Genomic DNA, 54,247 nt, shown 5'->3' on the forward strand with positions numbered 1-54,247 from the left:
CGGTACATCGTCGACCGCCGCAGTTGACCGCAGCGGCCCTTCGCCGGCAATGCCGGCTCCTGCATCGAACCCTGTAGGAGCCGGCATTGCCGGCGAAACGCGCACCACATACCTCAATGGGCAGCCTTCACCGCAATAAGGTAAACTGCCGCCTCATCACACCTATAACGATTCGCCTGATGCCCACGACGTTTCAAGAGATCCCCCGCGAACGCCCGGTCACGCCGCTGCTTGACCGTGCCGATACGCCAGCCGGCCTGCGTCGTCTGGCCGAAGCCGACCTGGAGAAACTGGCCGACGAACTGCGCCAGGAGCTGCTCTATAGCGTCGGCCAGACCGGCGGGCACTTCGGTGCCGGCCTGGGCGTCATCGAACTGACGATCGCCCTGCACTACGTCTTCGACACCCCGGACGACCGGCTGGTGTGGGACGTGGGCCACCAGGCGTATCCGCACAAGATCCTCACGGGTCGGCGCGAACGCATGCACAGCCTGCGTCAGAAGGACGGCCTGGCCGCCTTCCCGCGCCGCGTCGAGAGCGAGTACGACACCTTTGGCGTCGGGCACTCCAGCACCTCGATCAGCGCCGCGCTGGGCATGGCCATCGCCGCCCGCCTGCAGAACCAGGCACGCAAGTCGATTGCAGTGATCGGTGACGGCGCGCTCACCGCCGGCATGGCCTTCGAGGCGTTGAATCACGCCCAGGAAGTCAACGCCGACATGCTGGTGATCCTCAACGACAACGACATGTCGATTTCGCGCAATGTCGGCGGCCTGTCCAACTACCTGGCCAAGATCCTCTCCAGCCGCACCTATGCAAGCATGCGCGAGGGCAGCAAGAAGGTGCTGTCGCGCCTGCCCGGCGCCTGGGAGATCGCCCGCCGCACCGAGGAGTATGCCAAGGGCATGCTGGTGCCCGGCACCCTGTTCGAAGAGCTGGGCTGGAACTACATCGGCCCCATCGACGGCCACGACCTGCCTACCCTGATCGCCACCCTGCGCAACATGCGCGACCTCAAGGGGCCGCAGTTCCTGCACGTGGTGACCAAGAAGGGCAAGGGTTTCGCCCCGGCCGAGGTCGACCCGATCGGCTACCACGCGATCACCAAGCTCGAACCGCTGGACGCCCCGGCCACCGCGCCGAAAAAGGCCGCCGGGCCGAAGTACTCGGCGGTGTTCGGCCAGTGGCTGTGCGACATGGCCGCTGCCGACCAGCGCCTGGTGGGCATCACCCCCGCCATGAAGGAAGGCTCGGACCTGGTGGCGTTCAGCGAACGCTACCCCGAGCGCTACTTCGACGTGGCGATTGCCGAGCAGCACGCGGTGACGCTGGCGGCGGGCATGGCCTGCGAGGGCGCCAAGCCGGTGGTGGCGATCTATTCGACCTTCCTGCAGCGCGCCTACGACCAGTTGATCCATGACGTGGCGGTGCAGAACCTCGACGTGCTGTTCGCCATCGACCGCGCCGGCCTGGTGGGCGAAGACGGCCCGACCCACGCCGGCAGCTTCGACCTGTCGTTCCTGCGCTGCATCCCCGGCATGCTGGTGATGACCCCCAGCGACGAGAACGAACTGCGCAAGATGCTCAGCACCGGGCACCTGTACAACGGCCCTGCCGCCGTGCGCTACCCGCGTGGCAGCGGGCCGAACGCGACGATCGACGGCGACCTTGAGCCGCTGGAGATCGGCAAGGGCGTGATTCGCCGCCAGGGCAGCAAGGTCGCCCTGCTGGTGTTCGGTGTGCAACTGGCCGAAGCGCTGAAGGTGGCCGAAAACCTGGATGCCACCGTGGTCGACATGCGTTTCGTCAAGCCGCTGGATGAAGCGCTGGTGCGCGAGCTGGCCGGCAGCCATGAACTGCTGGTGACCATCGAAGAGAACGCCATCATGGGCGGCGCCGGCTCTGCGGTCAGCGAGTTCCTGAGCGCTGAAGGCGTGCTCAAGCCGATGCTGCACCTGGGCTTGCCGGATGTGTACGTCGAGCATGCCAAGCCGGCGCAGATGCTGGCCGAATGCGGGCTGGATGCTGCCGGGATCGAGACTTCGGTGCGGCAGCGGATGCAACTGCTGGGCCTTTAGCCCCTTTCGCCAGCCAGGCTGGCTCCTGCCTGCAGGAGCCAGCCTGGCTGGCGAAGGGCGCATCAGCCCAGCTGACGCGGTACCCGGTACAGGTAAAGGATCACCACGCTGGCGATGGCCAGCAGAATCTGCGGCACTCCCTCCAGGCCCACGAACACCGACAGTGCGGCCACCCACGCCGGCAGGCAGGCAAACAGCATCGACACACGGCGAACCCGCGCCAGCTCTATCCAGGCCGCCGGCTCTTCAGCGCTGTTCAGCGCCTTTTCAGTGGCAATCAATGCACGCTTGTAGGCGCTGAAACGCGGCAGGCTGAAGAACATCGAGGCCAGCCCGGCCAGAAACACCGGCATCACCAGCAGCGGGACACGCGCCACGCTGCCCCCGAATGCCCAGCCGAACACCAGCAGCGGCGCCAGGGCAATCGCGAAGAACTGCCACCAGGCGAACGCCAGCCGCCGCTTGACCTGGCCGCGGGTCACGCCCGACCGGCCTCGCCCTGGTGCTCGTTGCCCATCATGTGGCCGAGCTTGCCGGCCTTGGTGGCCAGGTAGTGCTTGTTATGCGGATTGTGCCCGGTGTGCAGCGGCACGCGCTCGGCTACCGCAATGCCCATGGCGGTGAGGGCTTTTACCTTGCGCGGGTTGTTGGTCATCAGGCGCAATGACGTGACGCCCAGGTGCTCGAGCATCGGCTGGCACATGGCGTAGTCACGCTGGTCGGCGGCAAAGCCCAGGCGCTCGTTGGCCTCGACGGTGTCGGCGCCGCCGTCCTGCAGTTCGTAGGCGCGAATCTTGTTAAGCAGGCCGATGCCACGGCCCTCCTGACGCAGATACAGCAGCACGCCACGGCCTTCGCGGGCGATGGCCTGCAGAGCGGCCTCCAGCTGCGAACCACAGTCGCAGCGCTGGCTGAACAGCGCATCGCCGGTCAGGCATTCGGAATGCAGGCGCCCCAGTACCGGCTCGCCATCGGCTACATCACCCAGGCTGAGCACAACGTGCTCGCGGCCGGTGGCTTCGTCGAGAAAACCATGCATGGTGAACGTGGCAAAGGGGGTGGGCAGCTTGGAAGCGGCAACAAAGACGACGGGCACCTTGTGCTCCTGATCAATAACGTGAAATTTGATGTGCGCCGATTGTAACAGCAGCGTAAGGCAGGTGCTTAGGCTGAATTCTTGGGCAAACAGATCGAGAAGTTAGATGCTGGCACGTGCGCCCTGCCCGGAATCGGGAACGGATACGGCTGCTGCCAGCGCTCGAAGATCTCGCGCAATTCGCCGCTGGCGATCAATTCGTCCATGCGCCGATCGAACAGCGCCCGGAGCGCACAGGCCTGCTCGGTCCTGGCAAAGGCCAGGTACAACGGCAACTCGGCGATGTGGGTGCGGCGGAACCGGGCCTTGTCACGGGCCTGGTTGTACACGTAGTCCACCTCGGTCTGGGCATCGATGTAGAAGTCCACGCGCTTGAGTTCGAGCATCGGCAGGATGCCGTCGCGCCGCTGCACCTCGCGAAACTCCTTCACATCGGGCAGGTAGCGCTGGTACTCGTAGCCACGCACCCAGGAGAGCTTGTAGCGGCCGATGGTGGCGGCGCTCGGCACCGGCAGGCTGGCCAGCCCCAGGGCGTAGATATGGTCCTGGTCGAAGGCGTTGCGCGGGCAAAGGTAGTCGTTGCTTTCCTGCTCGTAGGAGCCGACCCAGGCATCGGCCTCGGCGCGTTTGACCAGGCCCACTGCGCGGCTGTAGGGCACGCTGATGGCGAGCACCTTGACCCCCGCCGGCTCGAACACCTTGCGCAGCACGTCCCAGGCCATGCCGCGCCCTTCGACGTCGGTGTAGTCCGGCCAGATCTCGCTGGCCAGGCGCACCTCCTGCGGCAACGCGGTCGGCTCGCCAGCCCAGGCGATGCCGCCACCCAGCGCCAACACCAGCAGCAACACTCGCCATGCGCGCATCAGGCCACTCCCTTCAGGTGAAACTCCACACCAGCGCCTGCATGCCCAACCAGGCGAACACGCCGGCCAGCACGTCATCGAACATGATGCCGAAACCGCCATGCACATGCCGGTCGATCCAGCGGATCGGCCACGGCTTGAGTATGTCGAAGAAGCGGAACATCAGAAAGCCTGCCAACAACCATAGCCAACCTTCCGGTACCAGCCAGAGGGTTATCCACATGCCGACCATCTCGTCCCACACGATGCCCTCGTGGTCATGCACGCCCAGGTCGTCGGCGACCTTGCCGCACAACCATACGCCGAACAGCATGGTCAGCCCCAGCATCAGCCAGTAGCCCCAGTCGGGCAGCATCTGCCACAGCGGGATGAACGGCACGGCCACCAGCGAACCCCAGGTGCCCGGCGCCTTGGGCAGGGTGCCGGAGCCGAAGCCGAAGGCCAGAAAATGCCAGGGGTTGCGCCAGACTGAAGGCGGCACGTTTTCTGCCGGCACCTGATTGGGGTGATCGGTCACGGTGTCTCCCTAAAAATGTTGATAACCCCGCGTGCGCGGGGTGATGTCCGCCCCGGCGTGGTCACGCAGGCTGACGCCGCTGCCCGCCTCCACCCGACCGACCACGTGCACCGGCCAGCCGGCAGCCTGCAGGCCGGCCAGGTGCGCGGGGGGCAAGGTGAAGGCAATCACGTAGTCGTCGCCACCGGTGAGCGCGGCCTGTCGCGCACCTTCCAGGCCCAGCAGGCCCTGCAGCGCCGCACCCAGCGGCAGCTGTTCGAGCGACAGCACAATCGACACGCCCGAGGCCGTGGCAATGTGTCCGCAATCGGCCAGCAGGCCATCGGAGATATCCAGCGCCGCGCTGGCCTTGCCTCGCAGCGCCTGACCCAGCGCCAGTTGCGGTGGCGGCGACCAGTAGTGCGCCAGCAGCGGCTCGGCCAGCGCCACCGCCGCCTCGCGTTCGCCAAGCACCAGCGGCAAGGCCCCGGCAGCGTTGCCCAGCTCACCGCCGACACACACCAGGTCACCAGGCTGCGCACCGCTGCGCGTCAGGGCCTGGCCGGCAGGCACGCGGCCGAACACGGTCATGGTCAGGCTCAGCGGCCCATGGGTGGTGTCCCCGCCTACCAGGCTCAGGCCGCATTGTCGGGCCATCAGGTTCAGACCCTGGGAATAGGCCTTCAACCAATCGGCGTGAACCGTCGGCAGGGTCAGGGCAAGGGTAAAGGCCACGGGGGTGGCGCCCATGGCTGCCAGGTCACTGGCAGCCACCGCCAGCGAGCGCTGGCCGAGCAGGAACGGTTCGCACACAGCCGGGAAATGCACCCCGGCCACCAGCGTGTCGGTGGACACGGCCAGTTGCTCGCCGGCCGGCAGCGCCAGCAGGGCGCAATCGTCGCCGATCCCCAGGGCGACCCCGTCGCCGGCCTGCGCACAGGGCGCGGCGGCGAAGTAGTGGCGGATCAGCTCGAATTCACCCATGGGCAGGCAGCGCCGCAATCAGCGCTTGAACGCCTTCACTTCGGCTTCGCGCAGCCGCGGTGCGAGCTTGTCGAGCACACCGTTGACGAACTTGTGCCCGTCAGTGGCGCCGTACACCTTGGCCAGCTCGATACCTTCGTTGATGACCACGCGATAAGGCACGTCGACCCGCTTGATCAGCTCCCAGGTGGACAGGCGCAGCACCGACAGCTCGACCGGATCGAGCTCTTCGAGCACGGTGTCCAGGCAAGGCGCGAGGGCCTTGTCGATTTCTTCCTTGATCGCCGGCACGCCGTGCAGGATCTCGCGGAAGTAGGCACCGTCGACATCGGTGAAATCGTTATCGACCCGGAACTGCGCTTCGATCTCGTTCAGCGAGTGCTTGGCCATGTGCCACTGGTACAGCGCCTGGGTCGCGAGCTTGCGGGCTTCGCGACGCTTGGCGCTCTTGGAGGGCTTGCCAGCATCCGCAGGTTTTGGATCGCGCGGGTTGAAACGATCGCTTTCGTCGCTAATCACTTGGCCTCCAACTGCGCCAGCAGGCTGACCATTTCCAGGGCGGACAGGGCCGCTTCGGCGCCCTTGTTGCCGGCCTTGGTGCCGGAACGCTCGATGGCCTGTTCGATCGAATCGACGGTCAGGACACCGAAGGCAACCGGCACGCCGAACTCCATGGACACCTGGGCCAGGCCCTTGGTGCATTCGCCCGCCACGTATTCGAAGTGCGGGGTGCCACCACGGATCACGGCGCCCAGGGCGATGATCGCGGCGTATTCGCTCTGCTGGGCGACCTTCTGTGCCACCAGCGGAATCTCGAACGCACCCGGTGCACGGATGATGGTGATGTCGCTTTCGCTCACGCCGTGGCGAACCAGTGCATCAACGGCACCGCTTACCAGGCTTTCGACGACGAAGCTGTTGAAGCGGCCAACCACCAAAGCATAGCGACCTTTGGGGGCAATGAAGGTACCTTCGATGGTCTTCAGGGACATTGCGGGGTTCTCATCTTAAAGAGCCAGGCCGCAACGGTGCGGCCTGTGGGAGTTTTGTTCCGGATCAACAGCGGGAAACCAGCCCCTGCTTTATTCGGAGGGCACGTATTCTACAACTTCCAGATCGAATCCGGATATCGCATTGAACTTCATTGGCGAACTCATCAGGCGCATCTTGCGTACGCCCAGGTCGCGCAGAATCTGCGAACCGGCACCCACGGTGCTGTAGGTGGTGGGTGTCTTGACCTGGCTGCTGTCGGCACTTTCGCGGATATGCGCCAGCAGCACGTCGCCGTCCAGCGGGTGTCCGAGCAGCAGCACCACGCCGCTGCCGGCCTCTGCCACGGCGCTCATGGCGGCGCGCAGGCTCCAGCGGCCGGGCTGCTTGACCAGCAGCAGGTCGCGCAGCGGGTCCATGTTGTGCACCCGCACCAGGGTCGGTTCCTCGGCGCAGATCTTGCCCAGGGTCAGGGCCATGTGCACGTCGCCTTCGACCGAATCGCGGTAGGTCACCAGGTTGAACTGACCCAGTTCGCTGTCCAGCGGCTGCTCGGAAATCCGCTGAATGGTACGTTCGTGGATCATGCGGTAGTGGATCAGGTCGGCGATGGTGCCGATCTTGATGTTGTGCTCGGCGGCGAACACTTCCAGCTCGGCGCGACGCGACATGGTGCCGTCGTCGTTCATCACCTCGCAGATCACCCCGCTCGGCTCGAAACCGGCCATGCGCGCCAGGTCGCAGGCCGCCTCGGTGTGGCCGGCACGGGCCAGGGTACCGCCGGGCTGGGCCATCAGCGGGAAGATGTGGCCCGGGCTGACGATGTCTTCGGCCTTGGCGTCCCGGGCGGCGGCGGCCTGCACGGTGCGCGCGCGGTCGGCGGCGGAGATGCCGGTGGTGACGCCTTCGGCAGCTTCGATCGAAACGGTGAACTTGGTGCCGAAGCCCGAGCCGTTGCGCGGGGCCATCAGCGGCAGCTTGAGCAGCTCGCAGCGCTCGCGCGACATCGGCATGCAGATCAGGCCACGGGCGTGCTTGGCCATGAAGTTGATGTGTTCGGCCTTGCAGCACTCGGCGGCCATGATCAGGTCGCCTTCGTTCTCGCGGTCTTCGTCATCCATCAGGATGACCATTTTGCCCTGGCGAATGTCTTCGACCAGTTCTTCGATGCTGTTGAGCGCCACGCGGCACCCCCTTCTAAATCAGGATTTCAGGTAGCCGTTGGCGGCCAGGAAACTTTCGGTGATGCCACCCTTGCCCGGCTCGGCGGCCTTGTCGCCCAGCAGCAGACGCTCCAGGTAACGGGCCAGCAGGTCGACCTCAAGGTTAACCCGACGCCCGGTGCGGTAGTCGGCCATGATGGTTTCAGCGAGGGTGTGCGGCACGATGGTCAGCTCGAACTCGGCGCCATCGACCTGGTTGACCGTGAGGCTGGTGCCATCGACGGTGATCGAGCCCTTGTGGGCGATGTACTTGGCCAGCTCGGCCGGCGCGCGCAGGCGGAACTGGATGGCGCGGGCGTTATCGCTGCGCGAGATGACCTCGCCGACACCGTCGACGTGGCCGCTGACCAGGTGGCCGCCCAGGCGGCTGCTGGGGGTCAGGGCCTTTTCCAGGTTGACCCGGCTGCCTACCTTGAAGTCGGCAAAGGCGGTGCAGTCGAGGGTTTCGCGGCTGACGTCAGCCCAGAAACCGTCGCCAGGCAGTTCGACGGCGGTCAGGCACACGCCGTTGACGGCGATGCTGTCGCCCAGTTTCACGTCGCCCAGGTCGAGCTTGCCGGTTTCGACATACACGCGCACGTCGCCGCCTTTGGGGGTGAGTGAACGGATGCTGCCGATGGATTCGATGATGCCGGTGAACATGAGTCCTCCTTCAGAACGGGTCGCGCAAGGCGCAGGCCGCGAATTATACGCCGGGCGCAGGCACAGGAATGGCAGTGACTCGCCAGTCATCGCCTACGGCGCGCATGTCGGTGATGTTGAGGGCCTGCGCTTCGCTCATTCTGGCCAGGGGCCAATCGAGCAATGGGCGGGCACTGGAGCCGAGAAACTTGGCAGCGATGAAGAGCTGGTATTCGTCCACCAGGCCCTGTTGCGCGAAGGCACCGGCCAGGCCCGGGCCGGCCTCCACCAGCACCTCGCTGGCACCACGCCGGGCCAGTTCGCGCAGCAGCGCGGGCAGATCGACGTGCCCGTCGGTGCCGGGCAGGCTCAGCAGGTCATGGCCGGCCTCGGCGTACTGCGCAACTGGCGCGGCGGCCGTCACCACCAGCACCGGGCCGGCCTGGAAGAACGGCGCCGTCAGCGGCAGGCGCAGGCGCCCGTCGATGAGCACGCGCAACGGTGGGCGGGCCATCGCCAGGGCGGTGCTGCCGGCGTCCAGCCCAAGCTCGTCGGCGCGCACGGTCATGCGCGCGTTGTCGGCCAGCACGCTCTGGGCGCTGGTCAGCACCACGCTGGAGCGCGCGCGCAGACGCTGCACCGCCGAGCGTGCGGCCGGGCCGGTGATCCACTGGCTCTCGCCACTGGCCATGGCGGTGCGCCCGTCCAGGCTCATCGCCAGCTTGACCCGCACAAAGGGCAGGCCGTGTTCCATGCGTTTCAGAAAGCCCGGGTTGAGTGCGCGGGCCTCGGCCTCCAGCACACCGCTGGCAACCTCGACACCGACGTCGGCCAGGCGCTTGAGCCCCTGCCCCGCCACTTGCGGGTTGGGGTCCTGCATGGCCGCCACCACCCGCGCCACACCGGCCTTGACCAGCGCCTCGGCACATGGCGGCGTGCGCCCGTGGTGGCTGCACGGCTCCAGGGTCACATAGGCACAGGCGCCACGGGCCAGCTCGCCGGCCTGCCGCAGCGCGTGCACCTCGGCATGCGGTTCGCCGGCGCGTACGTGCCAGCCTTCGCCGACCACCTGACCGTCACGCACGATCACGCAACCGACCCGCGGGTTGGGGTGGGTGGAATAGAGACCCTTGCGCGCCAGTTCCAGCGCACGGGCCATGTAGTGGGCGTCGAGCACGTCGCGTTCGCTGGGCAGGCTCATTGCTTGGAAGGCTCGCGCGCCAGGCGGTCGATTTCTTCACGAAATTCGTCCAGGTCCTGGAAGCGGCGGTACACCGAGGCGAAGCGGATGTAGGCCACTTCGTCGAGCTTTTGCAGCTCGGCCATCACCAGTTCGCCGACGACCAGCGACTTGACCTCGCGCTCGCCGGTGGCGCGCAGCTTGTGCTTGATGTGGGCCAGCGCCGCTTCGAGGCGCTCGACGCTCACCGGGCGCTTTTCCAGCGCCCGCTGCATGCCGGCGCGCAGTTTTTCTTCGTCGAAGGGCTGGCGGCTGCCGTCGGTCTTGATCAGGCGCGGCAGCACCAGTTCGGCGGTTTCGAAGGTGGTGAAGCGCTCACCGCAGGCCACGCATTCGCGGCGACGGCGCACTTGTTCGCCCTCGGCAACCAGTCGCGAGTCGATGACCTTGGTGTCGTTGGCACCGCAGAAGGGACAGTGCATGGTGGCAGGCAACAAAAAAAGGGAGGGTCATGGTAGCGCATCCCACTGGCAAGACAAGCCAAAGCAGTTACCATCCAGTGAGGAAATATCCCCCCGAAGGAATTGATCATGCCCTTTAGAGCGCTCGTTGTGCTCAGTTTTGCCGCCCTGCTGGCCGCCTGCAGCAGCGATGAACCCAAGCCGGTGCTGGCCCCCAAGGCCCCGGTAGCGGCCAAGCAACCTGTGGCCCTGGGCCCGCTGCCGGCCTACCAGCGTGAAATCAGCGGCACCCTGCTCGGCATCCCGTCGGGCGCCGAGGTCGAGCTGGCGCTGCTGGTGGTCGACCCGCGCGGCCGCCCGCAACGCCTGCTGGCCAGCAGCAACCTGGACGCCAACGGCCAGGACCTGCCGTTCCAGCTGCGTTTCAACCCCGAGGCGTTCCCTGCCGGTGCGCGGGTGGAGCTGCGCGGGCGTGCCAGCCAGTCCGGGCAGTTGATCCTGCACCTGCAACCTGTGGCGGTCAGCAGCCCGCAAACCCAGGCCACCGGCCCGCTGCGCCTCGAAAAAGCGCCGTGACCGCGCCGATCCACCTGCAACAGGCGTTGAGCGGGCTGCTGGGGGACGCACGGCTGGTGGTCAGCGAGCTGCCGGCCTGCGACCTCAAGCTGTGGCTGATCGATGCGCACAACATGGACCGCGCGTTCAGCCCCGAAGAAACCCGGCGCATCCTGCACGAGCCGCCCTACTGGGCCTTCTGCTGGGCCAGCGGTCTGGCCATGGCGCGCTACCTGGCCGCCCGCCCCGAGTGGGTGGCCGGCAAACGCGTGCTGGACTTCGGCGCAGGCTCGGGCATTGCCGGCATCGCCGCCGCCCGCGCCGGGGCGCTTGAAGTGGTGGCCTGCGACCTCGACCCGCTGGCGCTGCAGGCAAGCCGCGCGAATGCCGCGCTCAACCAGGTGCAGTTGGGCTACTCCAGCGATTTCTTCGCCGAAGCCGACCGCTTCGACCTGGTGCTGGTGGCCGATGTGCTCTACGACCGCGCCAACCTGCCGCTGCTCGATGCGTTTCTCAGCCGCGGGCACCAGGCGCTGGTGGCCGACTCGCGGGTGCGCGACTTCCGTCACCCCCTGTACCGCCAGCTCGACACCCTGCACGCCCTGACCCTGCCAGACCTGGCCGAACCCCACGAATTCCGCCAGGTGAGCCTGTACCACGCCAGCCGCAGCGCTTTATAGTGTTGCCATTCAAGGATTTGCGAGAGTCGCGATGAGCCAGGAAACCCCGTACATCTTCAATGCCACCAGCGCCGACTTCGACCAGTCGGTGATCCAGAACTCCCACGTCAAACCCGTGCTCGTCGACTTCTGGGCCGACTGGTGCGCGCCGTGCAAGGTGCTGATGCCGCTGCTGGAGAAAATCACCGCCGAATACCGGGGTGAGCTGCTGCTGGCCAAGGTCAACTGCGATGTGGAACAGGACATTGTCGCGCGCTTCGGTATCCGCAGCCTGCCGACGGTGGTGCTGTTCAAGGATGGCCAGCCGGTCGACGGCTTTGCCGAGGCACGCCCGGAGTCGGAAATCCGCGCAATGCTCGAACCGCATGTGCAACTGCCGCCACCGGCGGCGGCCGACCCGCTGGTAGTGGCCCAGGGGCTGTTTGCCGAGGGACGCTTCAGCGAGGCCGAGGCGCTGCTCCAGGCCCTGCTGACCGAAGACAACAGCAATGCCGCGGCACTGATCCTGTATGCCCGTTGCCTGGCCGAGCGTGGCGAGCTGGGCGAAGCGCAGACCGTGCTCGATGCGGTCAAGAGCGATGAGCACAAGGCTGCACTGGCCGGTGCCAAGGCGCAGCTGACGTTCCTCAAGCAGGCCGCCAGCCTGCCGGACGTGGCCGACCTGAAGTCACGCCTGGCACAGAACGCCGAGGATGACGAGGCGGCGTATCAGCTGGCAGTGCAGCAGCTGTCGCGCCTGCAGTACGAGGCGGCGCTGGACGGGCTGCTGAAACTGTTCAAGCGCAACCGCGGGTATGAAGGCGGCCTGCCGCACAAGACCCTGCTGCAGGTGTTCGACCTGCTGGGCAACGAGCACCCGCTGGTGCTGGATTACCGCCGCAAGCTGTTTGCTGCGTTGTACTGAGGTCAACCGCCCGCTCCCACAAGGTTACCTACCCGCGCTGTGGGAGCGGGCTTGACCCGCGATGGGATCAACGCGGTGTTCAGCCGACCCAGTGATAGACCGGCGCATCCGCCCCGCTTTCCACCCTCACCTCGCTGCTATGGCGCAAACGCACCAGCAGGCGCTTGCCGGCCGCCGTATTGCCCGCCAACCCCTCCAGCGCCTCCAGCAACTGGGGCCCGTTCAACTGACCGGCCTTGCGCAACACCTCGCGCGCCGCCTGCCACACTGCATCGTCCGGGCGAACCGGCGCCGTCGGTACAGCAGCGGCAACCGCCGGCACCCCGGCCGCCTGCAACTGCCCGCCCAACTGCGCCCACTCATGGGGCTCCAGCTCCACGCTCAAATCCACCGGCCATTCGCCGATGTGTCCACGAATACGCACGTTCGCACCCTCCACTCGATCAGGCGCCCATGCTCCCACGAAGTTTCATCCAGCGACACTGGTACGCAGCCGACAAGTTGTTATAACATTTCGAAACTCTTTCAGCGCCTTCCGGAGTTCCACCCATGCGTCGTCTGCTGCTTGCCTTGCCGTTCGCCCTGCTGCCCCTGAGTCTGGTTTACGCCCATGACGACCATGACCATGAGCATGGCAGCCTGGGCGCCCATGAACATGGCGTGGCGCACCTGAACGTCGCACTCGACGGCAATGCCCTGGAGCTGGAACTCGACAGCCCGGCGATGAACCTGGTGGGCTTCGAACATGCCGCCACTTCTGCCACCGACAAGGCCAAGGTCGCGGCCGTGCGCGCCCAGCTCGAAACACCCCTGGCGCTGTTCGGCCTGAACAAGGCAGCCGGTTGCAGCGAAACCGACCAGGACCTGCAAAGCCCGCTGTTCGGCGACAAGCCGGTGCATGACGAGGATGGCGACGCCCACGATCACGAACACAGCGACATCAACGCCCATTACAAACTCGAATGCACCACCCCGGCCCAGCTCACCCGACTGGACCTGGCGCCACTGTTCAAGGCCTTCCCCGCCACCCAGAAGATCCAGCTGCAGCTGGTGGGCCCCAATGGCCAGAAGGGCGTGGACCTGACCCCGACCCGCAGCGCGATCGACTTCTGACATGGGCCAGGCACTGATCGAACTGTCCCGGCTGGGTTTCGCCTGGCCCGGCCAGCCTGAGCTGCTGGACATCCCGGCGTTGCGCCTGCAGGCCGGCGAGTCGCTGTTCCTCAAGGGCCCCAGCGGCAGTGGCAAGACCACCCTGCTGGGCCTGCTGGGCGGGGTGCAGAAGGCCGACCGCGGCAGCATCCGCCTGCTCGGCCAGGAGCTGGGCGCGCTCAGCCAGGGCCAGCGCGACCGTTTTCGCGTCGATCATACCGGCTACATCTTCCAGCAGTTCAACCTGCTGCCGTTTCTGTCGGTGCGCGAAAACGTCGAGCTGCCGTGCCGTTTCTCGCGCAGCCGGGCGCAACGCGCCGGCCAGCGCTACGGCAGTGTGGACAAGGCCGCCGCCAGCCTGCTCGCCCATCTGGGCCTGAAGGACCCGGCACTGCTGGCACGGCGCGCCGACAGCCTGTCGATCGGTCAGCAGCAACGGGTGGCCGCCGCCCGCGCGCTGATCGGCCAACCCGAGCTGGTGATTGCCGACGAGCCGACTTCGGCGCTCGATGCCGACACCCGTGAAGCCTTCATCCGCCTGCTGTTCGCCGAATGCCGCGCAGCCGGCTCCAGCCTGTTGTTCGTCAGCCACGACCAGAGCCTGGCACCGCTGTTCGATCGCCAGCTGTCGCTTGCCGAACTCAACCGCGCCGCGCGCCCTGCCAGCGACCTGGAGGCCTGATGTACCTGCTCCGCCTTGCCCTGGCGAGTCTCGCCAACCGCCGCTTCACTGCCCTGCTCACCGCCTTCGCCATCGCCCTGTCGGTGTGCCTGCTGCTGGCGGTGGAGCGGGTACGCACCGAGGCCCGCGCCAGTTTTGCCAGCACCATCAGTGGCACCGACCTGATTGTCGGTGCGCGCTCGGGCTCGGTGAACCTGCTGCTGTACTCGGTGTTTCGCATCGGCAATGCCACCAACAACATCCGCTGGGACAGCTTCGAGCACTACGCCAGCAACCCGCGGGTGAAGTGGGCCATCCCGATCTCGCTGGGCGACTCGCACCGCGGTTACCGGGTGATGGGCACCACCGAAGCCTACTTCGAGCATTACCAGTACGGGCGCAAGCAGCACCTGCAGCTGGCCAGCGGGCGTGCCTTCGCCAGCGACCCGTTCGAGGTGGTGCTGGGCGCCGAGGTGGCCGACGCGCTGCATTACAAACTCGGCGACAAGCTGGTGCTGGCCCATGGCGTGGCCGCCATCAGCCTGGTCAAGCATGACGACAAGCCGTTCACCGTGGTGGGCGTGCTGCAACGCACCGGCACCCCGGTGGACCGCACCCTGCACATCAGCCTTGGCGGCATGGAGGCGATCCACGTCGACTGGCACAACGGCGTGCCCGCCCGCGGCGCCGGCCGCGTCAGCGCCGAACAGGCCCGTGGCATGGACCTCACACCCAAGGCCATCACCGCGTTCATGCTGGGCCTGAACAACAAGATCAGCACCTTCACCCTGCAACGCGAGATCAACGAGTTTCGCGGCGAGCCGCTGTTGGCGATTCTGCCCGGCGTGGCCCTGCAGGAGCTGTGGAGCCTGATGGGCACCGCCGAACAGGCGCTGTTCGTGGTGTCGCTGTTCGTGGTGCTGACCGGCCTGATCGGCATGCTCACGGCGATCCTCACCAGCCTCAACGAGCGCCGCCGCGAAATGGCCATCCTGCGCTCGGTGGGTGCACGCCCCTGGCATATTGCAGGGCTGCTGGTGATGGAGGCGTTCACCCTGGCGCTGGCGGGGATTGCCGCCGGGCTTGGCCTGCTCTACCTTGGCATCGCCCTGGCCCAGGGCACGGTGCAGGCCAACTACGGCCTGTACCTGCCGCTGGCGCTGCCCAGCGCCCACGAGTGGAGCCTGCTGGGGATCATCCTCGGCGCCGCCGTGCTGATGGGCAGCATTCCGGCCTGGCGGGCCTACCGCCAGTCGCTGGCCGACGGTTTGTCCATTCACCTGTGAGAACGCCCGTGATACGTCGTGCCCTGCTGTTGTTGCTGTTGATTGCCCCGCCCCTGTGGGCGGGTGAGCCGCGCACGCTGGAATGGCCGCAATTGATCCCCGAGGGCGCACCGGTGATCGTGCCGCAGATGACCCCACTGCACGACCTTTCGCAGTTGAGCAACGCGCTGGCCGGCGAAAGCGGCCCGGCGGCGCAGCAGCAGGCGCCCGACGCGCCGGTGGTGAAGGCACTGGATGGCCAGCAGGTGAAGCTGCCGGGCTACATCGTGCCACTGGAAGTCAGCGAGGAAGGCCGTACTACCGAGTTCCTGCTGGTGCCGTACTACGGCGCGTGCATTCACGTGCCGCCCCCACCGTCGAACCAGATCGTGCACGTGTTCAGCGAAATCGGCATCAAGGTCGAGGAGCTGTACCAGCCCTACTGGATCGAGGGGCCGATGCAGGTCAAGGCTTCCAGCAGCGAGCTGGCCGAGGCCGGCTACCAGATGGAAGCCGAGAAGATCTACGCCTATGAACTACAATAGAAGCCCCGCGCCAGGGCGTTTGCGGTTTCATTGAGCTGCGTCAAGAATCACCGCCTGTCAGCTCCTTACCATTGGACACATTAAATTCTAAACGTCCTTTGGGAGCTTCCATGAACAAGTCCTTGCTCAGCGCCTCGCTCATTGCCCTCGCGCTTGCAGCCCCTGTTGCTCACGCCCACCAGGCGGGCGATTTCATTCTGCGTGCCGGTGCGATCACCACCGCACCGAACGAAGACAGCGGCGATATCAAGCTCGACGGCACCAAGGTTGGCGGCACCAAGGCCACCCTGGACAGCGACACCCAGCTGGGCCTGGCCTTTGCCTACATGCTGACCGACCACATCGGCCTGGAACTGCTGGCAGCCACCCCGTTCCAGCACGAAGTGGGCGTCAAGGGCCTGGGCGCGGGCCTGGACGGCAAGCTGGCGAACATCAAGCAACTGCCACCGACCCTGTCGCTGCAGTACTACCCGATGGAGCCGACCTCCAAGTTCCAGCCTTACGCCGGTATCGGTCTGAACTACACCCTGTTCTTCGATGAAGACCTGAGCAGCAGCCGCAAGGCCCAGGGCTTCAGCAACATGAAGCTCAAGGACTCGGTCGGCCTGGCCGGCCAACTGGGCATGGACTACATGCTGACCGACAACCTGCTGGTCAACGCCGCGGTCTGGTACGTGGACATCGACACCAAGGCCACCATCGACGGCCCAAGCGCGCTGGGCGTGGGCAAGACCAAGGTGAGCGTGGATGTGGACCCATGGGTCTACATGGTGGGTGTGGGTTACAAGTTCTGACCATGAAAAAGCCCCGATCATTCGGGGCTTTTTTTTGGCTGCGATTCCCGCCAGGAAAATACCGCCTGCAGGAGCCGGCGTTGCCGGCGAAGCTTTTTACGTTCAGCGCCCCAGCAGGTGCGCCAACCCATCGGCCAGTGGCGTCGGCTCGGGCAGGTCGAAGCGCGCCAGCAGCCGCGCATTGTCGGCCCGCGAATGACGGATATCACCCGCGCGCGCCGGCCCGTGATTGACCTCGGGCAACGGCCCTACCACCTTGCGCAGTGCCTCGAGCAACTGGTTCAGCGTGGTGGCGCGGTTCAGCCCCACGTTCACCGCGCCCTCCTGCACCTGCGCCTGTTCCAGCGCCTGCACCAGCACCGCCACCAGGTCGGCCACATACAGGAAGTCACGGGTCTGCTCGCCATCGCCAAACAGGTTGATCGGCGTGCCGTTGAGGGCGCGCTCGCAGAAGATGCTGATCACTCCCGAATACGGCGACGACGGGTCCTGGCGTGGCCCGAAGATATTGAAGAAGCGGAACACCACCGGCTCCAGCCCATGCTGGCGACGATAGAAGTCCAGATACTGCTCGCTGGCCAGCTTGTCCACCGCATAGGGGGTCAGCGGCGCCTTGGGCGTGTCCTCGTCGATGGCCTGGCCTTCACCGTTGTTGCCGTACACCGCGGCGCTGGAGGCAAACAGCACGCGCTTGATGCCGGCCACACGCATCGCTTCGCACACGTTCAGCGTGCCGATGAAGTTGCTCTGGTGGGTCCTGACCGGGTCTTCCACAGAGGCCTGCACCGAGGCCACCGCCGCCAGGTGCACCACGGCCTGGCAGCCCTCGGCGGCCCGGGCCACCAGGGCGGCATCGGCCACGTCGCCCTCGATCAGTTGCAGGCGCGGGTTGTCCAGCTGCAGGTTCAGGCGCCGGCCGGTAGACAGGTCGTCGAGCACGCGCACTGCGTACCCCTTGGCCAGCAGCGCGTCGCTCAGGTGGGAGCCGATGAAGCCGGCCCCCCCGGTAATCAGGATAGGAGCATCAGCCATGACGATAGAACCGGTCCAGTAGGGTCGGCAGGCCGGCGCGCCAGGCACGCGGCTTGATGCCGAAGGTGTGGAGGATTTTCTTGCAGGCCAGCACTGCGTGCTGGGGTTCTTCGGCAGCATCCGGGCGGGCGGCGTGGGCCTGCGCAGTGGGCGCTTCGACGGCCAGCTGACGCAGTTGCCCGGCTTCGCTGAGGATCGCCTGACCCAGCGCCAGCGGCGTGGTCGCCTCGTTGCCGGCGTAATGGTAGGTGCCCCACAGTGGCGCGCCACAGTCCAGTTGCTTGAGCACCGCCAGGATCACCCGCGCTGCATCGTCGACCGGGGTCGGGTTGCCACGCCGGTCGTCGGCCAGCAGCAGTTCCTGCGAGTGCTCGGCGCGGGTCAGAAAACGCCCCAGCACGCCGTCGACGCTGTCGTCGAGCACCCAGCCAAAGCGCAGCAGCACGTGCTGCGGGCAGGTCGCGCGCACGCTCTGTTCGATGCGCCACAACGCCTGGCCACGTTGGCCGAGCGGTACCGGCTCGTCCTTTTCGCTGTAGGCCGTGGCCCGCGAACCGTCGAATACCCGGTAGCTGGAGGGTTGCAGCAAGATGATGTTGTGGTGCTGGCACAGTTCGGCCAGGCGCTCGACCGCACGCTCCTGCGAAGCCAGGCGCTGCTCGCTCACCGATTCGGCCTGGAACCAGTCGAAGTAGTAGGCCAGATTGATCAGCGCATCGGGGCGGGTGTCATCGAGCAGCTGGGTCAGGCTCGCGGCATCCCAGCCCTGGTCAGGTGGGCGCGGCGCCAGAAAGCCGATATCTTCCTCGGCCCCGAGGCGAATCAGCGCTTGCCCAAGGGCATTTCCACCACCCAACAGCATCAGGCGCATTCGCATAGAGTCAGCAGGTCCGGTCAGATAAATTGAGGGAAAGCGGATATTTTGCGGCTTCCAGCAAGCGAAGTCCAACGCGGGGCCGACTGACGCCAAAGTCTAGAGTGTGTCAGCGCAAAGTGTGACGGGTTCAACGTAGTTCAAGAAATAACCTGCGCGCCCACCAGAAATGCCCGACTGCATCTACTGTAAAAGCGTCAGCCTCGCTGGTTCATGTCGACTTGTCGACCCTTCACCCCGGGCAAGAGGACCGCTTCATGCCGATCAAGACGGCCGCACACGGACGTGAGCGTTGGCAATTCGACGAACCCAGCCCGGGCCGCGAGTGCCTGGTGGTCGAAACGTTCGACGGCTACAGCCAGGAAGGTCGCCTTCTGATCCCCGATATCGAGCACGCGCCGCCGCTGTTCATGCTCGGCGGCGCACGCAGCGACTTCACCCACCTCAACCCGCTGCTGTACCGCCTGCAGGCCCTGGGCATCGGCTCGCTGACCGGCAACCTGTCGGGGCACAGCCTGGCCAGCCTGCCGGGGGCCCGGGCGCCCTCGCTGCACACCAACCTGGCCGAGGCGCTGCGCTTCTTTCGCCACGTCGAGCATCGCTGCAACACCGTGATAGGCCACAGCCTGGGCGCAGCGCTGGCGCTGAAAGTGGCAGCGCACCATGCACGCCAGGTGAACAAGCTGGTGCTGCTGTGCCCGGCGGTCTATGCCGACAGCGCCTACGATGCACCCTTCGGCCCGGCCTTCACCCGCGCCATCAGCACCCCGCACGGGTTTCTCGACAGCGACAGCTACAAGTTCCTGCGCAGCTATCGCGGCCAGGTGCTGCTGGTGCTGGGACAATACGATGGCCTGCTGGCCGCCCACCATGGGCGAACCCCGGGCACGTCGGCAGGCCATGTGGAAATCGACGGCATGCTGCGCTACAGCCCGATCCCGGCCGAAGTCATCCAGGCGCTGAGCGACACCCTACCCCCCGGGCATTTCGAACAGCTGACCCTGCCCGACTGCGACCACGGCATCGCCGCACACCTGCGCGCCCATCCGCCACAGGCCGGGGCCCTGGCGCAGCAGGTGGCGGCATTCATTCGCCGCTGAGCACGGCGCCCTTCACTCGATCTCGAACAGGCCGTTGCGAATCGGCCCGACGTTGAGCCGTGCGCGCACATCGTCATCGATGCGCGGGTCATCCGGGCGGTACAGCCGGACCTGGCGGTAGGCATTGATGCGGTTGATTTCCGGGCCCAGGTATTCCCACACCACGCGGGTACACGCCGGAGTGCGCCGGTCACCGCTGGAGACGCCGGTCTTGAGGCCGTTGAGCCGGGTGATGCGGCTCTTGAAGCTGGGAATCAGGATGGTCTGGCTCATCTCGTTGACCGTCAGCGATTCGTAGTCGATCAGAAACACCCGGTCCTGCAACTGAAAGGCCGCGCCCAGGTAACGGCAGCGCACCCAGTCTTCGGCCTGCACGTCGGTGCTGCTGGAGCGCTCCTGGCGTTCCTGGCGCTCGAACAGGAACGTGCCGCGTTCTTCGCGCAGGTGCACCAGCGACAGCAGGATGCTGCCCGGCACCGACATGCAGTTGGAATATTCGAAGTAGTAGCCGCAGTAACGCGACAGATTGCCCTCGTGCTCGCGCAGCGGGCGCAGCAGTTCCAGCAACGGGTCGGCCTGGGCCGGGCTGGCAAGCGCCGAGCTGCGCGCACCGATCAGGCGCGCGAACTGTTCCGGCGGCAGGCCCAGTTCGTAGTCCTCGACGCCGAAGAAGTCGCCGATGCGCTTGAGGTTGTACGCCGTCGGCTGGCTCTGCCCGCTCAGGTACTTGTTGAACTGCGCCCGGTTGATCGACAGCTGCCGGCAAACCTCGGAAATAGAGCGGTAATGGCTGCACGCCAGCTTGAGGTTGGGGCCCAGGTGTTGACTCATTGATCAGGTACCGATTGATGCGATAGGCGCCAGTTTAGCATCAGGTCGCATCAACTCAGAGCAACCCGCGAAATTGTAACGACGTTTGTCATGACCAACCATGCGCCCCCAGGCAAACGGCGCACGCCGTCAGCCACTGTCATTCAGAACAAGAACCGAGGTCACGCCATGCTCGAAGTGCTCAACGATTTCCTTTCGGGGAAGCTCCTTATCGTGCTTATCGTCGGACTGGGAAGCTATTTCACCCTGCGCTCGCGATTTGTGCAGTTTCGCCATTTCATCCACATGTTCGGCGTATTCAAGGAATCGTTGCGCGGCCAGGCGGGCCAGTTGAGTTCGTTCCAGGCACTGATGCTGAGCCTGGCCGGGCGCGTGGGTGCCGGCAACATCGCCGGCGTCGGTATCGCCGTGACCCTGGGTGGCCCGGGCGCGGTGTTCTGGATGTGGGTGACGGCGCTGGTGGGCATGTCCAGCAGCTTCTTCGAATGCACCCTGGCGCAGGTCTACAAGCGCGCCGACGGTGACGGCCTGTACCGCGGCGGCCCGGCCTACTACATCCTGCACGGCCTCAACCTGCGCACCATGGCAGTGGTGTTCTCGGTGTTGCTGCTGGTGACCTACGGCTTCGCCTTCAACGGCCTGCAGTCGTACACCGTGACCCACTCGCTGCAGAACGCCTTCGGCTTCGCCCCGGAGCACACCGGGATTGCCCTGGCCGTGCTGCTGGCCATCGTGTTCCTGGGCGGGATCAAGCGCATCGCCTCGGTGTCCGACCTGCTGGTGCCGGTCAAGACCCTGGCCTACATCGGCGTTACCCTGTACGTGATCGGCAGCCAGATCGAACACGTGCCGGCCATGCTCGAAACCATCTTCAAGAGCGCCTTCGGCCTGGACCCTGCCTTCGGCGGCCTGCTGGGCAGTGCCATCGTGATGGGCGTCAAGCGTGGCGTGTTCGCCAACGAAGCGGGCCTTGGCAGTGCGCCCAACGTGGCCGCCGTGGCGGCAGTGAAACACCCGGGCGCCCAGGGCGTGGTGCAGGCATTCAGCGTGTTCCTCGATACCTTCGTGATCTGCACCTGCACCGCGCTGCTGATTCTGCTGTCGGGCTTCTACACCCCGGGCTTCGAAGGTGACGGCATCGTGCTGACCCAGAACTCGCTGGCTGCCGTGGTCGGTGACTGGGGTCGCCTGTTCGTCAGCGTGGCGCTGTCGCTGTTCGTGTTCACCTGCATCCTCTACAACTACTACCTGGGCGAAAACAGCCTGCAGTTTCTGACCCGCAACCGTGCGGTGCTGATGGTCTACCGTGCCCTGGTGCTGGCGCTGATCGTGTGGGGCTCGGTGCAGAACCTGTCGACCGTGTTCGCCTTCGCCGACATCACCATGACGTGCCTGGCCTTCGTCAACCTGATCGCCCTGGCGCTGCTGTTCAAAATCGGCCTGCGCGTGATGCGCGACTACGACGACCAGCGCAAGGCAGGCATCAAGCAGCCGGTATTCGACTCGGCCAGGTTCCCCGACCTGGACCTGGACACCCAGGCCTGGCCTGCTGTCCAGCCCGCTGAAAGCGCACGCCCTGCCAGCGTGGGCGAAGTTCAAGCTCAAGCGCAACGCTGAGCAACCCTGTGCCGCCGCCCCGTTCGCGGGCGGCAGCCGATTCGCGATGCCCCTTTCTCACCTGCCTGGAATGCTCACCATGCGCGCGGTCAAGAACCTTCTCGTCCTCTACACCGGCGGCACCATCGGCATGCTGCAAACGCCCCATGGCCTGGCGCCGGCCGGTGGCTTCGAGGCACGCATGCGCGCCTGGCTGGACACGCACCCGACGCCACCCCGGGTGCACTGGCGCCTGCAGGAGATGTCACCGCTGCTCGACAGCGCCAACATGCAGCAGGCCAACTGGCTGGCCATGCAGGCGGCCATCGTCACAGCGGTGACGCGTGATGGCCACGACGGCATCCTGCTGCTGCACGGCACCGACACCCTGGCCTACAGCGCAGCAGCGTTGTCGTTCCTGCTGCTGGGGCTGGATGTGCCGGTTGTGTTCACCGGCTCGATGCTGCCGGCCGGCGCACCGCACAGCGACGCCTGGGACAACCTGCACGGCGCCCTGGCCCTGTTCGAAAGCGGCCTGCAAAGCGGCGTGCAGCTGTATTTCGCAGGCCAGCTGCTGCACGGCGCACGGGCCAGCAAACTGCGCAGCGAGGCCTTCGATGCGTTTGCCGCGCCGGCGCGCCACCGCGAAGGCAGCCGCGCCAGCGCGTTGCCCGCGGTACTCGGCTATGCCCAACCGCGGGTGCCGGTGAAACTGGCGGTGCTGCCGGTGTACCCCGGCTTGCAGGCCGAGCAGGTACAGGCACTGGTAGTGAGCGGCGTGCGCGGCCTGCTGCTTGAATGCTATGGCAGCGGCACCGGCCCATCGGAAGATGCAGCACTGATGCAGGCGTTGCAGAAGGCGCGCCAGGGTGGCGTGCTGATTGCCGCCATCAGCCAGTGCATCGAGGGCAGTGTGCTGTTCGATACCTACGCCGCCGGCAGCCGCCTGCGCGAGACCGGCCTGGTATCGGGCGGTGGCATGACCCGCGAGGCGGCGCTGGGCAAGCTGTTCGCCCTGCTGGGCGCGGGGCTGGACATCGACACCGCCGAGCACTGGTTCGCCCTGGACCTGTGCGGTGAACGGGTGGCCTGAGGCCCCGCGAAAAATGGCGGAAGGCAGCCGGAGTCGAACCTGCCCGGGAACGGCTGCCGTCCCCAACCGGGTTTGAAGCCCGGCCGCGCCACCGGGCGCGATTGCCTTCCTTGAATTCAGTTGTCGCCCGGTTGAGCCAGGGCATTGTCGCGGCGGATGCGGCGCTGGTCGCCCAGGCGCCGGGTCAGGCCGATGCGATCGAAGTATTCCAGCACCTGGATGCTGCGCTTGCGCCCGATACCCAGCGCATCACGAAAAACCGTCACCTGCACCTCATCACCCGCCATGCGCAACAGCATAGCCGCCATTTGCCGCACTGTGGCCTCGGGATAGAACAGATCGCGCACCACCTGGTGCACCTGGCCCAGACGCGCCATCTTGCGCAGCAGCAGCCGTACCTCGGCTTCTTCGCTGCCGGTGGCGCGGGCCAGGTCGCGCACCCAGGGCGGATCGAAACGCGCCGCCAGCAGCAACGGTTGCACCTGTTGCCAGAGCGCCGTGTCGGCCTCGTTCAGGCGCGCCTGGTGCGTGGGCAGGTGCAGCCACGGGCCGCTGCTGGCAATCGCCTGCTCGCCCAGCAACTCGTCCACCAGGCTGATGAACGCCGGCCGCTCCAGTGCCAGGCTGGCGAAACGGCGCAGGCGGTCGCGGTCAGGGCCGAGCTGGTCGGGTTCGAGCTCGTGAAAGCGCGCCAGTTGCGCCAGCACCCGGGCCTTGAGCGCCTGCCATTGCGTCGTGTCGAACAGCAGCGGCCCCTGCCGCGTGGCCACCACCTGCACCTGCGCATCCAGCCGCCAGTGGTTGCGCAAGCGATTGAACTGGCGCTCCAGGCGCTGCGGGTCGAGCCCGCCCGTGCCTTGCGCAAGCAGCGCCGGCAAGGCCTTTTCCAGGCTGTCGGCCGCCGCCAGTGCCTGCAGCTGCGCCAGCCGCTGCGGGCTGCGGCGCTGGCGGGCCGGGGCGAATGGATCGAGTACGCGCCCGCCGCCAAGGGTGCGCTGGGCACTCTGGTCGCGCAGCACCACGGAGTCGCCATGCACCGCCTGCACCGGCGCGTTGACCAGCAGCTGCGCGAACATGCGCGCCCCGGGCGCCAGCCGCTCGCCTTCCAGCAATGCGACGCGGGCGGTGACGTCCTGGGTGCCCAGGTGCAGGTGCACCGGGCTGAAATGCTCGAGTGCACGGGCTTCCCCGGCCAGCAGGTGCAGTTCGATATCCAGCCGCTGAGTAGGCGCATGCAGCCACTCGGCCAGCAGCCAGTCGCCGCGGTGGATATGCTCCAGCGCCAGCCGCTCGGCACTGATGTTCAGGGCCACGCGCTGCCCGGCGAAGGCCTGGGTCGCGACCTGGTTCTGCGCGTGCAGGCCGCGCACCCGCACCGGTTTGCCCGCCTTGCCCAGCACCAGGCTGTCGCCCACCTGAACCTGCCCGGACAACGCGGTGCCCGTGACCACGATACCGGCCCCGGCCACGCTGAAGGCCCGGTCGATGGCCAGGCGAAAAGCGCCACCCTGGCTACGCGGCTGCAGGGCGTGCTGCGCGGCGAGCAATGCCTGACGCAGTGCCTCGATACCCTGGCCGCTGACACTCGACACCGCGAACTGCGCCGCCCCGGCATACGGTCCCGGCGCAAGCAGCCCGCGCACCTGGGCCTGCACCGCCTGCACCCGCGCCGGCTCGACCCGGTCGCATTTGGTGATGGCCACCAGCGCCTGCGCGATGCCCAGCAGTTCGACGATGGCCAGGTGCTCGCGGGTCTGGGGCATCACCCCGTCGTCGGCCGCCACCACCAGCAGCACCAGGTCGATACCCTGGGCGCCGGCCAGCATGTTGTGGATAAACCGCTCGTGGCCCGGCACGTCGACAAAGCCGGTCAACGGCGCATCCGCCGCCAGCGCTGCATAACGGTAGCCAAGGTCGATGGTGATGCCGCGTTCGCGCTCTTCGCGCCGATGATCGCCAGCCTGGCCGGTGAGGGCTTCGAGCAGCGCGGTCTTGCCATGGTCGATGTGCCCGGCGGTGCCGACGATCACGTGGGCAGTACCGCCAGTTGCGCCAGCTGCGCCAGCCACGCGGGTTCGTCATCCAGCTGGCGCAGGTCGAGCCACAGCGCGTCGTCGTCCAGGCGCCCGAGCACCGGGATGGGCAACGCGCGCAAGGCCGCTTCCAGCGCCAGCAGGCTGCGCCCGCGCAGGCGCTTGGACACCTGTGGGCGCATGCACAGCGCAGCACTGGGCAGGCGTGCCACCGGCTGGCTGCCGCTGCCGATCATGCCCAGTGCAGGCAGAGCGGCAACGCTCCACGACGCGCCCAACGCCTGTGCCATGCGCGGCGCCAGGCGTTCGGCCTGGGCCAGGATCTCGGCTTGCGGCCGGGTCAGCAGGCGCAGGCTGGGCAGGCGCTCGGCCAGGCGGTCGGGGTCGCGGTACAGGCCCAGCACCGCTTCCAGCGCGGCGAGGGTCAGCTTGTCGACCCGCAGGGCACGCTTGAGCGGGTTCTTCTTGATGCGCGCGATCAGCGCCTTGCTGCCCACGATGATCCCGGCCTGCGGACCGCCGAGCAGCTTGTCGCCGCTGAAGGTGACGATATCGGCGCCATCGGCCAGGGCCTGGCGCACCGTGGGTTCGGCGGGCAGGCCCCAGCGTGTCAGGTCGAGCAGGCTGCCGCTGCCCAGGTCTTCGAGCAGCGGCAGGCCGTGCTGGTGGGCCAGCTGCGCCAGCTCGGCGGTGGGCACATGGCTGGTGAAGCCTTCAATGCTGTAGTTGCTGCAATGCACGCGCATCAGCAGGCCGCTGCGCGGGTTGATTGCCGCTTCGTAGTCGCGGGCGTGGGTGCGATTGGTGGTGCCCACCTCGTGCAGCCTGACCCCGGCGCGGGCCATGATGTCGGGGATGCGGAACGCACCACCGATCTCGATCAGTTCGCCGCGTGAAATGATGCCCTCCTTGCGCGCGCCCAGGCTGTTGAGCGCCAGCAGCACGGCGGCGGCATTGTTGTTGACCACGGTCACGGCCTCGGCGCCGGTGAGCTCGCGGATCAGGCCTTCGATCAGGTCGTCACGGTCGCCGCGCTTGCCGCTGTCCAGGTCGAACTCGAGGTTGAGGGGGTGGCGCGCGGCAAGCTGGACGGCCTCGATGGCGGCTTCGGGCAGCAGCGCGCGGCCCAGGTTGGTGTGCAGCACGGTGCCGGTGAGGTTGAACACCCGGCGGATATGGCTGCGGTGCCGGGCGGCGAGGCGTTCGTTGGTGCGGCCGGCGAGCACCTCGGGGGCCAGTTCGGCAGCGCCGAGCTGGCCGTGGCGGGTGGGCTCGCGCAGGTCATCGAGCAGTTGGCGCAAGGTGGCGAGCACGGCGTCGCGGCCGTAGCGGTCCACCAGGGGAACGCAGGCAGGGCTGCGCAGGAGGGTGTCGATGGAGGGTAGACGGTGGGTGCACTGAGTGACGTTGGAGGACATGCAAAAACGCTCCGGCCTATGTAGGAGCCGGCCTTGCCGGCGAATGGAACACCGCGCAGGGTCGGATCCCACAGTGTAGTGCGCCCTTCGCGCAAGGCCGGCCCTACAGGCCCGGGGCCAGCAACAGGTTCGGCGCCAGGCGCTGGTAGCCCTCCTGATCCAGGCGCATGTCCAGTGCCAGGCTGGCCAGGTCTGCCGACAGGGCCTCCGATTGCGCATCGCTTTCAAGGTAGACCAGCTTCAGGTAACTGTGGCATTCGGGGCAGCATTCGGCCCGCAACGGCGCCTGCCCGGCGACATGGCGGTCATCCTCCAGGCTGAAGTACTGCAAGCCCTTGCTTTGCTCGCAATACACGCACTTGACCCGCACTGCATGCCATTCACAGGCACACAACGCACACACCAGGTAGCGCAGGCCGTTGTACTTGCCGCGGTGGCGGATTACCCCCGCCATCGCCGGCGAACCACATGCCGGGCACTGCCCCAGGCTGTCGCCGGGCTTGAGTTCGACGCCGGGCATGGCCAGCAGCCAATGGCTCCACGCCGCCTGCAGCGCGGCCCCCAGAAACGGCACCAGCGCCGCCGGCACCGCGCTGTACTGCCCGCCCAGCAGTGCCAGCGCCCACACCATGCGCTGCCCTGCCCCGGCCTCGCGCAATTGCGTCTGGGCCTGATGCGCCAGCGGCGAAGACGCCTCGTAGCGTTGCAACAGGGCATCCAGCCAGCCCTGCCAGGCGCCCTCGCGCACCAGGCTGTCGGCGGCCAGTGGCGCCAGGCCGTGGGTCACGCACAGCTGCAGGCGCTGCGGGTCGGGCATGGCCGCTGCCGGCGGGTTGTCCAGCAACCCCTGCTGCACGCGGCACAACCCGGCCACGAAGCGCAGGTAGTCGCCCAGCGCATGCCCCTCGGCCAGCAGGTCGAGGCGTTCGGCACGCAGCGCAAACAGCTGGGGCGGTGGCGGGTGCAGAAACGGCGGCGAACTGGCCGACGCCTGGATCTGATCGGGTTCCATCACGGTACTCAAGGCTTGGCTCCTTTGTGCGTGTCGGGCCGCTCGTCCCGAGTGACCTCCCGGTACCATAGCGCATGGTGCTTGCGCGCCCACGCGCGGCTGACCCAGCCATGCAGCATGGCGCTGACCGAGCCCTTGATCCAGATGCCGGCATAGATGTGCACGATGATGCTCAGCACCAGCACGAAGCCGGCCAGGGCATGCAGCAGGGTGGCCAGGCGAATGGTGTCGATACCGAAGTACGCGCTGAAGTAGGCACGCCAGATCACCACGCCACTCACCAGCAGCACCAGCATGCACGCCAGCAGGGTCCAGAACAGCAGCTTCTGCCCGGCGTTGTACTTGCCCACCGGTGGTACGCCCTCCTCCTCGTTGCGGATCACCCGGTCGACCCGGCGCAGCCACTGCCGGTCGGTGGCGGTGATGAAGTTGGCCCGCCAGAAGCGCAGCACCAGCCCCAGGAACAGCACGAACATCAGCACGCCCATGAACGGGTGCAGGATGCGCGTCCACGGCCCGCCGCCGAACAGGTGGCTGAGCCAGAACAGCGCCGGGTGAAACAGCGCCAGCCCCGACAGTGCCGCCATGAAGAACAGGATCGCCACCAGCCAGTGGTTGGTGCGCTCGTTGGCGGTGTAACGCAGTATCGGCTTGTGCTTCATGGCCGTTGCTCCCCTGGTGCGGTGGGCTTGCCCGGGTCATACACATGCACCGACGGGTCGACCTGATGCACGCTGGTGTCAGGATGCTCGTCATCCTCTTCCTCGACCCGCTGCGGGCCGATGCGCACGTAGTGGAAGAACCCGGCCAGCACCGCCGCACCCATGGCCAGCAGCGCCAGCGGTTTGCTCACGCCCTTCCACAGCCCGACCAGCGGGCTGATCACCGGGTTGTCGGGCAGCCCCGCGTACACGCGCGGCGTGTCGGCGTGGTGCAGCACGTACATCACATGGGTGCCACCCACGCCGTCCGGGTCGTACAGGCCGGCATGCTCGAAGCCCCGCGACTTGAGGTCGACGATGCGTTCGGCGGCGTGCTCCTGCATGTCGGTCTTGCTGCCGAACACGATGGCGCCGGTGGGACAGGTCTTCACGCAGGCCGGCTCCAGCCCCACGGCCACGCGGTCGGAACACAGGGTGCACTTGTAGGCCTTGTGGTCCTTCTGCGAGATGCGCGGGATGTTGAACGGGCAGCCGGTGATGCAGTAGCCGCAGCCGATGCAGTGGTCCTGGTTGAAGTCGACGATGCCGTTGGCGTGCTTGATGATCGCCCCCGGGCTGGGACAGGCCTTGAGGCAGCCGGGGTCGGCGCAGTGCATGCAGCCGTCCTTGCGGATCAGCCACTCCAGGTTGCCGTCGGCGGTCTCGTGCTCGGTGAAGCGCATCAGCGTCCAGCTTTCAGCACTGAGGTCCTGCGGGTTGTCATAGGTGCCGTGGTTGTGACCCACCTCGTCGCGCAGCTCGTTCCATTCCGAACACGCCACCTGGCAGGCCTTGCAGCCGATGCACTTGGTGGTGTCGATCAGCTTGGCGACCTGCTCCTGCTGGCGCACCGAGGGGGGCAGCGTGGTGGTGGCCGAACGGGCAATGATGTCTTGGCTGGCCATCAGATTTTCTCCACGTTGACCAGGAACGACTTCGATTCCGGGGTCTGTGTATTGCCATCGCCGAGGAACGGCACCAGGGTGTTGGTCAGGTAGCCATGCCGCGTCAGCCCGGTGAAGCCCCAGTGCAGCGGGATACCGACCTGGTGCACGGTCTGGTTGTTGACCTGCAGCGGACGAATCCGCTTGGTGACGACCGCCACCGCCTCGATATGCCCACGCTTGCAGCTCACCCGCACCCGGTCGCCGGCCTGGATACCCTTCTGCTGCGCCAGCACTTCACCGATCTCGACGAACTGCTCGGGCTGGGCGATGGCGTTCAGGCGCGCATGCTTGCTCCAGAAGTGAAAGTGCTCGGTCAGCCGGTAGGTGGTGGCCGCGTAGGGGTAGTCCTTGGCCTGGCCGAGGGTGTCCCACACCGAGTCGAAGATGCGTCCGGCCGGGTTGCTGGTGGCCTTCTTGTTGGTGGGGTGCAGCGGGTTGATCCCGATCGGCGTCTCGAAGGGTTCGTAGTGCTCGGGGAACGGGCCTTCGGCCATCTTGTCGACGGCGAAGAACCGGGCCACCCCTTCGGGGTTCATGATGAACGGGTTCATGCCCGCCTCAGGGGGCACGTCGGCCTTGTAGTCCGGGGTGTCGGTGCCGGTCCAGGCCTTGCCGTTCCACCATACCAGGCGTTTTTTCGGGTCCCAGGGCTGGCCTTGCGGGGTGGCCGAGGCACGGTTGTAGAGGATTCGCCGGTTCATCGGCCAGGCCCAGGCCCAGCCCAGGTTCTGCTTCATGCCATACGGGTCGCTGTTGTCGCGCCGAGCCATCTGGTTGCCCTGCTCGGTCCAGCTGCCGCAGAAGATCCAGCAGCCGGACGCGGTACTGCCATCGTCCTTGAGCTGGGCGAACCCCGACAGTTGCTGGCCGCCCTTGAGCGCGGCGCCGGTGGCATCGACCTGATCGGTCACGGCCATGCCATTGAGCTCCCTGGCCAGCTCTTCGGGGGAGGGTTCATCGGCGACCTTGTACGGCCAGCTGAGGTTGAGCAGCGGTTCGGCAAACGCGCCACCCTCGGCGCGGTAGCGTTCACGCAGGCGCAGGAACAGGTCGCTCATGATGCGCACGTCGGTACGGGTTTCACCCGGGCCGTCGGCGCCCTTCCAGTGCCACTGCAGCCAACGGCTGCTGTTGACCAGCGAACCGTCCTCCTCGGCGAAGCAGGTGGTGGGCAGGCGGATGACCTCGGTGGCGATGTCGGCCGTGCTGACGTCGTTGTACGGCCCTGCGTTGCGCCAGAACTCCGAGGTTTCGGTGGCCAGCGGGTCCATCACCACCAGCCACTTGAGCTTGCTGAGCGCGGCAGTGACGCGGTTCTTGTCGGGCAGCGCGGCAATCGGGTTGAAGCCCTGGCACATGTAGCCGTGCACCTCGCCCCTGCCCATCATGTCGAACATCTTGAGCACGTCGTAGCCTGGGATGTCGAGCTTGGGCAGCCAATCGTAGCCCCAGTGGTTCTCGGCAGTGGCGTTGGCGCCATACCAGGCCTTCATCAGACTGACGTGGAACTTGCCGTAGTTCTGCCAGTACGACAGCTGCCCTGGGCGCAGCGGCTTGAGGGCGCGTTTGGCGATGTAGCCGTCGTAGTCCTGCTCGGCATCACCGGGCAGGGTCAGGTAGCCCGGCAAGGAGTTGGACAGCAGGCCCAGGTCGGTCAGGCCCTGGATGTTGGAGTGCCCGCGCAGGGCGTTGACCCCGCCACCCGGCATGCCGACGTTGCCCAGCAGCAGTTGCACCATCGCCGCGCTGCGGATGATCTGCGCGCCGATCGAATGCTGGGTCCAGCCCAGGGCATAGAGGATGGTCATGGTCTTGCCGGGTGTGGAGCAGGTGGCGATCTCTTCCCAGATCTTCTGCATGCTGGCCTGGGGCATGCCGCAGGTCATGCTGGCGAGCTCCGGGGTGTAGCGGCTGTAGTGCTGCTTCATCAGCTGGTAGACGCAGCGCGGGTCCTGCAGGGTCGGGTCGACCTTGGCGAAACCGTCTTCACCCAGTTCGTAGCCCCAGCCGGACTTGTCGGCATAGGTACGCTTGGCCGCATCGTAGCCACTGAACAGCCCGTCCTCGAAGCCGAAGCCGGCTTTGACGATGAACGACACGTCGGTGTAGTTGCGCACGTACTCGTGCTGGATCTGGTCAGTGCTGAGCAGATAGTTGATCAGGCCGCCCATGAAGGCGATGTCGCTGCCGGTGCGAATCGGCGCGTAGTAATCGGCCACCGAGGCGGTACGGGTAAACCGTGGGTCGACCACGATCAGCCGCGCCTGGTTGTGCGCCTTGGCTTCGGTCACCCATTTGAAACCGCACGGGTGCGCTTCTGCTGCGTTGCCGCCCATCACCAGGATCAGGTTCGCGTTGGCGATATCGGTCCAGTGATTGGTCATGGCACCACGGCCGTACGTCGGGGCAAGACTTGCCACCGTCGGGCCGTGTCAGACACGCGCCTGGTTGTCGAACCCCAGCATGCCCAAACTGCGAATGACCTTGTGGGTCAGGTAGCCGGCTTCGCTGGAAGCCGCCGAGGCCGCGAGGAACCCGGTGCTGAGCCAGCGGTTGACGGTCTGGCCCTGGGCGTTCTTCTCGATGAAGTTGGCGTCGCGGTCGGCCTTGACCAGCTCGGCCACTCGGTCCATGGCCTCATCCCAGCTGACGCGCGTCCACTCGTTGCTGCCCGGCTTGCGCACCTGCGGGTACTGCAGGCGGCTGGGGCTGTGGATAAAGTCCAGCAGGCCTGCACCTTTGGGGCACAGGGTGCCGCGGTTGACCGGGTGATCGGCGTCGCCTTCGACGTGGATGATGCTCTGCGCCACGTTCTTGCCCGCATCGCCCTGGCTGTACAGGATCAGGCCGCAGCCGACCGAGCAGTAGGGGCAGGTGTTGCGGGTTTCCTTGGTGCGGGCCAGCTTGAAGTGGCGTATCTGTTCGGCGAAGGCCGGCGCGGGGGCCATGCCCAGCGCCGCCAGGCTCGAACCTCCAAGGCCGATGGCGGCGACCTTGAAAAATTGCCGACGGTTGAGATCCATCGTGCACTCCTGATCAGGTGGTGGACGCGCGGAGCATTGCCGGCGTCTCGTGAACAGTCACGGTGGCGGCCACTGGGTGGTCGTCAATATTCACTCTAGCCAAGATCGGGCCAAGCACCATTAAAACGGATTATCGATGCGCGCAACGGGTGCATAATCGCCAGCCTGACCACCATCGCCAAGGGACTGCATGATGCAATTGGACAAGAACGGGTTGCCGCTGCTGGAGCAGTTTGGCGAAGAAGGTTTTGTGGACTGCGTGTTTCAGGTGCAGCACCTGATGCAGGATGACGTGCACTACCACTTTGACCTGCGTGCCGCGTTCGCCGGGCACTCGGTGGGTGTGCGGGCGCGGCTGCGGCGCGACGTGCAGCCGGGGTTCGATGGCGAGATGAACGTGATACAGGCGCACTTCTACAGCGACGGGCTCGAGATCTCGTCGCTGGGCCTGGAGACCGAGCGGTTCATCGAGGCGCTGGCACAGCTGTATGAAATCGAGCTGGTCGATGGCCCCGGGGCGGTCGGCGAGCGCTTCAGCGTGATTGCGCTGCACCAGGCGGACACCGGGCTTGAAGCGGGTGCGGTGCGCCTGAAGGTGTTCGGCAACGACCGTTCGGATTCGGCGCCAGGCAGCTACTACGAAAGCTTCTTCAATGTCGACCTGCCAGCCGGTCATGTGTACTGGAACGAGAAGGACGTGGAGTATCGCGCACCGATGCTCAATGCACTGGCCGGGCTGGTGGGCCAAGGCGTGGCCGCGGCGTGAGTGCTCACGGGCCGCTTCACCTCCTGGCGGCCCGCTAGAGGTACCGCGAGGCCCGCACGTGCGCTGAACATCGCAAGCGTGTCAGGGCCACCGCCCACCGAGGTTTCCCCAGAACGCAAAACGCCCGATGCAGCGCATCGGGCGTTTGTCTTGAAGCGCGGCGTTGGCCAGGGCTCAGAACGGGATGTCGTCATCGAAGCTGTCGAAGTCGGCAGCCGGCTGCGGCGCAGGCTGTTGCGGCGCAGGGCGCTGCTGAGGGGCCTGCTGCGGACGCTGCTGAGGCGCCTGCTGACGTGGGGCCTGGTTGTAGTTGTTGCCACCCTGCTGCGAACCGTCCTGGTTCTGCGGACGACCACCCAGCAGCTGCATGGTGCCCTGCATGTCGACGATGATCTCGGTGGTGTAACGCTTGATGCCGTCCTTTTCCCACTCGCGGGTCTGCAGCTTGCCCTCGATGTACACCTGCGAACCCTTGCGCAGGTACTCGCCGGCAATCTCGGCAACCTTGCCGAACATCGACACACGGTGCCACTCGGTACGCTCGACCTTCTGGCCGGTCTGCTTGTCGGTCCACTGCTCGCTGGTGGCCAGGCTGAGGTTGGTCACCGCGTTGCCGTTGGGCAGGTGGCGAACTTCAGGGTCCTGGCCGCAAGTGCCGACCAAAATGACTTTGTTAACCCCACGGGCCATAACGTTCTCCTAGGCTTGGCACGCCGCGGGCGCCGGGTTTACCAGCAGCTCCAGGGCCGTACGATCCAAAATTTGTGTATCCAGTTTGATATAGATGGCGGCTTCCTCTGCCACCACCACTGCGTCGGTCACACCCGGCACGGCCTTGAGGCGCTCGGTCAAGCCCGCTTCGCGCATCGCTTCTGGCGACAACGGCAAGCGCAGGCTCGTCACGTAAGGTGGTTCGCGCATAGTAACAGCTATGGCCAACCAAAGGGCACAGAGGCCTGCGCACCCCAGGAAAACCACGCTCAAGCCGCCATGCTGGAACAACCAGCCACCCATGATCCCGCCCAGCGCCGCCCCCAGGAACTGGCTGGTGGAATACACCCCCATCGCCGTGCCCTTGCCACCGGCCGGCGACACCTTGCTGATCAGCGAAGGCAACGAGGCTTCGAGCAGGTTGAAGGCGGTGAAGAAGATCACCGTGCCGATCACCAGTGACTGCAGGCTGTTGCCCAGCTCCCAGAAAAACAGCTCTGTGAGCATGAGCACACTGACCGCGCCCAGCAGGACACGTTTCATCTTGCGCTTTTTTTCACCGTAGATGATGAACGGAATCATTGCGAAGAATGAAACCAGCAAGGCGGTGAGGTAGACCCACCAGTGCTCCTCTTTCGGCAACCCGCCACGCTCCACGAACGCCAGCGGCAAGGCGACGAAGCTGGCCATGAGGATGGCGTGCAGCACGAAGATGCCGACGTCCAGGCGCAGCAGGTCGGGGTGACGCAGGGTCGGCCCCAGGGCCTGCTTGGCCACGCCCGACTCGCGATGCGCCAGCGGGCCGTTGGAGGCCGGAACCACGAAGGCGATCAGGCCGATGCCCACCACCGCCATCGCTGCGGTGGCCAGGAACAACCCCGACAGGCCGAAGGCCCGCGTTACCAGTGGCCCCACGACCATCGCCACGGCGAACGACAGGCCGATGCTCATGCCGATCATGGCCATGGCCTTGGTGCGGTGCTGTTCGCGGGTGAGGTCCGAGAGCAACGCCATGACTGCCGCGGAGATGGCGCCCGCACCCTGCAGGATGCGCCCGGCGATCACGCCCCAGATCGAGTCGGCCTGCGCTGCCAGCACGCTGCCCAGGGCAAAGATCACCAGCCCCAGGTAGATCACCGGCCGACGGCCGATGCGGTCGGAAATGACCCCGAACGGAATCTGCAATACGGCCTGGGTCAGGCCATAGGCACCGATGGCCAGGCCGATGAGCGCCGGCGTGGCGCCCGCCAGGTCCATGCCATAGGTGGCCAGTACCGGCAGCACCATGAACATGCCCAGCATACGGAAGGCGAACACCAGGGCCAGGCCGCCTGCGGCGCGGGTCTCGCTGCCGCTCATGCGTTCGCTGTGGGGATCGTGCATGGATAAACCTCGTGTGAACCGGCGGCGATTCTACCAGTCGGATCGGTTAACGGCATATACGCGACGCTTTGCCGCGTGGTGGCAGCGCGCCGTATACTCCTCCGTTTATGCCCGCCAAGCGAGGCCGCAGTGGACAAGATCCTGATACGTGGGGCACGTACCCACAACCTTAAGAACATCGACCTGACCCTGCCCCGGGACAAACTGATCGTCATCACCGGTCTGTCCGGGTCCGGCAAGTCATCGCTGGCGTTCGACACCCTGTATGCCGAAGGCCAGCGCCGCTACGTGGAATCGCTGTCGGCGTATGCCCGCCAGTTCCTGTCGATGATGGAAAAGCCAGACGTCGACACCATCGAGGGGCTGTCACCGGCCATCTCGATCGAGCAGAAGTCGACCTCGCACAACCCGCGCTCGACCGTGGGCACCATCACCGAGATCTACGATTACCTGCGCCTGCTGTATGCCCGTGTGGGCACCCCACGCTGCCCCGACCACGACATCCCGCTCGAAGCCCAGACTGTCAGCCAGATGGTCGACCTGGTGCTGGCGCAGCCCGAGGGCAGCAAGCTGATGCTGCTGGCTCCGGTGATTCGCGAGCGCAAGGGCGAGCACCTGGCGGTGTTCGAAGAGCTGCGTGCCCAGGGCTTCGTGCGCGCACGGGTCAACGGCAAGCTGTACGAGCTGGACGAGTTGCCCAAGCTCGACAAGCAGAAGAAGCACAGCATCGATGTGGTGGTCGACCGCTTCAAGGTGCGCGACGACCTGCAGCAGCGCCTGGCCGAATCGTTCGAAACAGCCCTTAAGCTGGCCGATGGCATCGCCCTGGTGGCGCCGATGGACGACGAGCCGGGTGAAGAGATGATCTTCTCGGCGCGCTTCGCCTGCCCGATCTGCGGCCACGCGATCAGCGAGCTGGAGCCCAAGCTGTTCTCCTTCAACAACCCGGCCGGCGCCTGCCCGACCTGCGACGGCCTGGGCGTGAAGCAGTTCTTCGACATCAAGCGCCTGGTCAACGGCGAGCTGACCCTGGCCGAGGGCGCGATTCGCGGCTGGGACCGGCGCAATGTGTATTACTTCCAGATGCTCGGCTCGCTGGCCGCGCATTACGGGTTCAGCCTGGAGGTGCCGTTCAACGAGCTGCCGGCCGACCAGCAGAAGGTGATCCTGAACGGCAGTGGCAAGCACAACGTCGACTTCAAGTACCTCAACGACCGGGGCGATATCGTCAAGCGCTCGCACCCCTTCGAGGGCATCGTGCCGAACCTGGAGCGGCGCTACCGCGAGACCGAATCGGCCACCGTGCGTGAAGAGCTGGCCAAGTTCCTCAGCACCCAGCCCTGCCCCGACTGCCGCGGCACCCGCCTGCGCCGCGAGGCGCGCCATGTGTGGGTGGGCGAGAAGACCCTGCCGGCGGTTACCAACCTTCCGATCGGCGATGCCAGCGACTACTTCGGCGGCCTCAAGCTGACCGGGCGCCGTGGCGAGATCGCCGACAAGATCCTCAAGGAAATCTGCGAACGCCTGCAGTTTCTGGTGAACGTGGGCCTGGACTACCTGACGCTGGATCGCAGCGCCGATACCCTGTCGGGCGGCGAGGCCCAGCGTATCCGCCTGGCCAGCCAGATCGGCGCCGGCCTGGTGGGGGTGATGTACATTCTCGACGAGCCATCCATCGGCCTGCACCAGCGCGACAACGATCGCCTGCTGGGCACCCTCAACCACCTGCGCGACATCGGCAACACGGTGATCGTGGTGGAGCACGACGAGGACGCCATCCGCATGGCCGACTACGTGGTGGATATCGGCCCGGGCGCGGGCGTGCATGGCGGCCAGATCGTGGCCGAGGGCACCCCGGCCGAGGTGATGGCGCACCCGGACTCGCTGACCGGCAAGTACCTGTCGGGCCGCGTGAAGATCGCCGTGCCGGCCAAGCGCACCCCGCGCAACAAGAAGCTGTCGCTCAAACTCAAGGGCGCACGCGGCAACAACCTGCAGAACGTCGACCTGGAGATCCCGATCGGCCTGCTGACCTGCGTGACCGGCGTGTCCGGTTCGGGCAAGTCGACGCTGATCAACAACACCCTGTTCCCACTGGCGGCAACCGCGCTCAACGGTGCCAGCACGCTGGAAGCTGCGGCCCACGACAGCTGCGATGGCCTGCAGCACCTGGACAAGGTGGTGGACATCGACCAGAGCCCGATCGGGCGTACACCGCGCTCCAACCCGGCAACCTACACCGGGCTGTTCACGCCGATCCGCGAGCTGTTCAGCGGCGTGCCGGAGTCGCGCTCGCGCGGCTACGGGCCAGGGCGTTTCTCGTTCAACGTCAAGGGCGGGCGCTGCGAGGCGTGCCAGGGCGATGGCCTGATCAAGGTCGAGATGCACTTCCTGCCCGACATCTACGTGCCGTGCGACGTGTGCAAGAGCAAGCGTTACAACCGCGAAACGCTGGAGATCAAGTACAAGGGCAAGAACATCCACGAGGTGCTGGAAATGACCATCGAGGAAGCCCGCGAGTTCTTCGATGCGGTGCCGGCACTGGCGCGCAAGCTGCAGACGCTGATGGACGTGGGCCTGTCGTACATCAAGCTGGGCCAGTCGGCGACCACCCTGTCCGGTGGTGAGGCGCAGCGGGTCAAGCTGTCACGCGAGCTGTCCAAGCGCGATACGGGCAAGACGCTGTACATCCTCGATGAGCCGACCACTGGCCTGCACTTTGCCGATATCCAGCAACTGCTGGACGTGCTGCATCGCCTGCGTGACCACGGCAACACCGTGGTGGTGATCGAGCACAACCTGGACGTGATCAAGACCGCCGACTGGCTGGTGGACCTTGGGCCGGAAGGCGGCTCCAAGGGCGGACAGATCATCGCCTGCGGCACGCCGGAGGAGCTGGCCGAGATGAAGCAGTCGCACACGGGGTATTACCTCAAGCCGCTGCTGGCGCGCGACCGGGCCTGAACTGCAGGAGCCGGCCTTGCCGGCTCCTGCACAGCGGCATGCGGGCACAAAAAAAGGCCATCGGGTACGCCCCGATGGCCTTTTTCGTTGCGCGGCGGATTACATCTGCGATTGCAGGTAGTTCTCCAGGCCCAGCGACTTGATCAGACCCTGCTGCTTCTCCAGCCAGTAGGTGTGATCTTCTTCGGTGTCGGCCAACTGCACGCGCAGGATGTCACGGCTGACGTAGTCCTTGTGCAGCTCGCACAGCTCGATGCCTTTGCACAGCGCAGCGCGCACCTTGTACTCAAGGCGCAGGTCGGCGGCGATCATCTCGGGCACGGTGGTACCGATGTCCAGGTCGTCCGGGCGCATGCGCGGGGTGCCTTCGAGCATGAGAATGCGGCGCATCAGGGCGTCGGCGTGTTGTGCCTCTTCTTCCATCTCGTGGTTGATACGCTCGTAGAGCTTGCTGAAGCCCCAGTCTTCGTACATGCGCGAGTGGATGAAGTATTGGTCACGTGCCGCCAGTTCGCCCGTCAGCAACGTGTTGAGATAATCGATTACGTCCGGGTGACCTTGCATTGCCCTGACTCTCCCTGTGTGAAAGCCATAGTTTGAACCAGGATGACTGTAAGGTCACTGCAAATTGCGCTAAAACCGCTAAAAAAGTGGGTAAACAGTAGTCAATTGCATTGAAAAACCGCCCAGATGAGGGCGGTTCTTCTTATCACTTCGACTTAGGCCAGATTGAGACCCAATGCCTTTGCGATTCCCCCTCCGTAGGCCGGATCGGCCTTGAAGAAGTGCTGCAGCTGACGCTCCACCACATCGCGCGAGACGCTGGCCATGGTGCCGGCGATGTTGGCGATCAGCAGGGCCTTCTGCTCATTGTTCATCAGGCGGAACAGCGCACCGGCGTGGCTGTAGTAGTCGGTGTCTTCACGATGATCGTAACGGTCTGCTGCGCCACCGAGGGCCAGTGCAGGCTCAGCGTACTGCGGGGCCTGCTTGGGTGCGTCGGCGTAGCTGTTGGGCTCGTAGTTGGGCGCCGCGCCGCCGTTGCTGCCAAAGGCCATCGAACCATCGCGCTGGTAGCTGTTCACCGGGCTGCGTGGGGCGTTTACCGGCAGTTGCTGGTGGTTGGTACCCACACGGTAACGGTGAGCGTCTGCGTAGGCGAATACGCGGCCCTGCAGCATGCGGTCTGGCGACAGCCCCACACCCGGGATCATGTTGCTGGGGCCGAACGCGGCCTGCTCGACTTCGGCAAAGTAGTTGAGCGGGTTGCGGTTGAGCTCCAGTTCGCCCACCTCGATCAGCGGATAGTCCTTCTGCGACCAGGTCTTGGTCACGTCGAACGGGTTCTCGGCACGGCTGGCGGCCTCGGCTTCGCTCATTACCTGGATGCACACGCTCCATTTCGGGAAGTCACCGCGCTCGATTGCTTCGAACAGGTCGCGCTGGGCGTAATCCGGGTCGGTACCGGCCAGGCGGGCCGCCTCGGCAGGCGCCAGGTTCTTGATGCCCTGCTTGGTCTTGAAGTGCCACTTGACCCAGGTACGCTGGCCCTGTGCGTTGATCAGGCTGTAGGTGTGGCTGCCAAAACCGTGCATGTGACGGTAGCCGTCCGGGATGCCGCGGTCGGAGAACAGGATGGTGACCTGGTGCAGCGATTCGGGCGAATGCGACCAGAAGTCCCACATCATCTGCGGGCTTTTCAGGTTGCTTTGAGGCAGGCGCTTCTGGGTGTGGATGAAGTCCGGGAACTTCAACGGATCACGGATGAAGAACACCGGCGTGTTGTTGCCCACGATGTCCCAGTTGCCTTCCTCGGTGTAGAACTTGAGTGCAAAACCGCGAGGGTCACGCTCGGTATCGGCCGAACCCCGCTCGCCACCCACTGTGGAGAAACGCAGGAAGGTCTCGGTCTGCTTGCCGACGCTGCTGAACAGCTTGGCGCAGGTGTACTGGGTGATATCACGGCTGACGGTGAACGTGCCATAGGCACCCGACCCCTTGGCGTGTACACGGCGCTCAGGGATGTTCTCGCGGTTGAAGTGCGCAAGCTTTTCAATCAGGTGGAAGTCTTCCAGCAACAACGGACCCCGCGGGCCTGCCGAACGCGAGTTCTGGTTGTCGGCGACCGGCGCGCCACTGGCGGTGGTCAGCGTTTTGTTCTGGCTCATGCACTCTCTCCTTAATCAGACTTTTGCGGCCGGCTAATCGGCGTAGGCAGAAGTATCGACCAGGAACATGACACCATCAAATTCATTACATGACTGAGATCAATAGATTATTTCAATTCACGCAGAAACAAAAAACCGGGCACTGGGCCCGGTTCCTTGTTACAGACTGTTCGCCTTACTCAGCAGCTTCAACCGAGCCACCAACAGGACGATCAACCAGCTCGACGTACGCCATAGGTGCGTTATCGCCAGCGCGGAAACCGCACTTGAGGATACGCAGGTAGCCGCCCTGACGGGTGGCATAGCGCTTGCCCAGATCGTTGAACAGCTTACCGACGATTTCTTTCGAACGGGTACGGTCGAAAGCCAGACGACGGTTAGCAACGCTGTCTTCCTTGGCCAGGGTGATCAGCGGCTCGGCAACGCGGCGCAGTTCCTTGGCTTTTGGCAGAGTAGTTTTGATCAGCTCGTGCTCGAACAGCGACACCGCCATGTTCTGGAACATGGCCTTACGGTGAGAGCTGGTACGGCTCAGGTGACGTCCACTTTTACGATGACGCATGGGTTCATTCCTTACCAAACACTACGTTCGGTGATTACGACGATCAGGCAGTCGCCTTGTCGTCCTTCTTAAGACTTGCAGGCGGCCAGTTGTCGAGGCGCATGCCGAGGGACAGACCACGGGAGGCCAGAACGTCCTTGATTTCGGTCAAGGATTTCTTGCCCAGGTTCGGAGTCTTCAACAGTTCTACTTCGGTACGCTGAATCAGGTCGCCGATGTAGTAAATGTTCTCCGCCTTAAGGCAGTTGGCCGAACGCACGGTCAATTCCAGATCGTCAACCGGACGAAGCAGGATCGGATCGATCTCGTCTTCCTGTTCGACTACCACTGGTTCGCTGTCACCCTTGAGGTCGACGAATGCAGCCAACTGCTGTTGCAGGATGGTTGCAGCACGACGGATTGCCTCTTCAGGATCCAGAGTACCGTTGGTTTCCAGATCAATAACCAGCTTGTCCAGGTTAGTACGCTGCTCGACACGGGCGTTTTCCACCACGTATGCGATACGGCGAACCGGGCTGAACGAAGAGTCGAGCTGCAAGCGACCAATGCTGCGGCTTTCGTCTTCATCGCTCTGACGCGAATCGGCCGGTTCATAACCACGACCACGAGCTACGGTGAGCTTCATGTTCAAGGCGCCATTGGACGCCAGGTTAGCGATTACGTGATCGGGGTTAACGATCTCGACATCATGATCCAGCTGAATATCGGCAGCGGTAACCACCCCCGAACCCTTCTTCGACAAGGTCAGCGTAACTTCGTCACGACCGTGCAGTTTGATAGCCAGGCCTTTCAGGTTCAACAGGATTTCAATGACGTCTTCCTGAACACCTTCGATGGCGGAGTACTCGTGGAGTACACCGTCGATCTCGGCCTCGACTACTGCACAGCCAGGCATGGAGGACAACAGGATGCGGCGCAGCGCGTTGCCCAGGGTATGGCCAAAACCACGCTCGAGAGGCTCGAGAGTGATTTTAGCGCGGGTTGGACTGACGACCTGCACATCGATGTGGCGGGGCGTCAGGAACTCATTTACCGAAATCTGCATGGATGCACCTATTTTCTAGCCCTTACTTGGAGTAGAGCTCGACAATCAGGCTTTCGTTGATGTCGGCAGACAGATCACTGCGAGCAGGAACGTTCTTGAAAACGCCCGACTTCTTCGCGGTGTCTACATCTACCCACTCAACGCGGCCACGCTGGGCGCACAGTTCAAGGGCTTGAACAATGCGCAGCTGGTTCAGCGACTTCTCGCGAACCGCGACCACGTCACCCGGACGAACTTGGTAGGACGGAACGTTTACAGTCTTGCCGTTAACGCTGATCGCTTTGTGCGAAACCAGCTGACGGGATTCGGCACGAGTAGCGCCAAAGCCCATACGATAAACGACGTTATCCAGACGGCATTCGAGCAGTTGCAGCAGGTTCTCACCAGTAGCGCCCTTCGAGGAGGCCGCTTGCTTGTAGTAACCGCTGAACTGACGCTCGAGCACGCCGTAGATACGACGGACTTTTTGCTTTTCACGCAGCTGGGTGCCGTAGTCGGACTGACGACCGCGGCGCTGACCGTGAATACCTGGGGCTGCTTCGATGTTGCACTTCGATTCCAGAGCGCGAACGCCGCTCTTCAGGAACAGATCGGTGCCTTCACGACGAGACAGTTTGCATTTTGGACCAATGTAACGTGCCATTTATCTGTCTCCTGATTACACGCGGCGCTTCTTCGGCGGACGGCACCCGTTATGCGGGATTGGCGTCACGTCGGTGATGCTGGCGATCTTGTAGCCACAGCCGTTCAGAGCACGAACAGCGGACTCACGACCTGGACCTGGACCCTTGACGTTGACGTCGAGGTTCTTCAGACCATATTCCAGCGCAGCTTGACCAGCACGCTCAGCAGCTACTTGAGCAGCGAACGGGGTGGACTTGCGGGAACCGCGGAAACCCGAACCGCCGGAGGTAGCCCAGGACAGGGCGTTACCTTGACGATCGGTAATGGTCACGATGGTGTTGTTAAAGGACGCATGGATGTGGGCGATGCCATCAACCACTGTCTTTTTAACTTTTTTACGAGGACGAGCAGCAGGTTTTGCCATGTCTATATTCCTGTCGATTCGCTGGTGCGATTACTTGCGGATCGGCTTACGCGGACCTTTACGGGTACGCGCGTTGGTCTTGGTACGCTGACCGCGTACTGGCAGACCCCGACGATGACGCAGGCCGCGGTAGCAACCCAGGTCCATCAACCGCTTGATTTTCATGTTGATGTCGCGACGCAGGTCACCTTCAGTGGTGAACTTCGCAACTTCGCTACGCAGCTGTTCAATCTGCTCGTCGCTCAGATCTTTGATCTTCACGGCTGGGTTGACCCCAGTGTCTGCACAGATTTTCTGTGCAGTTGTGCGACCGACACCATAGATGTAGGTCAGCGAGATAACAGTGTGCTTGTTATCTGGAATGTTAACGCCTGCAATACGGGCCATTCAGTGGGACTCCAATTGACAGCTACCTACGCCCCGGAAGCCAAGAAATAGGGCGCGAGATAATATCGCTGTAGAAACAAATAATCAACCCAGCAGCGCACTAGCTGCTGGGTTTGAAGCACAGATCACACTCAGCCTTGGCGCTGCTTGTGACGTGGTTCCGCGCTGCAAATCACTCGCACAACACCTTCGCGGCGAATAATTTTGCAGTTACGGCACAGCTTTTTCACCGATGCACGAACTTTCATCACCAACTCCTCGAACCTTAAGGGTCTCTCAGCGCAGCATTCCGCTGCCACCGTAGCCTTTCAGGTTGGCTTTCTTCATCAGGGATTCGTACTGGTGCGAAACGAGGTGCGATTGTACTTGGGACATGAAGTCCATCACAACCACTACCACAATCAGCAACGAGGTCCCGCCAAGGTAGAACGGAACGTTTGCCGCTACCACCAGGAACTGGGGCAACAGACACACGGCCGTCATATAAAGAGCACCGAACATGGTCAAGCGGGTCAGAACGCCATCAATGTAGCGCGCCGACTGCTCGCCTGGACGGATGCCCGGAATAAAGGCACCGGACTTCTTCAGGTTTTCCGCTACGTCTTTCGGATTGAACATCAACGCCGTATAGAAGAAGCAGAAGAAAATAATCCCTGCACTAAACAGCAGAATATTCAACGGCTGACCAGGAGCGATCGACTGCGAGATGTCCTGCAGCCAGCCCATACCTTCAGACTGACCAAACCAGGCACCCAGCGAAGCCGGGAACAGCAAAATGCTGCTTGCGAAGATGGCTGGGATGACCCCGGCCATGTTCACCTTCAGCGGCAAGTGGCTAGTCTGCGCAGCGAAGACCTTGCGGCCCTGCTGACGCTTGGCGTAGTGAACGGCGATTCGACGCTGACCACGCTCAATGAACACCACAAAACCGATAATCGCTACTGCCAGCAAACCGATAGCGACCAGAGCGAAAATGTTGATATCGCCCGTACGTGCAGACTCGAAAGACTGCCCGATTGCTCTCGGAAGACCGGCGACGATACCTGCGAAAATCAACATCGAGATACCGTTGCCTACACCGCGCTCCGTGATTTGCTCACCCAGCCACATCATGAACATCGCACCCGCCACAAATGTGGAGACCGCGACGAAATGGAAGCCAAAGTCAGCAGAAAACGCTACACCCTGACCGGCCAGGCCGATGGACATGCCAACAGCCTGGACCAGCGCCAGGATAACGGTGCCGTAGCGGGTGTACTGGCTGATCTTGCGACGGCCAGCTTCACCTTCCTTCTTCAACTGCTCCAGCTGCGGGCTGACGGCGGTCATCAGCTGCATGATGATCGATGCCGAAATGTACGGCATGATCCCCAGTGCAAAGATGCTCATCCGTTCCAGCGCGCCGCCGGAAAACATGTTGAACAAGCTAAGAATGGTCCCCTCATTCTGTCGAAACAGTTCCGCCAGCCGGTCCGGGTTGATGCCTGGAACTGGGATGTGTGCGCCTATCCGATAGACGATGATCGCCAGAAACAGAAAACGCAGACGAGCCCAAAGTTCAGACATCCCGCCTTTACCGAGCGAAGAGAGAGCACCTTGCTTAGCCATTTATTCCTCGAACTTGCCGCCAGCTGCTTCGATAGCCGCACGCGCACCTTTGGTGGCTGCGATACCCTTGATGGTGACCGCGCGAGTAACTTCGCCGGACAGCATGATTTTCACACGCTGTACGTTTTGGTTAATCACGTTGGCATCCTTCAAGGATTGCACGGTGACAACGTCGCCTTCCACTTTGGCCAGCTCGGACAGACGCACTTCTGCGCGGTCCATGGCTTTCAGGGAAACGAAGCCGAATTTCGGCAGACGACGGTGCAGCGGCTGTTGACCGCCTTCAAAGCCTGGAGCGATGGTGCCACCGGAGCGGGAGGTCTGACCTTTGTGGCCGCGGCCACCGGTCTTGCCCAAACCACTACCGATACCACGACCCGGACGATGCTTCTCGCGACGGGAACCCGGCGCTGGACTCAGATCATTGAGTTTCATCGATTAACCCTCGACGCGCAGCATGTAGTAAGCCTTGTTGATCATCCCGCGATTCTCGGGAGTATCCAGGACTTCTACAGTGTGACCGATGCGGCGCAGACCCAGACCCTTAACACACAGTTTGTGGTTAGGGAGACGGCCGGCGGTGCTTTTGATCAGCGTTACTTTGACGGTAGCCATGATCAGCGGATCTCCTCGACGCTCTTGCCGCGCTTGGCAGCAATGGATTCAGGAGATTGCATAGCCTTCAGACCCTTGAAAGTGGCATGAACCACGTTCACTGGGTTGGTCGAGCCGTAGCACTTGGCCAGGACGTTCTGAACGCCAGCAACTTCCAGGACAGCACGCATCGCGCCACCGGCGATGATACCGGTACCGTCGGAAGCAGGCTGCATGTACACCTTCGAAGCGCCGTGGGCGGACTTGGTGGCGTACTGCAGAGTGGTGCCGTTCAGGTCTACCTGAATCATGTTGCGACGGGCAGCTTCCATGGCTTTCTGGATCGCAGCAGGTACTTCGCGCGATTTGCCACGGCCGAAACCAACGCGACCCTTGCCATCACCTACCACGGTCAACGCGGTGAAGGTGAAGATACGGCCGCCTTTTACGGTTTTGGCTACGCGGTTAACTTGAACCAGCTTCTCGATGTAGCCTTCGTCGCGCTTTTGATCGTTATTTGACATAACTTAGAACTCCAGTCCGCCTTCACGAGCACCATCTGCCAGCGCTTTAACGCGGCCGTGGTACTTGAAGCCAGAACGGTCAAAGGCAACTTGAGATACACCGGCGGCTTTCGCGCGCTCAGCTACCAGCTTGCCAACCTTAGTGGCCGCGTCGATGTTGCCAGTGGCGCCATCACGCAGGTCTTTGTCCAAAGTCGAGGCGCTGGCCAGGACTTTGCTGCCGTCGGCCGAAATGACCTGGGCATAGATGTGCTGCGAGGAGCGGAACACGCAGAGACGCACGACTTCGAGTTCGTGCATTTTCAGGCGTGCTTTGCGAGCGCGACGCAGTCGAGTAACTTTTTTGTCGGTCATTTGCTATGCCCTACTTCTTCTTGGCTTCTTTACGACGGACGACTTCGTCCGCGTAACGCACACCCTTGCCTTTGTACGGCTCTGGTGGACGGAAGTCGCGGATTTCAGCGGCCACCTGACCTACCAGCTGCTTGTCGATACCCTTGATCAGGATGTCGGTCTGGCTAGGGGTCTCAGCGGTGATGCCCTCAGGCAGTTCATAATCCACTGGGTGCGAGAAGCCGAGCGCCAGGTTCAGCACGGTGCCCTTGGCTTGCGCCTTGTAACCAACACCGACCAGCTGGAGCTTGCGCTCGAAGCCTTGGCTTACGCCCTGGACCATGTTGTTCACGAGTGCACGGGTAGTGCCGGCCATTGCGCGAGTTTGTTGGTCGCCGTTGCGAGCAGCGAAACGCAGCTCACCAGCTTCTTCAACAACTTCAACGGACGAGTGAACGTTCAGTTCGAGAGTGCCCTTGGCACCCTTCACCGAAAGCTGTTGGCCGACGAATTTGACTTCGACACCGGCTGGCAGCTTAACGGGGTTCTTAGCGACGCGAGACATGCTTATCCCCCCTTAGAACACTGTGCAGAGTACTTCGCCGCCGACACCGGCAGCGCGCGCAGCACGATCAGTCATCACACCTTTGTTGGTGGAGACGATAGACACGCCCAGACCGCCACGTACTTTCGGCAGTTCTTCGACGGACTTGTACTGACGCAGGCCTGGACGACTTACGCGCTTGACTTCCTCGATGACCGGACGGCCTTCGAAGTATTTCAGCTCGATGGACAGCGAAGGTTTGACTTCACTGCTGACCTGATAACCCGCGATGTAACCTTCGTCTTTCAGAACTTTGGCTACAGCCACCTTCAGGGTCGAGGACGGCATGCTTACGACGGACTTTTCAGCCATCTGGGCATTACGGATTCGAGTTAGCATGTCCGCTAACGGGTCCTGCATACTCATGGGCTAGACGCTCCTGATACAAGAAAAATTAGCCTTTCGGCTACTACAGTCACCTGAACACAACGGGCAAAAAACCCGGGCTCAGGTGAGCCGGTCATTCTAGACACATCCCAGAAACGAAACAAGCCCCATAAGGGGCTTGTTTCGTTGCAAGATCACCGGCGGTCGGAAGATCACTCCCCCGCCGCCAGGGCCCTGCCGGTACGTCTTACCAGCTGGCTTTGACCAGACCTGGAACGTCACCGCGCATTGCTGCTTCACGCAGCTTGTTACGGCCGAGGCCGAACTTGCGGTAAACGCCGTGTGGACGACCGGTGATGCGGCAGCGGTTACGCATGCGCGAGGCGCTTGCGTCACGTGGCTGCTTCTGCAGAGCGATCGAGGCTGCCCAACGTTCTTCTGGAGTTGCATTCAGATTAACGATGGTAGCTTTGAGCTCAGCACGCTTCTTGGCGTATTTAGCAACCGTGAGCTGACGCTTCAGCTCGCGGTTTTTCATGCTCTTCTTGGCCATTTTCCTACTCCAATCAGTTGCGGAACGGGAATTTGAAAGCGCGCAGCAGAGCGCGACCTTCGTCATCCGTACGAGCAGTGGTGGTCAGGGTAATGTCCAGACCGCGCAGAGCATCGATCTTGTCGTAGTCGATTTCCGGGAAGATGATCTGCTCTTTCACGCCCATGCTGTAGTTGCCACGACCGTCGAAGGACTTGGCATTCAGGCCGCGGAAGTCGCGAACCCGAGGCAGGGAGATCGCCAGCAGGCGGTCCAGGAATTCGTACATACGATCACGGCGCAGAGTGACTTTGACGCCGATCGGCCAGCCCTCACGGACTTTAAAGCCCGCGATGGATTTCCGAGCGAAAGTCACAACGGCTTTTTGACCGGTGATCTTCTCGAGGTCAGCTACAGCGTGCTCGATGACTTTCTTGTCGCCGACAGCTTCGCCCAGACCCATGTTCAGGGTGATCTTGGTAACGCGCGGAACTTCCATCACGTTCGCCAGCTTAAGTTCTTCCTTAAGCTTGGGAGCAATTTCCTTCCGGTAAATCTCTTTCAGTCGTGCCATGGTCTTCTACCTAGCAGTGTTCAAGCATCAACCGCTTTTTGGGTCGACTTGAAGACACGAATTTTTTTGCCTTCTTCTACTTTGAAACCAACGCGGTCAGCCTTGTTGGTTTCGCCGTTGAAGATGGCGACGTTGGAAGCGTGCAGTGGCGCTTCTTTCTCGACGATACCGCCTTGTACGCCCGACATAGGGTTAGGCTTGGTATGACGCTTCACCAGGTTGATCCCACCAACGACCAGACGGTCGTCAGCGAGAACCTTGAGCACCTTACCGCGCTTACCTTTGTCTTTGCCGGCGATCACGATGATCTCGTCGTCACGACGAATCTTTTGCATGTCGGATCTCCTTACAGCACTTCTGGGGCGAGCGAGACGATCTTCATGAACTTCTCAGTACGAAGTTCACGGGTCACTGGCCCAAAGATACGGGTGCCGATCGGCTCTTGCTTGTTGTTCAGCAGAACAGCAGCATTGCCATCAAAGCGGATGATGGAGCCGTCAGCACGACGGACACCGTGGCGAGTGCGGACTACAACAGCAGTCATCACCTGGCCTTTCTTCACTTTACCGCGAGGAATTGCTTCCTTGACGGTTACCTTGATGATGTCACCGATACCGGCGTAGCGACGGTGCGAACCGCCGAGCACCTTGATGCACATGACGCGACGAGCGCCGCTGTTATCGGCCACATCGAGCATGGATTGAGTCTGAATCATAAAATTTCTCCGACCCCTAGCCCTTAGACTTCAACAGCGCGTTCGAGAACTTCAACCAGTGCCCAGGACTTGGTCTTGGCCAGCGGACGAGTCTCGCGGATGGAGACCTTGTCGCCGATGTGGCACTGGTTGGTTTCGTCGTGCGCGTGCAGCTTAGTCGAACGCTTAACGTATTTACCGTAGATCGGGTGCTTTACGCGACGCTCGATCAGTACGGTGATGGTTTTGTCCATCTTGTCGCTGACGACACGGCCAGTCAGCGTACGGACGGTTTTTTCAGCTTCAGCCATGATCACTTACCTGCCTGCTGGTTGAGCACAGTTTTCACGCGAGCGATGTCACGCTTAACTTGCGAGAGCAGGTGCGACTGCCCCAACTGGCCAGTTGCCTTCTGCATACGCAGATTGAACTGGTCGCGCAGCAAGCCGAGCAGTTGCTCGTTCAGCTGCTGTGCTGATTTTTCACGAAGTTCATTCGCTTTCATCACATCACCGTCCGCTTAACAAAGGAGGTGGCGAGAGGCAGCTTTGCAGCCGCCAAGGCGAATGCCTCACGCGCCAGCTCTTCAGAAACACCCTCGATCTCGTACAGGACCTTGCCTGGCTGGATCTGGGCAACCCAGTACTCCACGGAACCCTTACCTTTACCCATCCGCACTTCGAGAGGCTTCTTGGAGATCGGCTTGTCCGGGAATACACGGATCCAGATCTTGCCGCCACGTTTTACGTGACGGGTCAGGGCACGACGTGCCGATTCGATCTGGCGAGCGGTGAGACGACCGCGAGCAACAGCTTTCAGAGCAAACTCGCCGAAGCTGACTTTGCTACCGCGCAGTGCCAGACCACGGTTGTGGCCAGTCATCTGCTTGCGGAATTTTGTACGCTTTGGTTGCAACATTTGGCGTACCCCTTACTTAGCAGCTTTTTTACGAGGCGCTGGTGCTTGTGGTTTCAGTTCTTCTTGGCGACCACCAATAACTTCGCCTTTGAAAATCCAAACCTTCACACCGATCACACCGTAAGTGGTGTGAGCTTCGTAAGTGGCATAGTCGATGTCGGCACGCAGGGTGTGCAGTGGCACACGACCTTCGCGATACCATTCAGTACGTGCGATTTCAGCACCGCCGAGACGACCGCTCACCTGGATCTTGATGCCCTTGGCACCAATACGCATGGCGTTCTGTACAGCGCGCTTCATGGCGCGACGGAACATCACACGACGCTCCAGCTGCTGAGCTACGCTCTGAGCTACCAGCATACCGTCGAGTTCCGGCTTGCGGATCTCTTCGATATTGATGTGCACAGGCACACCCATTTGCTTGGTCAGGTCCTGACGCAGTTTCTCAACATCTTCACCTTTCTTCCCGATAACGATACCTGGACGAGCGGTGTGGATGGTGATGCGTGCAGTTTGAGCCGGACGATGGATATCGATACGGCTAACGGACGCGCTTTTTAGTTTGTCTTGGAGGTACTCACGCACATTCAGATCTGCGAGCAAATAGTCCGCATAAGTCCGACCGTCTGCGTACCAGACGGAGGTGTGCTCCTTGACGATTCCCAGGCGAATGCCAGTGGGATGTACTTTCTGACCCATCTGATCGACTCCGTTACTTGTCCGCAACCTTGACAGTGATATGGCAAGACCGCTTGACGATGCGATCAGCGCGGCCTTTGGCACGCGGCATGATGCGCTTCAGCGAACGCCCTTCGTTGACGAAAACGGTGGAGACCTTCAGGTCATCAACGTCTGCGCCTTCGTTATGCTCGGCGTTGGCTACGGCCGACTCGAGGACTTTCTTCATGATTTCAGCGGCTTTTTTGCTGCTGAAGGCCAACAGGTTGAGCGCTTCGCCCACCTTCTTCCCGCGGATCTGGTCGGCGACCAAGCGGGCTTTCTGGGCGGAGATGCGAGCGCCCGACAACTTAGCGGCTACTTCCATTTCCTTACCCCTTAACGCTTGGCTTTCTTGTCAGCCACGTGCCCGCGGTAGGTGCGGGTACCGGCGAACTCGCCCAGTTTATGGCCGACCATGTCTTCGTTCACGAGAACTGGGACGTGTTGGCGACCGTTGTGTACCGCGATGGTCAGACCGACCATTTGTGGCAGGATCATCGAACGGCGCGACCAGGTCTTAACTGGTTTGCGATCGTTCTTTTCCGCCGCCACTTCGATCTTCTTCAGTAGGTGAAGATCGATAAAAGGACCTTTTTTCAGAGAACGTGGCACTGTCGTATCCCTCTATTTACTTGCGACGACGGACGATCATTTTGTCGGTACGCTTATTACCACGAGTCTTCGCGCCCTTAGTCGGGAAGCCCCATGGCGATACCGGATGACGACCACCGGAGGTACGACCTTCACCACCACCATGTGGGTGGTCAACCGGGTTCATGGCAACACCACGAACGGTTGGGCGAACGCCACGCCAGCGTTTGGCACCAGCTTTACCCAGCGAACGCAGGCTGTGCTCGGAGTTCGAGACTTCGCCCAGGGTCGCACGGCACTCAGCCAGGACTTTACGCATTTCACCAGAGCGCAGACGCAGGGTCACATAGACACCTTCGCGAGCGATCAGCTGAGCCGAAGCACCAGCGGAACGAGCGATCTGTGCACCTTTGCCCGGCTTCAGTTCGATGCCGTGAATGGTGCTACCCACTGGAATGTTGCGCAGTTGCAGGGAGTTGCCTGGCTTGATTGGAGCCAGAGCACCTGCGATCAGCTGGTCGCCAGCACTCACGCCTTTAGGGGCGATGATGTAGCGGCGCTCGCCGTCTGCGTAGCAGAGCAGTGCGATGTGAGCAGTACGGTTCGGGTCGTATTCGATACGCTCGACAGTGGCGACGATGCCGTCCTTGTCGTTGCGACGGAAGTCGACCATACGGTAATGCTGCTTATGACCACCACCTACGTGACGCGTAGTGATGCGGCCATTGTTGTTACGACCACCAGACTTCGATTTCTTCTCGAGCAGCGGTGCGTGAGGAGCGCCTTTATGCAGCTCCTTGTTGACCACCTTGACCACGAAACGGCGGCCAGGGGAAGTCGGTTTGCATTTAACGATTGCCATGATGCACCCCTTCCTTACTCAGCACTGCTGCTGAAATCGAGATCTTGGCCGGGTTGAAGGGAGATGATCGCCTTCTTCCAGTCATTACGCTTGCCCAGACCGCGAGCGGTACGCTTGGTCTTACCCAGAACGTTCAGGGTAGTCACGCTTTCCACTTTCACGCTGAACAGGCTTTCGACGGCCTTCTTGATTTCCAGCTTGGTTGCGTCGGTAGCAACCTTGAAAACGAACTGGCCTTTCTTGTCAGCCAGAACCGTGGCCTTCTCGGAAACGTGCGGGCCAAGTAGAACTTTAAATACGCGTTCCTGGTTCATCCCAGCAGCTCCTCGAATTTCTTCACGGCCGACACGGTGATCAACACCTTGTCGTATGCGATCAGACTGACCGGATCGGAACCCTGTACGTCACGTACATCGACGTGCGGCAGGTTGCGAGCAGCCAGGTACAGATTCTGATCAACAGCATCAGAAACGATCAGTACGTCGCTCAGACCCATGCCGTTCAGTTTGTTCAGCAGGTCTTTGGTTTTCGGTGCTTCAACAGCGAAGTCCTGAACCACGACCAGACGGTCGGTACGCACCAGCTCGGCGAGGATGGAACGCATTGCTGCGCGGTACATCTTCTTGTTGAGCTTCTGCGAGTGGTCTTGAGGACGAGCTGCGAAAGTGGTACCGCCGCCACGCCAGATTGGGCTACGGATAGTACCGGCACGAGCGCGGCCAGTGCCTTTCTGACGCCATGGGCGCTTGCCGCCACCAGCAACGTCGGAACGGGTTTTCTGCTGCTTGGTGCCCTGACGGCCGCCGGCCATGTAGGCCACGACTGCTTGGTGTACCAGCGTCTCGTTGAATTCGCCGCCGAAAGTCAGTTCGGAAACTTCGATCGCTTGAGCGTCATTTACATTTAGTTGCATGTCAGCTTCCCCTTAACCGCGAGCCTTGGCAGCCGGACGCACAACCAGATTGCCGCCAGTAGCGCCAGGAACGGCACCCTTGACCAGCAACAGATTGCGTTCAGCGTCGACGCGCACTACTTCGAGGGACTGAACGGTCACGCGCTCGGCGCCCATGTGACCGGACATTTTTTTGCCCTTGAATACACGACCAGGAGTCTGGCACTGGCCGATAGAGCCCGGGACGCGGTGGGAAACGGAGTTACCGTGGGTATTGTCTTGACCGCGGAAATTCCAACGCTTGATGGTACCGGCAAAGCCTTTACCTTTCGACTGACCGGTAACGTCTACCATTTGGCCAGCAGCGAAGATTTCTGCATTGATCAAGTCGCCAGCCTGGTACTCGCCTTCTTCAAGACGGAATTCCCAGACACCGCGACCAGCGGCAACGTTCGCTTTAGCGAAGTGACCTGCTTGAGCAGCAGTCACACGCGAAGCGCGACGCTCGCCAACAGTGACTTGCACTGCGCGATAGCCATCAGTTTCTTCGGTTTTGAACTGGGTGACGCGATTCGGCTCGATCTCAATGACCGTGACCGGAATGGAGACACCTTCTTCGGTGAAAATACGGGTCATACCGCATTTACGACCGACTACACCAATAGTCATGTTGTAAACCTCATGAGTGTACGGGGCTTTCACCCGCTATGGCCGCCCATTTCAGAGCGTTACACGACTAAGACCCGAGTCTTAGCCGAGGCTGATCTGCACTTCCACGCCTGCCGCAAGATCGAGCTTCATAAGAGCATCAACGGTTTTATCCGTTGGCTGGACGATGTCCAGTACGCGCTTATGAGTACGGATCTCGTACTGGTCACGCGCGTCTTTGTTGACGTGCGGGGAGACCAGAACGGTGAACCGCTCTTTACGGGTAGGCAGTGGAATTGGACCACGCACTTGAGCACCAGTACGTTTCGCGGTTTCCACGATTTCCTGGGTGGATTGGTCGATCAGGCGATGGTCAAAAGCCTTCAACCTGATACGGATTTGCTGATTTTGCATTGGATTTCAGACTCCAGGCTGCTATTCCCACCGGGCGCACTACGCCCGTTAAAAGGAGGCGTGATTCTATAGACACCCCCACTGAGTGTCAACCCAATAAAAAAGCCCCCGCAAAAGCGGGGGCCTTTCTAAACGATCAACGATTACTCGATGATTTTGGCTACGACGCC

At 63.3% G+C, this 54,247-nt stretch carries 68 protein-coding genes and 1 tRNA gene (1 of these 69 cut by a window edge); 14 read left to right on the top strand and 55 right to left on the bottom strand.

The window, feature by feature from the left end:
- Positions 1-179 precede the first annotated feature (179 nt).
- Positions 180-2,078, top strand: a complete 1,899-nt coding sequence (dxs, locus tag QMX96_RS17165; protein ID WP_229590311.1) for a 1-deoxy-D-xylulose-5-phosphate synthase — start codon at positions 180-182, stop codon at positions 2,076-2,078.
- Positions 2,079-2,140: 62 nt separating this feature from the next.
- Here the strand turns inward: dxs and QMX96_RS17170 are convergent, their stop codons facing one another.
- From QMX96_RS17170 to nrdR, 11 genes are all read right to left on the bottom strand, one after another.
- Positions 2,141-2,560 carry a hypothetical protein gene (locus QMX96_RS17170; RefSeq protein WP_043861887.1) on the bottom strand — a complete coding sequence of 140 codons (420 nt, stop codon included), beginning with the start codon at positions 2,558-2,560 and terminating at the stop codon, positions 2,141-2,143.
- Complete coding sequence (gene ribA / locus QMX96_RS17175) at positions 2,557-3,174, bottom strand: GTP cyclohydrolase II (RefSeq protein WP_043861888.1); 618 nt, start codon at positions 3,172-3,174, stop codon at positions 2,557-2,559. Before ribA ends, QMX96_RS17170 begins: the two co-directional genes overlap by 4 nt.
- Before the next feature lie 68 nt (positions 3,175-3,242).
- Positions 3,243-4,037, bottom strand: coding sequence for a transporter substrate-binding domain-containing protein (locus QMX96_RS17180; RefSeq protein ID WP_282362079.1), 795 nt, complete (start codon positions 4,035-4,037; stop codon positions 3,243-3,245).
- 13 nt (positions 4,038-4,050) lie between these two features.
- Complete coding sequence (locus tag QMX96_RS17185) at positions 4,051-4,554, bottom strand: phosphatidylglycerophosphatase A (RefSeq protein WP_043861890.1); 504 nt, start codon at positions 4,552-4,554, stop codon at positions 4,051-4,053.
- A gap of 9 nt (positions 4,555-4,563) precedes the next feature.
- On the bottom strand, positions 4,564-5,517 hold the full coding sequence (thiL, locus tag QMX96_RS17190) for a thiamine-phosphate kinase (RefSeq protein ID WP_282362080.1): 954 nt from the start codon (positions 5,515-5,517) through the stop codon (positions 4,564-4,566).
- A gap of 18 nt (positions 5,518-5,535) precedes the next feature.
- Positions 5,536-6,036, bottom strand: coding sequence for a transcription antitermination factor NusB (gene nusB / locus QMX96_RS17195; protein WP_043861892.1), 501 nt, complete (start codon positions 6,034-6,036; stop codon positions 5,536-5,538).
- Complete coding sequence (ribE, locus tag QMX96_RS17200; protein WP_043861893.1) at positions 6,033-6,509, bottom strand: 6,7-dimethyl-8-ribityllumazine synthase; 477 nt, start codon at positions 6,507-6,509, stop codon at positions 6,033-6,035. Before ribE ends, nusB begins: the two co-directional genes overlap by 4 nt.
- Before the next feature lie 90 nt (positions 6,510-6,599).
- Complete coding sequence (gene ribBA / locus QMX96_RS17205; protein WP_043861894.1) at positions 6,600-7,691, bottom strand: bifunctional 3,4-dihydroxy-2-butanone-4-phosphate synthase/GTP cyclohydrolase II; 1,092 nt, start codon at positions 7,689-7,691, stop codon at positions 6,600-6,602.
- 18 nt (positions 7,692-7,709) lie between these two features.
- On the bottom strand, positions 7,710-8,372 hold the full coding sequence (locus QMX96_RS17210; RefSeq protein WP_043861895.1) for a riboflavin synthase: 663 nt from the start codon (positions 8,370-8,372) through the stop codon (positions 7,710-7,712).
- Positions 8,373-8,415: 43 nt separating this feature from the next.
- A complete protein-coding gene (gene ribD / locus QMX96_RS17215; protein WP_282362081.1) occupies positions 8,416-9,552 on the bottom strand; it encodes a bifunctional diaminohydroxyphosphoribosylaminopyrimidine deaminase/5-amino-6-(5-phosphoribosylamino)uracil reductase RibD in 1,137 nt (378 codons plus the stop codon).
- Complete coding sequence (nrdR, locus tag QMX96_RS17220; protein WP_043861897.1) at positions 9,549-10,013, bottom strand: transcriptional regulator NrdR; 465 nt, start codon at positions 10,011-10,013, stop codon at positions 9,549-9,551. Before nrdR ends, ribD begins: the two co-directional genes overlap by 4 nt.
- A 108-nt stretch (positions 10,014-10,121) precedes the next feature.
- Between nrdR and QMX96_RS17225 the strand changes: the two genes are divergently transcribed.
- Genes QMX96_RS17225 through trxA form a run of 3 tightly spaced genes read left to right on the top strand, consistent with a single transcriptional unit; the run spans position 10,122 to position 12,131 of the window.
- Entirely contained in the window at positions 10,122-10,568 is a 447-nt protein-coding gene (locus QMX96_RS17225) for a YbaY family lipoprotein (RefSeq protein WP_043861898.1), read from the top strand.
- Positions 10,565-11,227: a 50S ribosomal protein L11 methyltransferase gene (locus tag QMX96_RS17230; RefSeq protein ID WP_054916423.1), complete on the top strand. Its 663-nt coding sequence runs from the start codon at positions 10,565-10,567 to the stop codon at positions 11,225-11,227. Before QMX96_RS17225 ends, QMX96_RS17230 begins: the two co-directional genes overlap by 4 nt.
- Before the next feature lie 31 nt (positions 11,228-11,258).
- Complete coding sequence (trxA, locus tag QMX96_RS17235) at positions 11,259-12,131, top strand: thioredoxin (protein WP_282362082.1); 873 nt, start codon at positions 11,259-11,261, stop codon at positions 12,129-12,131.
- Between the two features lie 79 nt (positions 12,132-12,210).
- On the opposite strand, the gene QMX96_RS17240 is transcribed toward trxA, so the two are convergent.
- Positions 12,211-12,555: a hypothetical protein gene (locus QMX96_RS17240; protein WP_054916440.1), complete on the bottom strand. Its 345-nt coding sequence runs from the start codon at positions 12,553-12,555 to the stop codon at positions 12,211-12,213.
- A gap of 125 nt (positions 12,556-12,680) precedes the next feature.
- Between QMX96_RS17240 and QMX96_RS17245 the strand changes: the two genes are divergently transcribed.
- The 5 genes from QMX96_RS17245 to QMX96_RS17265 all read left to right on the top strand — a co-directional run bounded on the left by QMX96_RS17245 (position 12,681) and on the right by QMX96_RS17265 (position 16,548).
- The gene (locus QMX96_RS17245; protein ID WP_282362083.1) at positions 12,681-13,244 is read left to right on the top strand and encodes a DUF2796 domain-containing protein; all 564 of its coding nucleotides are present in this window, start codon (positions 12,681-12,683) and stop codon (positions 13,242-13,244) included.
- Between the two features lies 1 nt (position 13,245).
- Positions 13,246-13,965 carry an ABC transporter ATP-binding protein gene (locus QMX96_RS17250; RefSeq protein WP_043861902.1) on the top strand — a complete coding sequence of 240 codons (720 nt, stop codon included), beginning with the start codon at positions 13,246-13,248 and terminating at the stop codon, positions 13,963-13,965.
- Complete coding sequence (locus tag QMX96_RS17255) at positions 13,965-15,230, top strand: ABC transporter permease (RefSeq protein ID WP_043861903.1); 1,266 nt, start codon at positions 13,965-13,967, stop codon at positions 15,228-15,230. Before QMX96_RS17250 ends, QMX96_RS17255 begins: the two co-directional genes overlap by 1 nt.
- Before the next feature lie 11 nt (positions 15,231-15,241).
- Positions 15,242-15,754, top strand: coding sequence for a DUF3299 domain-containing protein (locus QMX96_RS17260; RefSeq protein WP_043861948.1), 513 nt, complete (start codon positions 15,242-15,244; stop codon positions 15,752-15,754).
- A 110-nt stretch (positions 15,755-15,864) separates the two neighbouring features.
- On the top strand, positions 15,865-16,548 hold the full coding sequence (locus tag QMX96_RS17265) for an OmpW family outer membrane protein (RefSeq protein WP_043861904.1): 684 nt from the start codon (positions 15,865-15,867) through the stop codon (positions 16,546-16,548).
- 102 nt (positions 16,549-16,650) lie between these two features.
- Here the strand turns inward: QMX96_RS17265 and QMX96_RS17270 are convergent, their stop codons facing one another.
- Positions 16,651-17,580, bottom strand: a complete 930-nt coding sequence (locus QMX96_RS17270) for an NAD-dependent epimerase/dehydratase family protein (protein WP_058541922.1) — start codon at positions 17,578-17,580, stop codon at positions 16,651-16,653.
- Complete coding sequence (locus tag QMX96_RS17275) at positions 17,573-18,457, bottom strand: sugar nucleotide-binding protein (protein WP_043861906.1); 885 nt, start codon at positions 18,455-18,457, stop codon at positions 17,573-17,575. Before QMX96_RS17275 ends, QMX96_RS17270 begins: the two co-directional genes overlap by 8 nt.
- 254 nt (positions 18,458-18,711) lie before the next feature.
- On the opposite strand from QMX96_RS17275, the gene QMX96_RS17280 reads away from it, so the two are divergent.
- The gene (locus QMX96_RS17280) at positions 18,712-19,554 is read left to right on the top strand and encodes an alpha/beta hydrolase (protein WP_054916428.1); all 843 of its coding nucleotides are present in this window, start codon (positions 18,712-18,714) and stop codon (positions 19,552-19,554) included.
- A gap of 12 nt (positions 19,555-19,566) precedes the next feature.
- On the opposite strand, the gene QMX96_RS17285 is transcribed toward QMX96_RS17280, so the two are convergent.
- Positions 19,567-20,385, bottom strand: coding sequence for a helix-turn-helix transcriptional regulator (locus QMX96_RS17285; protein ID WP_043861908.1), 819 nt, complete (start codon positions 20,383-20,385; stop codon positions 19,567-19,569).
- A 168-nt stretch (positions 20,386-20,553) separates the two neighbouring features.
- Here QMX96_RS17285 and QMX96_RS17290 point away from each other — a divergent pair, with 168 nt between their 5' ends.
- Both QMX96_RS17290 and QMX96_RS17295 read left to right on the top strand, forming a co-directional pair.
- Positions 20,554-22,002 (top strand): alanine/glycine:cation symporter family protein, encoded by a 1,449-nt coding sequence (locus QMX96_RS17290; RefSeq protein WP_282362088.1) that lies wholly within the window; start codon positions 20,554-20,556, stop codon positions 22,000-22,002.
- Positions 22,003-22,081: 79 nt separating this feature from the next.
- A complete protein-coding gene (locus QMX96_RS17295) occupies positions 22,082-23,074 on the top strand; it encodes an asparaginase (protein WP_282362090.1) in 993 nt (330 codons plus the stop codon).
- A gap of 14 nt (positions 23,075-23,088) precedes the next feature.
- Here QMX96_RS17295 and QMX96_RS17300 read toward each other — a convergent pair.
- From QMX96_RS17300 to fdnG, 7 genes are all read right to left on the bottom strand, one after another.
- Positions 23,089-23,184 (bottom strand) — tRNA-Sec (locus tag QMX96_RS17300).
- Positions 23,185-23,190: 6 nt separating this feature from the next.
- Positions 23,191-25,104, bottom strand: a complete 1,914-nt coding sequence (gene selB, locus QMX96_RS17305) for a selenocysteine-specific translation elongation factor (RefSeq protein WP_196932675.1) — start codon at positions 25,102-25,104, stop codon at positions 23,191-23,193.
- On the bottom strand, positions 25,101-26,525 hold the full coding sequence (gene selA / locus QMX96_RS17310) for an L-seryl-tRNA(Sec) selenium transferase (RefSeq protein WP_282362092.1): 1,425 nt from the start codon (positions 26,523-26,525) through the stop codon (positions 25,101-25,103). The genes selB and selA overlap by 4 nt, the downstream gene beginning before the upstream one ends.
- 103 nt (positions 26,526-26,628) lie before the next feature.
- On the bottom strand, positions 26,629-27,549 hold the full coding sequence (gene fdhE / locus QMX96_RS17315; protein ID WP_210014652.1) for a formate dehydrogenase accessory protein FdhE: 921 nt from the start codon (positions 27,547-27,549) through the stop codon (positions 26,629-26,631).
- Complete coding sequence (locus tag QMX96_RS17320) at positions 27,546-28,199, bottom strand: formate dehydrogenase subunit gamma (RefSeq protein WP_088514373.1); 654 nt, start codon at positions 28,197-28,199, stop codon at positions 27,546-27,548. Before QMX96_RS17320 ends, fdhE begins: the two co-directional genes overlap by 4 nt.
- Complete coding sequence (fdxH, locus tag QMX96_RS17325; protein ID WP_043861915.1) at positions 28,196-29,143, bottom strand: formate dehydrogenase subunit beta; 948 nt, start codon at positions 29,141-29,143, stop codon at positions 28,196-28,198. Before fdxH ends, QMX96_RS17320 begins: the two co-directional genes overlap by 4 nt.
- Positions 29,143-32,208 (bottom strand): formate dehydrogenase-N subunit alpha, encoded by a 3,066-nt coding sequence (gene fdnG, locus QMX96_RS17330; protein ID WP_282362095.1) that lies wholly within the window; start codon positions 32,206-32,208, stop codon positions 29,143-29,145. Before fdnG ends, fdxH begins: the two co-directional genes overlap by 1 nt.
- A 193-nt stretch (positions 32,209-32,401) precedes the next feature.
- Between fdnG and QMX96_RS17335 the strand changes: the two genes are divergently transcribed.
- A complete protein-coding gene (locus QMX96_RS17335; RefSeq protein ID WP_052504272.1) occupies positions 32,402-32,974 on the top strand; it encodes a hypothetical protein in 573 nt (190 codons plus the stop codon).
- A 174-nt stretch (positions 32,975-33,148) separates the two neighbouring features.
- Here QMX96_RS17335 and QMX96_RS17340 read toward each other — a convergent pair whose 3' ends face one another.
- A complete protein-coding gene (locus tag QMX96_RS17340) occupies positions 33,149-33,664 on the bottom strand; it encodes a single-stranded DNA-binding protein (RefSeq protein WP_043861918.1) in 516 nt (171 codons plus the stop codon).
- A 9-nt stretch (positions 33,665-33,673) separates the two neighbouring features.
- Positions 33,674-35,068: an MFS transporter gene (locus QMX96_RS17345; protein WP_054916437.1), complete on the bottom strand. Its 1,395-nt coding sequence runs from the start codon at positions 35,066-35,068 to the stop codon at positions 33,674-33,676.
- Between the two features lie 129 nt (positions 35,069-35,197).
- Here QMX96_RS17345 and uvrA point away from each other — a divergent pair, with 129 nt between their 5' ends.
- On the top strand, positions 35,198-38,032 hold the full coding sequence (gene uvrA / locus QMX96_RS17350) for an excinuclease ABC subunit UvrA (protein ID WP_043861920.1): 2,835 nt from the start codon (positions 35,198-35,200) through the stop codon (positions 38,030-38,032).
- 99 nt (positions 38,033-38,131) lie between these two features.
- On the opposite strand, the gene bfr is transcribed toward uvrA, so the two are convergent.
- The 31 genes from bfr to QMX96_RS17505 all read right to left on the bottom strand — a co-directional run.
- Complete coding sequence (gene bfr, locus QMX96_RS17355) at positions 38,132-38,596, bottom strand: bacterioferritin (RefSeq protein WP_043861921.1); 465 nt, start codon at positions 38,594-38,596, stop codon at positions 38,132-38,134.
- A gap of 155 nt (positions 38,597-38,751) precedes the next feature.
- The gene (locus tag QMX96_RS17360; RefSeq protein ID WP_282362096.1) at positions 38,752-40,200 is read right to left on the bottom strand and encodes a catalase; all 1,449 of its coding nucleotides are present in this window, start codon (positions 40,198-40,200) and stop codon (positions 38,752-38,754) included.
- A 175-nt stretch (positions 40,201-40,375) separates the two neighbouring features.
- Entirely contained in the window at positions 40,376-40,762 is a 387-nt protein-coding gene (gene rplQ, locus QMX96_RS17365) for a 50S ribosomal protein L17 (RefSeq protein WP_002555463.1), read from the bottom strand.
- Between the two features lie 43 nt (positions 40,763-40,805).
- Positions 40,806-41,807, bottom strand: coding sequence for a DNA-directed RNA polymerase subunit alpha (rpoA, locus tag QMX96_RS17370; protein WP_003186012.1), 1,002 nt, complete (start codon positions 41,805-41,807; stop codon positions 40,806-40,808).
- Positions 41,808-41,829: 22 nt separating this feature from the next.
- Positions 41,830-42,450 carry a 30S ribosomal protein S4 gene (gene rpsD, locus QMX96_RS17375; RefSeq protein ID WP_043861923.1) on the bottom strand — a complete coding sequence of 207 codons (621 nt, stop codon included), beginning with the start codon at positions 42,448-42,450 and terminating at the stop codon, positions 41,830-41,832.
- A 15-nt stretch (positions 42,451-42,465) separates the two neighbouring features.
- Positions 42,466-42,855 (bottom strand): 30S ribosomal protein S11, encoded by a 390-nt coding sequence (gene rpsK / locus QMX96_RS17380; protein ID WP_002555466.1) that lies wholly within the window; start codon positions 42,853-42,855, stop codon positions 42,466-42,468.
- A 30-nt stretch (positions 42,856-42,885) separates the two neighbouring features.
- On the bottom strand, positions 42,886-43,242 hold the full coding sequence (gene rpsM, locus QMX96_RS17385) for a 30S ribosomal protein S13 (RefSeq protein ID WP_043861924.1): 357 nt from the start codon (positions 43,240-43,242) through the stop codon (positions 42,886-42,888).
- A gap of 131 nt (positions 43,243-43,373) precedes the next feature.
- Complete coding sequence (gene rpmJ / locus QMX96_RS17390; protein ID WP_002555468.1) at positions 43,374-43,490, bottom strand: 50S ribosomal protein L36; 117 nt, start codon at positions 43,488-43,490, stop codon at positions 43,374-43,376.
- 28 nt (positions 43,491-43,518) lie between these two features.
- Positions 43,519-44,850 carry a preprotein translocase subunit SecY gene (gene secY, locus QMX96_RS17395; protein WP_043861925.1) on the bottom strand — a complete coding sequence of 444 codons (1,332 nt, stop codon included), beginning with the start codon at positions 44,848-44,850 and terminating at the stop codon, positions 43,519-43,521.
- A complete protein-coding gene (gene rplO / locus QMX96_RS17400) occupies positions 44,851-45,285 on the bottom strand; it encodes a 50S ribosomal protein L15 (protein WP_010220318.1) in 435 nt (144 codons plus the stop codon). It lies immediately after the preceding gene.
- 3 nt (positions 45,286-45,288) lie between these two features.
- Entirely contained in the window at positions 45,289-45,465 is a 177-nt protein-coding gene (gene rpmD, locus QMX96_RS17405) for a 50S ribosomal protein L30 (protein ID WP_010220317.1), read from the bottom strand.
- Between the two features lie 2 nt (positions 45,466-45,467).
- Complete coding sequence (rpsE, locus tag QMX96_RS17410; protein WP_043861926.1) at positions 45,468-45,968, bottom strand: 30S ribosomal protein S5; 501 nt, start codon at positions 45,966-45,968, stop codon at positions 45,468-45,470.
- 3 nt (positions 45,969-45,971) lie between these two features.
- Positions 45,972-46,322, bottom strand: a complete 351-nt coding sequence (gene rplR, locus QMX96_RS17415; protein ID WP_043861927.1) for a 50S ribosomal protein L18 — start codon at positions 46,320-46,322, stop codon at positions 45,972-45,974.
- A 10-nt stretch (positions 46,323-46,332) separates the two neighbouring features.
- The gene (gene rplF / locus QMX96_RS17420) at positions 46,333-46,866 is read right to left on the bottom strand and encodes a 50S ribosomal protein L6 (RefSeq protein WP_043861928.1); all 534 of its coding nucleotides are present in this window, start codon (positions 46,864-46,866) and stop codon (positions 46,333-46,335) included.
- 12 nt (positions 46,867-46,878) lie between these two features.
- The gene (gene rpsH, locus QMX96_RS17425; RefSeq protein WP_010220313.1) at positions 46,879-47,271 is read right to left on the bottom strand and encodes a 30S ribosomal protein S8; all 393 of its coding nucleotides are present in this window, start codon (positions 47,269-47,271) and stop codon (positions 46,879-46,881) included.
- 208 nt (positions 47,272-47,479) lie between these two features.
- Positions 47,480-47,785, bottom strand: coding sequence for a 30S ribosomal protein S14 (gene rpsN / locus QMX96_RS17430; protein ID WP_043861929.1), 306 nt, complete (start codon positions 47,783-47,785; stop codon positions 47,480-47,482).
- 13 nt (positions 47,786-47,798) lie between these two features.
- Positions 47,799-48,338 (bottom strand): 50S ribosomal protein L5, encoded by a 540-nt coding sequence (rplE, locus tag QMX96_RS17435; RefSeq protein WP_043861930.1) that lies wholly within the window; start codon positions 48,336-48,338, stop codon positions 47,799-47,801.
- A 20-nt stretch (positions 48,339-48,358) separates the two neighbouring features.
- Entirely contained in the window at positions 48,359-48,673 is a 315-nt protein-coding gene (gene rplX, locus QMX96_RS17440; RefSeq protein WP_008374158.1) for a 50S ribosomal protein L24, read from the bottom strand.
- A gap of 11 nt (positions 48,674-48,684) precedes the next feature.
- Positions 48,685-49,053 (bottom strand): 50S ribosomal protein L14, encoded by a 369-nt coding sequence (gene rplN / locus QMX96_RS17445; protein WP_002555479.1) that lies wholly within the window; start codon positions 49,051-49,053, stop codon positions 48,685-48,687.
- 23 nt (positions 49,054-49,076) lie between these two features.
- Positions 49,077-49,343, bottom strand: coding sequence for a 30S ribosomal protein S17 (rpsQ, locus tag QMX96_RS17450; RefSeq protein ID WP_008374160.1), 267 nt, complete (start codon positions 49,341-49,343; stop codon positions 49,077-49,079).
- A 2-nt stretch (positions 49,344-49,345) separates the two neighbouring features.
- Positions 49,346-49,537, bottom strand: coding sequence for a 50S ribosomal protein L29 (gene rpmC, locus QMX96_RS17455; RefSeq protein WP_002555481.1), 192 nt, complete (start codon positions 49,535-49,537; stop codon positions 49,346-49,348).
- Positions 49,537-49,950 (bottom strand): 50S ribosomal protein L16, encoded by a 414-nt coding sequence (rplP, locus tag QMX96_RS17460; RefSeq protein WP_003255479.1) that lies wholly within the window; start codon positions 49,948-49,950, stop codon positions 49,537-49,539. The genes rpmC and rplP overlap by 1 nt, the downstream gene beginning before the upstream one ends.
- A gap of 12 nt (positions 49,951-49,962) precedes the next feature.
- The gene (rpsC, locus tag QMX96_RS17465; RefSeq protein WP_010220308.1) at positions 49,963-50,649 is read right to left on the bottom strand and encodes a 30S ribosomal protein S3; all 687 of its coding nucleotides are present in this window, start codon (positions 50,647-50,649) and stop codon (positions 49,963-49,965) included.
- A 13-nt stretch (positions 50,650-50,662) separates the two neighbouring features.
- Positions 50,663-50,995 carry a 50S ribosomal protein L22 gene (gene rplV / locus QMX96_RS17470; protein WP_003103908.1) on the bottom strand — a complete coding sequence of 111 codons (333 nt, stop codon included), beginning with the start codon at positions 50,993-50,995 and terminating at the stop codon, positions 50,663-50,665.
- Positions 50,996-51,006: 11 nt separating this feature from the next.
- The gene (gene rpsS, locus QMX96_RS17475) at positions 51,007-51,282 is read right to left on the bottom strand and encodes a 30S ribosomal protein S19 (protein WP_002555486.1); all 276 of its coding nucleotides are present in this window, start codon (positions 51,280-51,282) and stop codon (positions 51,007-51,009) included.
- Between the two features lie 16 nt (positions 51,283-51,298).
- A complete protein-coding gene (rplB, locus tag QMX96_RS17480; protein WP_078481646.1) occupies positions 51,299-52,123 on the bottom strand; it encodes a 50S ribosomal protein L2 in 825 nt (274 codons plus the stop codon).
- Positions 52,124-52,137: 14 nt separating this feature from the next.
- Positions 52,138-52,437 (bottom strand): 50S ribosomal protein L23, encoded by a 300-nt coding sequence (rplW, locus tag QMX96_RS17485; protein ID WP_009397515.1) that lies wholly within the window; start codon positions 52,435-52,437, stop codon positions 52,138-52,140.
- The gene (gene rplD / locus QMX96_RS17490) at positions 52,434-53,036 is read right to left on the bottom strand and encodes a 50S ribosomal protein L4 (protein ID WP_010220305.1); all 603 of its coding nucleotides are present in this window, start codon (positions 53,034-53,036) and stop codon (positions 52,434-52,436) included. Before rplD ends, rplW begins: the two co-directional genes overlap by 4 nt.
- Before the next feature lie 12 nt (positions 53,037-53,048).
- On the bottom strand, positions 53,049-53,684 hold the full coding sequence (gene rplC / locus QMX96_RS17495; protein ID WP_043861931.1) for a 50S ribosomal protein L3: 636 nt from the start codon (positions 53,682-53,684) through the stop codon (positions 53,049-53,051).
- A gap of 81 nt (positions 53,685-53,765) precedes the next feature.
- Entirely contained in the window at positions 53,766-54,077 is a 312-nt protein-coding gene (gene rpsJ / locus QMX96_RS17500) for a 30S ribosomal protein S10 (protein ID WP_003186070.1), read from the bottom strand.
- 143 nt (positions 54,078-54,220) lie between these two features.
- Positions 54,221-54,247: part of an EF-Tu/IF-2/RF-3 family GTPase coding region (locus tag QMX96_RS17505; protein ID WP_267800942.1), annotated on the bottom strand (this coding region is incomplete at its 5' end). Its footprint extends 398 nt past the window's final position; the window shows 27 of its 425 annotated nt.

It is taken from the genome of Pseudomonas sp. PS01300, assembly GCF_029960155.1.
GTDB classification, from domain to species: Bacteria; Pseudomonadota; Gammaproteobacteria; order Pseudomonadales; family Pseudomonadaceae; genus Aquipseudomonas; species Aquipseudomonas palmensis.

Bases quoted from the DNA above. Each gene is read 5' to 3' on its own strand.
- QMX96_RS17285 (WP_043861908.1), bottom strand. From the start codon at position 20,385: ATGAGTCAACACCTGGGCCCCAACCTCAAGCTGGCGTGCAGCCATTAC.
- QMX96_RS17245 (WP_282362083.1), top strand. From the start codon at position 12,681: ATGCGTCGTCTGCTGCTTGCCTTGCCGTTCGCCCTGCTGCCCCTGAGT.
- ribE (WP_043861893.1), bottom strand. From the start codon at position 6,509: ATGTCCCTGAAGACCATCGAAGGTACCTTCATTGCCCCCAAAGGTCGC.
- rplR (WP_043861927.1), bottom strand. From the start codon at position 46,322: ATGACCGACAAAAAAGTTACTCGACTGCGTCGCGCTCGCAAAGCACGC.
- QMX96_RS17345 (WP_054916437.1), bottom strand. From the start codon at position 35,068: ATGCACGATCCCCACAGCGAACGCATGAGCGGCAGCGAGACCCGCGCC.
- rpmC (WP_002555481.1), bottom strand. From the start codon at position 49,537: ATGAAAGCGAATGAACTTCGTGAAAAATCAGCACAGCAGCTGAACGAG.
- QMX96_RS17290 (WP_282362088.1), top strand. From the start codon at position 20,554: ATGCTCGAAGTGCTCAACGATTTCCTTTCGGGGAAGCTCCTTATCGTG.
- rplD (WP_010220305.1), bottom strand. From the start codon at position 53,036: ATGCAACTAAATGTAAATGACGCTCAAGCGATCGAAGTTTCCGAACTG.
- QMX96_RS17225 (WP_043861898.1), top strand. From the start codon at position 10,122: ATGCCCTTTAGAGCGCTCGTTGTGCTCAGTTTTGCCGCCCTGCTGGCC.
- rpsN (WP_043861929.1), bottom strand. From the start codon at position 47,785: ATGGCCAAGAAGAGCATGAAAAACCGCGAGCTGAAGCGTCAGCTCACG.
- rplP (WP_003255479.1), bottom strand. From the start codon at position 49,950: ATGTTGCAACCAAAGCGTACAAAATTCCGCAAGCAGATGACTGGCCAC.
- QMX96_RS17265 (WP_043861904.1), top strand. From the start codon at position 15,865: ATGAACAAGTCCTTGCTCAGCGCCTCGCTCATTGCCCTCGCGCTTGCA.
- rpsE (WP_043861926.1), bottom strand. From the start codon at position 45,968: ATGTCAAATAACGATCAAAAGCGCGACGAAGGCTACATCGAGAAGCTG.
- rpsM (WP_043861924.1), bottom strand. From the start codon at position 43,242: ATGGCCCGTATTGCAGGCGTTAACATTCCAGATAACAAGCACACTGTT.
- rpsJ (WP_003186070.1), bottom strand. From the start codon at position 54,077: ATGCAAAATCAGCAAATCCGTATCAGGTTGAAGGCTTTTGACCATCGC.
- nrdR (WP_043861897.1), bottom strand. From the start codon at position 10,013: ATGCACTGTCCCTTCTGCGGTGCCAACGACACCAAGGTCATCGACTCG.
- rplF (WP_043861928.1), bottom strand. From the start codon at position 46,866: ATGTCTCGCGTCGCTAAGAACCCCGTTAAGCTGCCAGCCGGTGTCGAA.
- rpsQ (WP_008374160.1), bottom strand. From the start codon at position 49,343: ATGGCTGAAGCTGAAAAAACCGTCCGTACGCTGACTGGCCGTGTCGTC.
- rpoA (WP_003186012.1), bottom strand. From the start codon at position 41,807: ATGCAGATTTCGGTAAATGAGTTCCTGACGCCCCGCCACATCGATGTG.
- thiL (WP_282362080.1), bottom strand. From the start codon at position 5,517: ATGGGTGAATTCGAGCTGATCCGCCACTACTTCGCCGCCGCGCCCTGT.
- QMX96_RS17275 (WP_043861906.1), bottom strand. From the start codon at position 18,457: ATGCGAATGCGCCTGATGCTGTTGGGTGGTGGAAATGCCCTTGGGCAA.
- rplO (WP_010220318.1), bottom strand. From the start codon at position 45,285: ATGAAACTCAATGATCTGAGTCCAGCGCCGGGTTCCCGTCGCGAGAAG.
- rplQ (WP_002555463.1), bottom strand. From the start codon at position 40,762: ATGCGTCATCGTAAAAGTGGACGTCACCTGAGCCGTACCAGCTCTCAC.
- QMX96_RS17295 (WP_282362090.1), top strand. From the start codon at position 22,082: ATGCGCGCGGTCAAGAACCTTCTCGTCCTCTACACCGGCGGCACCATC.
- rpmJ (WP_002555468.1), bottom strand. From the start codon at position 43,490: ATGAAAGTTCGTGCATCGGTGAAAAAGCTGTGCCGTAACTGCAAAATT.
- dxs (WP_229590311.1), top strand. From the start codon at position 180: ATGCCCACGACGTTTCAAGAGATCCCCCGCGAACGCCCGGTCACGCCG.
- QMX96_RS17270 (WP_058541922.1), bottom strand. From the start codon at position 17,580: ATGGCTGATGCTCCTATCCTGATTACCGGGGGGGCCGGCTTCATCGGC.
- QMX96_RS17210 (WP_043861895.1), bottom strand. From the start codon at position 8,372: ATGTTCACCGGCATCATCGAATCCATCGGCAGCATCCGTTCACTCACC.
- QMX96_RS17180 (WP_282362079.1), bottom strand. From the start codon at position 4,037: ATGCGCGCATGGCGAGTGTTGCTGCTGGTGTTGGCGCTGGGTGGCGGC.
- trxA (WP_282362082.1), top strand. From the start codon at position 11,259: ATGAGCCAGGAAACCCCGTACATCTTCAATGCCACCAGCGCCGACTTC.
- secY (WP_043861925.1), bottom strand. From the start codon at position 44,850: ATGGCTAAGCAAGGTGCTCTCTCTTCGCTCGGTAAAGGCGGGATGTCT.
- rpsC (WP_010220308.1), bottom strand. From the start codon at position 50,649: ATGGGTCAGAAAGTACATCCCACTGGCATTCGCCTGGGAATCGTCAAG.
- rpmD (WP_010220317.1), bottom strand. From the start codon at position 45,465: ATGGCTACCGTCAAAGTAACGCTGATCAAAAGCACCGCCGGCCGTCTC.
- rpsH (WP_010220313.1), bottom strand. From the start codon at position 47,271: ATGAGTATGCAGGACCCGTTAGCGGACATGCTAACTCGAATCCGTAAT.
- rplB (WP_078481646.1), bottom strand. From the start codon at position 52,123: ATGGCAATCGTTAAATGCAAACCGACTTCCCCTGGCCGCCGTTTCGTG.
- fdxH (WP_043861915.1), bottom strand. From the start codon at position 29,143: ATGGCCAGCCAAGACATCATTGCCCGTTCGGCCACCACCACGCTGCCC.
- rplE (WP_043861930.1), bottom strand. From the start codon at position 48,338: ATGGCACGACTGAAAGAGATTTACCGGAAGGAAATTGCTCCCAAGCTT.
- QMX96_RS17280 (WP_054916428.1), top strand. From the start codon at position 18,712: ATGCCGATCAAGACGGCCGCACACGGACGTGAGCGTTGGCAATTCGAC.
- rplX (WP_008374158.1), bottom strand. From the start codon at position 48,673: ATGCAAAAGATTCGTCGTGACGACGAGATCATCGTGATCGCCGGCAAA.
- rplC (WP_043861931.1), bottom strand. From the start codon at position 53,684: ATGACTATTGGTGTAGTCGGTCGTAAATGCGGTATGACCCGTATTTTC.
- rplW (WP_009397515.1), bottom strand. From the start codon at position 52,437: ATGAACCAGGAACGCGTATTTAAAGTTCTACTTGGCCCGCACGTTTCC.
- QMX96_RS17250 (WP_043861902.1), top strand. From the start codon at position 13,246: ATGGGCCAGGCACTGATCGAACTGTCCCGGCTGGGTTTCGCCTGGCCC.
- QMX96_RS17255 (WP_043861903.1), top strand. From the start codon at position 13,965: ATGTACCTGCTCCGCCTTGCCCTGGCGAGTCTCGCCAACCGCCGCTTC.
- ribD (WP_282362081.1), bottom strand. From the start codon at position 9,552: ATGAGCCTGCCCAGCGAACGCGACGTGCTCGACGCCCACTACATGGCC.
- rplV (WP_003103908.1), bottom strand. From the start codon at position 50,995: ATGGAAGTAGCCGCTAAGTTGTCGGGCGCTCGCATCTCCGCCCAGAAA.
- QMX96_RS17360 (WP_282362096.1), bottom strand. From the start codon at position 40,200: ATGAGCCAGAACAAAACGCTGACCACCGCCAGTGGCGCGCCGGTCGCC.
- rpsD (WP_043861923.1), bottom strand. From the start codon at position 42,450: ATGGCACGTTACATTGGTCCAAAATGCAAACTGTCTCGTCGTGAAGGC.
- bfr (WP_043861921.1), bottom strand. From the start codon at position 38,596: ATGCAAGGTCACCCGGACGTAATCGATTATCTCAACACGTTGCTGACG.
- selA (WP_282362092.1), bottom strand. From the start codon at position 26,525: ATGTCCTCCAACGTCACTCAGTGCACCCACCGTCTACCCTCCATCGAC.
- QMX96_RS17340 (WP_043861918.1), bottom strand. From the start codon at position 33,664: ATGGCCCGTGGGGTTAACAAAGTCATTTTGGTCGGCACTTGCGGCCAG.
- QMX96_RS17320 (WP_088514373.1), bottom strand. From the start codon at position 28,199: ATGAAGCACAAGCCGATACTGCGTTACACCGCCAACGAGCGCACCAAC.
- QMX96_RS17335 (WP_052504272.1), top strand. From the start codon at position 32,402: ATGCAATTGGACAAGAACGGGTTGCCGCTGCTGGAGCAGTTTGGCGAA.
- rplN (WP_002555479.1), bottom strand. From the start codon at position 49,053: ATGATTCAGACTCAATCCATGCTCGATGTGGCCGATAACAGCGGCGCT.
- rpsK (WP_002555466.1), bottom strand. From the start codon at position 42,855: ATGGCAAAACCTGCTGCTCGTCCTCGTAAAAAAGTTAAAAAGACAGTG.